The organism is Williamsia muralis, assembly GCF_002735905.1.
GTDB lineage: Bacteria > Actinomycetota > Actinomycetes > Mycobacteriales > Mycobacteriaceae > Williamsia > Williamsia muralis_A.
In genome coordinates this window covers 1,142,166-1,199,836 of the sequence record NZ_PEBD01000004.1, presented here as the reverse complement: position 1 = coordinate 1,199,836, position 57,671 = coordinate 1,142,166, and the positions used below count along the sequence as shown (strand labels likewise).

Sequence of the window (57,671 nt, the reverse complement as noted above, 5' to 3'; positions counted from 1 at the left end):
CGTCACAGAGGAGCACGCAGATGCCTCAGCCGAACCACCTTCCCGGACCGAATGCCGACATCTGGGATTGGCAGATGAAGGGCTTGTGCCGCGGTGTCGACTCATCAATGTTCTTCCATCCGGACGGCGAGCGTGGCCGCGCCCGGGCCCAGCGGGAACGTCGCGCGAAAGAACTGTGCCACCAGTGCCCCGTGGTAGCTCAATGTCGCGAACACGCACTGGCGGTCGCTGAGCCATACGGCATTTGGGGCGGCCTGTCCGAGTCCGAGCGCGGAATGCTGATGAAGCGCGGGGTCGGGCGCCGCATCGCGAGCTGATCTTTGCAGGCCCCACGAAATCCAAGCGAAGAAACAAAACAGAATTGGATTTCAATCTCAAACAATTGAGTTTCCACAAAAGCGAGGACGCCTTATCGGCTCCTCGCTTTTGTTGTCAAGACAAATACGAGAAACAACACCCGAACAACCGGTGAACGACAAACGCCCCGGCCGTGGGCCGGGGCGTTCGAGGTCGGGCAACAACTAGTGCGCGTGTCCGTGACCATGACCATGACCGTGGTCGGCCTCGGGCTCGGCCGGCTTGTCGGTGATGGTGCTTTCGGTGGTCAGGATCATGCGCGCCACCGAGGCGGCGTTGACGATGGCCGAGCGGGTCACCTTCACGGGGTCCACCACGCCGTCGGCGAGCAGGTCGCCGTAGGTCAGGGTGCCGGCGTTGAAACCGTGGCCGCGAGGGAGTTCGGCGACCTTGGAGACCACCACGGCACCGTCGGTCCCGGCGTTGGCCGCGATCCAGAACAATGGCGCCTGAGCGGCCTGCTTGACCACCCGTATACCGAGCGCCTCATCACCGTCGACACTGTCGGCGAGATCGTCGAGGACCGCAGCGGCAGCCTGCACGATCGCCGAACCACCGCCGGGAACGATGCCTTCTTCCACAGCTGCCTTCGCTGCCGCGACGGCGTCTTCCACGCGGTGCTTGCGCTCCTTTAGTGCGGTCTCGGTGGCTGCGCCGACCCGGATCACTGCCACCCCGCCGGCCAGCTTGGCCAGGCGCTCGGCGAGCTTTTCCCGATCCCAGTCGGAATCGCTGGCCTCGATCTCACGACGGAGCTGCTCGGCGCGGTTCGCGATGGCGTCCGAGGTTCCCGAACCGTCGACGATCGTCGTGGCGTCCTTGGTGACGACGATCCGGCGTGCGCCGCCGAGCAGTTCGAGCCCGGCGTCGGCCAGGGTGATGCCGATGTCGGCGGTGATGACGGTGCCGTCGGTGACGATCGCCAGGTCCTCCAGGAACGCCTTGCGACGGTCGCCGAAGAACGGCGCCTTGACCGCGACAGCGCGGATCGTCTTACGGATCGAGTTGACCACCAGGGTCGAAAGCGCCTCGCCTTCAACATCTTCGGCGATGATCAGAACGGGCTTGCCGGCTTCGGCGATCTTCTCCAGAAGTGGCAGGAAGTCGGGCAGCGAGCTGATCTTGTCCCGGTAGATGAGCACCAGCGCATCTTCGAGAACGGCTTCCTGGCTGTCGATGTCGGTGACGAAGTACGGCGACAGGTACCCCTTGTCGAACTGCACACCCTCGGTGATCTCGAGGTCGGTGACGAGTCCCGAGCTTTCCTCCACGGTGACGACACCATCGGCGCCGACCCGGGCCATGGCCTTGCCGACCATCTCGCCGACCTCTGCGTCACGGGACGACACGGTGGCGACCTGTGCGATGGCTTCAGCACCCTCCACCGGGGTGGCAGCGGCGAGCAGCGACTCGGAGAGCGCGTCGGCGGCCTTGGAGATACCCAGACCCAGCGCGATCGGGTTTGCCCCTGCTGCGACGTTGCGCAGTCCGCCCTTGACGATTGCCTGCGCCAGGACGGTGGCCGTGGTCGTACCGTCGCCGGCGACGTCGTTCGTCTTGGTGGCAACAGATTTGACGAGCTGGGCGCCGAGGTTCTCGAACGGGTCTTCCAGGTCGATCTCCCGGGCGATGGTGACGCCGTCGTTGGTCACGGTCGGACCTCCGAACGCCTTGGCCAGCACCACGTGGCGGCCGCGGGGTCCAAGAGTCACCTTCACCGCGTCGGCGAGGTGATTGACCCCTCGCTCCAGCGAGCGCCGGGCCTGCTCATTGAATTCGATCTGCTTGGCCATGTGTGTGGCTCCTAAGATTTTGATCGGGTGATGAAACGACAGCCGCCCCGGCTACCCCGCATGGGGACGCCGGGGCGGTGTCGAACCAGAGTTACTTGGAGATGACTGCCAGCACGTCACGCGCCGACAGGATCAGGTACTCCTCGCCGGAGTACTTGATCTCGGTGCCGCCGTACTTGCTGTAGATGACGGTGTCGCCTTCTTTGACGTCGACCGGGATCCGGTTGCCCTGCTCGTTCACGCGTCCTTCGCCAACGGCGACGACGGTGCCCTCTTGCGGCTTTTCCTTGGCCGTGTCGGGGATGACCAGGCCGGACGCAGTCGTCGTCTCGGCCTCATTGGCCTGAACGAGGATCTTGTCCTCGAGCGGCTTGATGTTCACGCTCGCCACGATGTGAGCCCTCCACTTTCGGGGTAGTTCGGGCCCGAAGACCGGACCCTGTTAGCTGTTCGGAACGTATACGGCGCCTGGATCGGTCCCGTCGTCGCGGGTGCCGGAACCTCACTGGGTGCCGACTAGCACTCTATACATGCGAGTGCCAGCACTCAAGGTGAGAGTGTGCGAACTTCTCATACCGGGACCGATACCCTCGTCGCGACGGCGCGGTCGCGACGACGCTCCCATCCGATCAGGCCCAGCGTCGACACGAGGGCGACCACGGTCAGCACTGCGATCACCGTGATGGCCGGGACCATGCCGCCGATCAACTCCCCCGGACGCCCGGGTTCAGCGCTGCCGAGGATCGCGGTGATCACCGCCATCATCAGCGCACCGCCGATCTGGATGCTGGTGTTGACGAGCCCTGAGGCCAGCCCCTGCTCGTCGTCCGGCACCCCGGCGGTGGCCTGGGAGTTGACCGAGGGGAACGTGGCCGCGAACCCGATGCCGAGGAACAGGATGGTCGGTAGCAGGAAGACGAAGTAGTTCATACCCGGCTCCACGCGGAGGAACCACAGGTATCCGATGAGGAACGCCACGAAACCGCCCGCGATGAGCAGCTTGGTGCTCACGCGGTCGAGGACCCGGTCCATGAAGAACGCGCTGGCCACCACGAGCACACCGGCAGGCAGGAACCCGAGTGCCATCTCAATCGGCGACCACCCGAGGGAGTTCTGCAGGTACAGAGTCACGACGAACTGGAATGCCACATAGCCACCGAACATCGCCGCGGCCGACAGGTTGGCGTGCACGAGCGTGATCGACCGCAAGATCCCCAAACGGAGCAGGGGGTGTTTGTGCCGCACCTCCACCGCGATGAAGGCCGCAGCGAGCAGACCCGCGATGACAAACAGGACGATGGTCGACGTCGCTGCCCAGCCGACCTCAGGCGCCTGCACCACCGCGAACACGAGGATCAACAGCGCAGACGTACTCGTGACCGCACCGATGACGTCGAAGTGCGACCAGTTGAACGCCGCGCGTGGCGACTTCGCGATCACCCGGGCGCCCACCACGAGCAGCAGCAGCGCAACGGGGCCTGGGAAGATCAGTGTTGCGCGCCACGACAATTCGGTGAGCAGCCCACCGAAGACGAGGCCCAGGGAGAATCCGCTGGCACCACACACGGTGTAGATCGACAGCGCTTTGTTGCGGGCCGGCCCCTCGGCAAAGGTCGTGGTGATGATGGACAGGCCTGCGGGAACCGTGAAGGCCGCGGCCACACCTTTGACGAAGCGCAGCGCAATGATCAGGGTGTCGATCTCGGTTGCCGCGCTGACGACGGAGGCGACTCCGAACACGGCCAGTGCCGTGAGGAACACCCTGCGACGACCGAGTAGGTCACTGGCTCTACCTCCCAGCAGCAGCAGGCCCCCATAGCCGAGGACGTATCCGCTGACGATCCACTGCAGCTGCGCCTGGTCCATGGCGAGTTCGGAGCCCATCGAAGGGAGCGCGATCCCCACCATCGAGACGTCGAGCCCGTCGAGAAACAGCGCGCCGGCGAGAACGACCAGCAACAACCAGGTCTTGCCGGTCCATCCGCCGGCAGACGTGACGTGCTCGGTGGCCGGCGCGTGGCCGGCCATCGACTCCTTCTCCTTTTTCGTTCTGGGTTCTTGGATCTTCGGGTCTTCGGGTGTGGTTTCAACCGTCATGGTCCAGAACTATATGCATCTGCATCTAATGTGTCTACATAAAATGCAGACGAACATAATGTGGTTGCATCTGATACGATGCCCCTATGTCCACCCCACACCGAAGCGACGATGACCTGGCCCAGGCCTGGCATTCGCTGTCGGTGCGATACCACCGCCTCCAGTGCGATCTGGACCGGGAATTGCAAGCAGCACAACAGATCTCGAACAGCGAGTTCGAGGTTCTCGAGCTCCTCTCAGCCGCGGACGACTGCAAACTCCGGATGAGCGAGCTCGCCGGATCAGTCCACCTGAGTCAGAGCGCCCTGTCTCGTCTCGTGGCCGGGCTCGAGAAAGACGGGTTGGCATGCCGATCCATGTGTCCGGAAGATCGCCGTTCCGTCTTCACACAGCTCACCGACGAGGGGCGAGCCAGATACGAGGCGGCCAAGCCCGTACAGCGGGCCATCCTCCGTGCCGAAGCCGAATGCCATTCATCCGGATCGATCTGCGGCGCAATCGAAGTGAACCAACGCCCACCTAGCTGAACGCCGATCAGTAGTTGCTGACCTGCACCGACAGACCCGGGTCGGTGGCCACCGTCAAATCTGACGGGACTGCCCCACCGGCGATCACGTGAGCACCCAGGGTCGCGATCATCACGCCGTTGTCGGTGCACAACCGCGGCTTCGGAACCCTCAGCGTGATCCCGGCGCCCTCACAGCGTTCGCGTGCGAGCGACCGGATTCTCGAGTTCGCAGTCGCGCCGCCGCCGAGCACCAAGGTGTCCACACCGACGTCTCTGCATGCCCGCACGGCCTTCATGGTCAGTACGTCGGCCACCGCTTCCTGAAAAGACGCCGCGATGTCCGCGACGGGCGGCTCGACACCATCACGGCGGCATTGCTCCACGTATCGGGCAACCGCAGTCTTGAGACCGCTGAACGAGAAGTCGTGCCGCGCATCTCGTGGACCGGTCATGCCCCTGGGAAACCGGATGGCGTTCGGATCACCCTGTGCTGCAGCCGCATCCAGCGCCGGGCCACCCGGGAACCCGAGGCCCAGCAAGCGGGCCACCTTGTCGAACGCTTCACCGGCGGCGTCGTCGACCGTCGTGCCCAACTCCACGATGGGCGCACCGAGGTCGTCGACGTGCAACAGGTGTGTGTGCCCGCCCGACACCAACAGCGCCACGCAGGGCGGCATCGGGCCGTGTTCGAGGGTGTCCACCGCAACGTGACCGCCGAGGTGGTTCACCGCGAACAGCGGCACATCCCACGCCGCCGCATAGGCTTTCGCTGCCGCAACCCCTACGAGCAGCGCACCGGCAAGTCCCGGACCGATGGTCACCGCCACGGCGTCGGGCACTCGGATGTCCGCCGTCGCGAGCGCACGCCGCATGGTGGGGACAATGGCTTCCAGATGTGCGCGGGAGGCGACTTCGGGGACCACTCCCCCATATCGGGCATGCTCATCGACACTGGAGGCCACCTCATCGGCCAGCAGTGTGGTCGTACGGTCGGCATTCCACCGGACGATTCCCACGCCTGTTTCGTCACAGGAACTCTCGATACCCAGGACGATCATGGTCGGCCTCCCTCGGGCGGGGCTGATCTCTGCTCACGCCGCATTGTGTACGCGTCTGCCCCGCTGGGCTGGTAGTAGCCCTTCCGGATTCCCACGATTTCAAAACCGTTGCGGCGGTACAAGTTGATGGCCGCCTCGTTGTCGGTGCGCACCTCGAGGAACACCGGCGCACGACGCTTGTCCGCGATCTCGAGCAGCGCCGCGAGCAGCTCCCGCCCGTGACCGTGTCCCTGATGCTCCGGGGCGACCGCGATCGTGTGGATCTCACACTCGTGGTCGCCCGCCGGTCCGAGCACGGAGATACCCGCGTAGCCGATCAGGTCGTCGCCGTCTCGGGCCGCGAAGTAGTGATTGTGGGGTGTCGAGATCTCGGCACGAAATGCTTGCGCGGGCCACGGCGAATCGCCCGCGAACAGCAGGCTCTCGATGGCCGCGCAACGGGACGCGTCGCGAGGCAGAAGTGGTCCGATCTCCACTTTCGACGAGGTCATTTCTTGCGGTCCTTGAGTTCCACGGCATCCGGTCGACGAAGGTACAGCGGAGTCAACGGCGCGGGTGGCGTCCTCGACAGGAGTCCTGGCAACGCCACCTGAACCAGTCCGATTGCCGTGGGAGCCGTGGCGGTGAGCACTGGGTAGTCGAAAAGCGCTGCATGAGCGGGGGACCCGGCAATCGCGTCGATGGTCGCCGAGCCCGGCGAGGTCGCCGCTGCGTGCCCGAGTGCGGCAGCGAGATCGGCGGGAGCCATGACGTCGGGACCGTCGGTACGGGCGCCGCGTGTGTACCGCGCCCAGTAGACCTCTCGACGGCGCGCGTCGGTGACAACAAGAAGGGAGTCGACGTCGCTCGCGGCGACCGCGATCGCGTCCAGCGAGCACACACCGTGGACATCGACGCCCAGCGCATCGGCGAAGGCAGCGCCGGTGGCCAGCCCGACACGCAATCCGGTGAACGGTCCGGGACCTTGTCCCACCACGACTGCGTCCAGGTCTGCCCTGGCGACGCCCGCTTCTTCGAGGCATTCCAGGATGCGGGTGGTGAGGATCTCCGCATGCCCCCGCGTGGTGGTCTCGACACGTTCGGACCTCACTTCGAGCCGGCCGGGCGGTGATCCGGCCGTGCCGGTATCGAGTTCCACGATCCCGGTCACGACCTCGGGCGTTGCGGTATCGACTGCGAGGACAAGCACGATCAGCCAGCCTACCCGTGACGGCCGACGTGCCGTGGCGACCGGACGTCGCCGACCGCTTCAGCCGCGGGTGACCCAGCCGTAGTCGACGGTGCGCTCATCGGTGTCGAGGTCACGGCGCAGGCGAACGAGCAGATGACGTCCACTCAGCCGTTCCGCCACCCCCTCCCCCCACTCGACGACGACCACGGAGTCGGTGAGGTCGGTGTCGAGGTCGAGGGCGTCGAGTTCCTCCAGACCACCCAGCCGATAGGCATCGACGTGAACCATCGCCGGCCCACCTCCGGGCCCCGGCCGGTGCTCCCGCGCGATGATGAACGTCGGTGAGGTGACCCGACCCCGCACGCCGAGACCTGCTCCGATCCCCCGTGCCAGAGCGGTCTTGCCCGCGCCGAGTGGCCCGTCGAGGATCACCAGATCTCCCGCGCCCAGGCCGGCGGCCAGGGTACGTCCGAACGCCTCGGTGTCCTGCACCGTCGGCAGGATCTCCTGCTCGAATCCCGCCTGGTCGTCGGACGTCACGGTCGCTGTACCCGCCCGACGAGCTCGCTGATCGCGTCGTTGACTGGCGGCGGGTTCTCCATCATCACCATGTGGCCGCACTCGGCAACGCCGATCAGTTCGCAGTTCTTGCCCAGACGGTTGTGCAGTTCCACCGAGTTCGCCACCGGCGTGACCTTGTCTTCGTACCCGCACACGACCATCGTCGGGATCGCGGAGAGCACCGGCAGACCGGAGGTCTCGTCGTGCTCCTCGAGAGCACGCAAGAAGTTGACGACCGTGTCGATCCTGGTGTTCTGGATGACCGATTCGGTGAACTCGATCACGGCGGGTGAATGGTACGTAGAGCCGAAACTGCCCGCGGTCAGCACCGGGGCCATCAGCATCCTCGTCACGCCCCGGCCTGCCTCCACCGCTCGCGGGGCCTGCCGGACGGACAATCGGAAGGCGTCGACCAGCGGATTCTGCAGTCCACGACCCAACCCGGCCTGCGTGATCCCGTGGGCTGCGCTGGCCACGAATCCGGCACCGACCACTTTCGACCCGAACAGTTCCGGCCGTCTGCTGGCCAAGGCCATGATCGCCATGCCGCCCATCGAGTGCCCTACCAGCACCACGGGTCCATTCGGAACGATAACGCGCAGAACGGTTTCGAGGTCCGCGGCCATCTGCGTGATGGTGCACGAGCCCGCGGCCGCCTGCGCGGACTCACCGTGCCCCCGGTGATCGAAGAAGACCATGCGGACATCGTCGCCCCATGTCTGCGCGAGATCGCGGCGCTGGAAGTGCCACGTGGACATGCGCAGGCAGAAGCCGTGGACAAAGACGACGGTGAGCGGCGCATCTCCCGGACCAGCTTCCCGAACGGCCAGCGGCACACCATCATCGGCGACCACGATGCTCGGGCGATCGTTGTAGATCGACCCGAAGTCCTCGATGGAGTTGGGGTCGGTGGTGGGATGCCGCCGCGTCAGCGAACGCGCTGCCGCCCCCACGGCGAGAGCGCCCAGAGTCGCGATGCCGGCGGTACCGGCCAAGATCTCCCAGCGTCCGGTGCGCTCCATCAGCCGGGCCCCGTCGCGACGGGTGTGTGGCGGCCGTTCGAAACCGGCGCTGGAGCACCGACATACGTCCGCACCGCCCGCCCACGGATTCCGGAGACGATCTCGTAGTCGATGGTGCCGATGGCCTCGGCCCACTCGAGAGCGGTGGGGCCACCATGCTCCCCCGTCCCGAACAGCACAGCGCGATCGCCCACTTCGACACCGCCGCCGTCCGCGCCGAGGTCGACGACCATCTGATCCATACAGACCCGTCCGACATTCGGAAAGCTCCGGCCGTTGATGTGCACCCGCAGGGTGTTCGACAACAGTCGCGGGACCCCGTCCGCGTAGCCTGCCGGCAACAACGCAACGGTGGTGTCGCTCGGTGCGGTCCACGTGTGACTGTACGAAACACCTTGGCCTGCCGGGATCTTCTTGACCGACAAGACTTCAGCCGAGAGAGTCATCACCGGGATCAGACCGAAGTCGCCGAGGTCTGGGGCGGGCGATCGGCCGTACACGGCGATGCCGGGCCTGGCGAGGTCTCGGCTCAGGTCAGGCCTGGTGAGCGTGGCCGCCGAATTGGCGATGTGCACAACCTCTGGTCCCACGCCGACGCGGCGCAGGTCGGCCACGGCCTCGTCGAGGCGCTCACCTTGCAGGCTGTTGAGTGGATGGCCGGGCTCGTCCCCGCGCACGAGGTGGGACATCACTCCGCGTAGCACGATCGATTGCTCCGCCGAGGCAGTTGCGACGGCGTCTCGCAGCTCGTCCCACTCATCTGCCGCCACCCCGTTACGCGCCAGGCCTGTGTCGACCTTCACGGTGACCGACGCGGTACGTCCCGCCGTGCGAGCCGCCTCGACGACCGCGGTCAGCTCGCGGGGTGAGGAGACACCGATCTGCACATCGGCCTCGATCGCGGCATTGAAGTCCGCCGAACCGCCATGCAGCCAGGCCAGCAGAGGCGCGTCGATCCCGCCCCGGCGCAACGCCAGCGCTTCGTCGATGGTCGCAACCCCGATCTCGGCTGCACCGGCGCTCATCACCGCGGCAGCGACCTGCACGGCGCCGTGACCGTACGCGTCCGCTTTGAGCACAGGCATCAGCGCAGCGGTGGTGTGTGACTGTAGGACCTCGATGTTGTGGGCAACCGCCGACAAGTCGATGCGGGCCTCGAGCGCCGGAGAATTCATCGCCCACCATTGTCGCACTCGACACCACCGAGGAGGGCACGCAAGGTGGGTGACACCGCCGCCAGCAATGCCGACGCACCGATCGGGGCATTCCCGCCGCCGTGGTTCGGCCCTCCCGCAGACGCTGCGATCGCCGCCAGCGCATGTACTCGCGCTCCCGCAGCCGCGGCAGACGACGGTTCCAGACCGGCGGCCAGCAGACTGCCTGCGATGCCCGACAGCACGTCGCCGGCGCCGGCCGTGGCAGCCCACGACGATCCTGCGTCGTTCACCAGTACCTGCCCGGAGGGATCCGCGATCAGTGTCGCCCGCCCCTTGAGGAGCACGGTCGCACCCAGTTCTGCCGCGAGATCCTTCACGGCCGCGATCCGGTCGACGCCGGGGGGCTGTCCGGTGATCCGGGCGAACTCGCCGGCGTGCGGGGTGATCAAGGTGGGTGCGGTGCGGGTGGTCACCAGCTCACGGTGGGTGGCCAACAGTGTCAGTCCGTCCGCGTCGACGAGCACGGGCAGGTCGGTGTCCAACACGTGTCGCAGTCGCCTGATCCCGGTGTCATCGGTTCCGGCGCCGGGCCCGATCACCCACGCCTGCACCTTGCCCGCCTTCTCCGGCTCATCGCTGGCGACAACCTCGGGGAAATGCGAAAGCACCTGCGACGCCGCCGTTCCGACGTACCGGACCATTCCTGAGGTGGCGGCCACGGCTGCCCCACTGCACAACACGCCGGCCCCTGGATAGCGCGCCGAGCCCGCGACGACACCGACCACTCCCTGGCTGTACTTGTCGTCCGACGGTCCGGGCACCGGCCACATCGCGGCCACCTCGGCGTTGCTCATTTGCCGCAATGCCGGACGGTGAGCCTCGACGCCTATGTCGGCCAACACGATCCGGCCACACTGCGGTGCGGCGAGCACGTGAGCCACCCGGTATTCGCCGAATGTCACTGTCACCGCGGCACGCACGGCCGGGTCATTGACCTGCCCGGTGTCCGCATCGACCCCTGACGGGATGTCCACTGCCACGATGGGCGCGGTGAGCTCACCGACGATCCGAGCCGCTTCCGGGCGCAGTGGTCCCGACCCGCTCAGCCCCACGATGCCGTCGATCACCACATCGACGTCGGGCGAGAAGCTGTCGGTGATGCGCCCGCCGGCGCCGCGGAATGCGGCGAGACCGCTTGTGTGGGTGCGGTCGCCGGCCAGCAGGACAGCCCGCACGTCGACGCCCCGGCGGCGTAGTAGCGCGCCCGCGAACAGAGCGTCCGCCCCGTTGTCGCCGGCTCCCGCAAGCACACCGACCTTACGTCCGTAACAACTACCCGATCGTGACACCAGTTCCGCCGCAACCACATCCGCGACAGCGCGAGCCGCACGACCCATCAACACCCCGCGCACCAACAGATCTCCGGTCGCAGCCTCGGCGGCCCGGATCGAGTCGGCGGTGAAGTAGTCGATCATCGCCCCACGTGGCCTATTCGACGGTGACGGACTTGGCCAGGTTGCGCGGCTTGTCCACGTCGTACCCGCGCGCCTGAGCGACAGCCGCAGCGAAGACCTGCAGGGGCACAGTCGAAACCAGTGGCTGCAGCAACGTGGGCGTCTGCGGGATCACGATCAGATGGTCGGCCACACCCCGTGCCGACTCGTCACCTTCCTCCGCGATGACGATGGTGGTTGCTCCACGCGCCTGGATTTCCCGGATGTTGCTGACCATCTTCGAGTGCAGCAATGCCCGCCCTGTCGGTGAGGGCATCACGATGATGACCGGAACGCCGTCTTCGATCAGCGCAATCGGCCCGTGCTTGAGCTCACCGGCAGCAAAGCCCTCGGCGTGCATGTACGCGAGTTCTTTGAGTTTGAGTGCGCCCTCGAGCGCGACGGGGTATCCGACGTGGCGCCCGAGGAACAGGACGGTCCCGCGGTCGGCCAGGTCGCGGGCCAGCGCACGCACCGGCTCGACCGTCTCGAGCACTGTGGCGACCGCGGCCGGCATCGCTTCGAGCGCGGCGTACTCGCGTGCCACCTCATCGGGATACTTCGTACCCCTGGCCTGTGCGAGTGCCAGACCCACCAGGTACGTCGCCGCGATCTGCGCGAGGAAACACTTGGTGGACGCCACCCCGATCTCAGGTCCGGCGTGGGTGTAGAGCACGGCGTCGGATTCTCGCGGGATCTGCGCACCATTGGTGTTGCAGATGGCCAAGACCCGGGCCTTCTGTTCTTTGGCGTGCCGGACCGCCTCCAATGTGTCGGCGGTCTCGCCCGACTGCGAGATCGCGACCACAAGGGTGGAACGATCGAGAACCGGGTCGCGGTAGCGGAATTCGCTGGCCAACTCGACCTCGACCGGCAGGCGCGTCCAGTGTTCGATGGCGTACTTCGCGAGCAACCCCGCGTGGTAAGCGGTGCCGCAGGCGACCACGAAGACCTTGTCGATGTCGCGCAGGTCGTCGTCGGTGAGTCGCTGCTCGTCGAGGATGATCCGGCCGTTCTCGAAGTGCCCGAGCAGGGTGTCGGCGAGAGCCTGTGGCTGCTCGGCGATCTCCTTCAGCATGAAGAAGTCGTGCCCGCCCTTTTCCGCCGCTGCCAGATCCCAGTCGATGTGGAAGGGCTTGCCGGATTCTTCGTTGCCTTCGAAGTCGGTGATCGTGTAGTCGTCGGCGGTGATCACGACCACCTGGTCCTGGCCGAGTTCGACAGCCTCACGAGTGTGTTCGATGAATGCCGCGACGTCGGAGCCGACGAACATCTCGCCCTCGCCCACACCCACCACCAGAGGAGTGGACCGGCGCGCGGCCACGATCGTGTCGGGGTGGTCCGCGTGCGTGAACACGAGCGTGAACGCACCCTCGAGCCGGCCCAGCACCGCATACGCGCTGTCGACGAAGTTCCCCGCCGTCGAACCACTGGCGTATTGCAGAGCCATCAGGTGGACGGCGGTCTCGGTGTCCGTGTCGGACGAGAACTCGATGCCGGCCTTCTCCACCTCTTCCCGCAGGACCGCGAAGTTCTCGATGATGCCGTTGTGCACCACGGCGATCTTGCCGTCGAGGCTGGTGTGCGGGTGCGCATTTCGGTCGGTCGGCCGCCCGTGGGTGGCCCAGCGCGTATGTCCCATACCGGTGGAGCCCGCGAATGCTTCGCGGCCGATGGTGGCCAGTTCCTTGTCGAGGTTCTCCAGCCGTCCGGCCTTCTTCTCGACTGCGGCATGTCCGGCGCCGTCGAGGATTGCCACACCAGCGGAGTCGTACCCGCGGTATTCCATCCGGCGCAGGGCTTCCACGACAACCTCGAGGGCGTCGCGTCTGCCCACGTATCCGACGATTCCACACATAGTGCTACAGGGTACTTGCCACGCACGGATACACAGAAGTCGCTGGTGAAGTGCCAATTCTTGCGCTCGCACTGACAACAGGTGAAGTTATGGGTTACGCTGTGCGAACTCTTGCAGTTCTCGAGCGTCAAGCTCAAGGAGTCGAGGGGGATGCGTCGGTTGGGACGCCTTTGATACGTTCGATCCGTATGTCCTCCACCACCGGGGTCACCCCCACTTTTTTGCGGCAATCCACGCGAAAACCCTATAGCGGTTCCCTTTGATCACGGTTCGATCTGCAAACACGATTTTTTGGCTCGTACACACGTGACACCTCGCATTTCGCTGTAGGTTTCGATGCGGGCTCCACTTTCGGGTCCATCCTCCCGAAGGACGTACATGGACTGGCTGTGGGACATATCGGTGCTCGATGGACCATTGCCGTGGGCCATCCTCCTACTCGGCGCCCTGGGACTGTTGTGGCTGATCCTGCTGCCCCAGAAGACCTACCTTCTCGTCGTCGTACCGATTGCCGCGGTTGTCAGCCTCCTTCTGGTTCTCGTGGCGAAATGGCTCATCGAAGACGTCTGGAAACTGTTCTCGGACCACATCCCCGCGTCGAACTACCTCTGGGGCGGCGCAGCGGTGTTCGCACTGCTGCTGTTCATTCCGAGGCTCATCCGGGGCCGGGGAATTGCCGCCCGGATCATCACGGTCCTGGCGACGGTCTTCGCGGTGGTGATGGCTCTCGCCCAGATCAATGACCACTTCGACGAATACCCGACCGTTGGTTCCGTCTTCGGGATCAACAACGTCAGGACGGTGTCCATCGACGAGGCCCGCAGCACCGACATCAAGACCGTAGAGGTGGACAAGTGGCGCAAGCCGGCGGGCCTGCCGTCGCAAGGCGGCGTGATCACCTCGTCCATCCCGGGTGATGTGTCGAAGTTCAACGCCCGGCCGGCCAAGGTCTACCTCCCGCCCGCCTACTTCGCCGAACCCCGTCCGTTGCTGCCGGTGCTGGTGCTCATGGCCGGCCAACCGGGGTCGCCGGAAGACTGGCTCGTCGGCGGCCGGCTGACGCAGACGATGGATCAATACGCTGCCGCCAATGAGGGGCTGTCGCCCATTGTGGTGGTCGCCGATGCCACCGGCGACGAACTCGCCAATCCACTGTGCATGGATTCCAACCTCGGCAACGTCTCGACCTACCTGTCGGTTGATGTGCCCACCTGGGTGAAGAACACCTTGCAGGTCGAGACCGACCCGTCGGGGTGGGCTATCGGCGGGTTGTCGTACGGCGGTACCTGCTCGTTGCAGATGACCACCAATCACCCAGAGGTGTATCCGACGTTCCTGGACATGTCGGGTCAACTCGAGCCCAGCCTCGGTGACCGCAAACGAACCATCGACCAGGCATTCGGCGGCGACGCGGCCAAGTTCACCGCGGTCAATCCGATGGACCTGATGAAGTCGAAGAAGTACCCCCAGGTGGCCGGCGCCTTTGTCGTGGGCAAGGACGATGCGGAATACCGGCCCGGTCTGCAGCAGGTCTACCAAGCCGCACAGGCTGCCGGTATGGACGTCCACTTCGACACCGTCCCGGGCGGGCATTCATTTGCCGTGTGGTCGGCAGGCTTGAAATTGGAGATGCCATGGCTCGGTAAGCGCCTGGGATTGCCGTGATCTAGGGAATAATCCCCTGCGAGAGCGACTCTGCACACATTTCGACCACCAGCGGCGGGCACAGACCCGCCCGTTCGGCCGGCGCGACCGGCTCCACAACTCGAAAGGCGCCGATGAGCACGACCGACACCACTGCCGAGGCACCCCCCACCGAGCCGACACCGTCGCGGGCCGACAAGGTGCTCGGTCCGGTGGCCTGGACCATCCGCAAGGTTCCCTTCACCTCGACCGTGGTCGCGGTGACGATCGTTCTCGGTATCGCCACCGGAGCGTTGTGGGAGACGGTGGAGAACCGGTCCTGGTTCGGTGATGTCGCCTACGGCTATCCCCCGCTCACCGACGGTAAGTGGTGGACCCCGTTGTCGGGCACCCTCTTCGGGCTGACACCTGCTCACTACATCGCACTCATCGTCATCTTCGCCGTTGTCGTCGGGTGGTGCGAGTGGTTGCTGGGCACGGTCAGGGTGGCCATTGTCACCGTTGCGGGGCAACTGATCGGCGAGCTGGGCGCCGTCGCGTTCATCGCACTGTTCCGGCCGACCAGCTGGGAATGGGTCGACCATCTCGCCGACGTCCAGGACGTGGGCCATTCCACCGCCATCGTTGCAGCCGTGGCCGCGGCAAGTGCCAGACTCCGCTCGCCGTGGCGACTGCGGATTCGGGCGATTCTCCTTGCCTACGTTGCTGTTTCTTTTCTGTTCGAGGGCTCGCTACATGACGTCACCCACCTCATCGCTGCAGTGGTGATGCTCGTGGTCGGCGAAAAGTTCTTCAGTCGAGGTGAATCCGGTGTGATGCCGCGAACGCGGCAAGAGATCCGGATGATCAGCTTCCTCGGCCTGGTCCTCATCGGGATCGTCAACATCGCTGTCGCCGTGTTTCCTGGCGACGGGCCCTTCGGTCCCACCGATTCCGACGACAGCCTCAGCTGGGGGTCGATCGTCAGTGTTCTGATCGTGCTGCTGATCGCCGACCAGTTGCGGCGCGGACGGCGCTGGGCATGGTGGATCACCGTGATCTACGGGCTCTTGTACGTCGCCCTGCTCGTCTTCGTGTTGGTCGCGGTGATCACCTCCGACTTCAAGGGTCAGGGCGCGGTCACGGTCGGTACCGGTCTGTTGTGGATCGTCGAACTGTCGTTGTTGTTCGCCGGGCGGTATGCGTTCAACGTCCCGCTGCGCAGCCGGAAAGCCATGGCGGGCATGGGCGGATCCAATCCGGCCGAACAGGTACGCAGTCTCCTCAAAAGATATGGCGGCAGCACCATGAGCTGGATGATCACCTGGGAGAACAATCAGTACGCGTTCACCAAGGACGGCGAAGGCGTGATCGGCTACCAGCGACCGGCCGGCACCGTCATCGCCCTCGCGGACCCCGTCTGCGCCCCGGAGAAACTGGCCGAGACGATCCGCGAGTTCACCGACATGGCCGAGAGCAGCGCACGCATCCCGTGCTGGTTCTCGGTCAGTGAGGCAACGGCCGAGATCGCCCGCGAGATGGGCTGGCGCACTTTGCAGATCGCTGAGGACACCATCATCGACCTGCCCACACTGGCCTTCAAAGGCAAACCGTGGCAGGACATCCGATCGGCGATCAACAGGGCGAAGAAGGAAGGCATCAACTTCAAACTGACAACCCTGAAGGACGAGCCGTTCGCCGTACTCGCCCAGGTGCGGGCGATCTCCGAGGAATGGGTCGGCGACAAGGGCCTTCCGGAAATGGGTTTCACCCTCGGCAGCGTCGAGGAAGCCCTCGACCCGGAAGTCCGTGTGGCGCTTGCCATCGACGAGACGGGTTCGGTACACGGAGTGTTGTCGTGGCTGCCGGTGTTCGGTGGAGATGATCAGGTGAAGGGCTGGACGCTCGACGTGATGCGCCGACGCGACGACGGTTTCCGCCCGGTCATCGAATTCCTCATCGCGAGCTCTGCGTTGGCTTTCAAAGCCGAAGGCGCACAGATCCTCTCACTCTCGGGCGCTCCGCTCGCCCGTGCCGCCGACGACACCGGCGAGGTGGAAGCCATGGATCGCCTGCTGGACATGTTGGGAGCAGCAATGGAACCGTTCTACGGTTTCCGCTCATTGCACGCATTCAAGATGAAGTTCCAGCCGCGATACGAGCCGGTGTACATGTGCTTCCGCGATGAAGGCGATCTGCCACGGATCGGGCTAGCGCTCACCAGGGCGTACCTGCCCAACGCCACCCCGGGTCAGATGCTGAAGCTGGCCACCACAAGGGAATAGGGGCACGAGCGAACAGAGACAAGCCCCGTCGATGGATACACATCGACGGGGCTGACCAGCAGGTCGGATGTATCAGGCGGTTCCGGCACCGAGTTTGGTCGAGGCCTGCGACCGCTGCCGCTGCACCTCGATGGCAGCATCGAACTCTGCTCGCCAGTTCTCGGTCAGCGGCAGCTCTCGGTTGACGGCCTCTTCGGTGGACAGCTCCACCGGGAATCCGAACGTGTCGTAGAGCTTGAACAGGTCGTCGCCGTTGACGGTGTCACCGGTCTTGCCCAGTCGCTTCAACTCTCGCAAGCCCTTGCCGAGGGTGCGCCGGAAAGCCCGTTCCTCCTTTTCGAGCACGGCGATCACCACGTCGCGCCGATCGGCCACCTCTGGGTAGGCCTCGGCGTACAGACCCGCGACAACCGGGACCAACTCCGTCAGCAGGTTCTGCTGAACACCGAGTTGATGGGCGAAACGGATTGCTCGCCGGACGAGCCGTCGCATCACATAACCCTGTTCCTTGTTCGACGGCACCACACCGTCCACCGCAAGGAACACCGCACCGCGGATGTGGTCGGCGATCACTCGCATCGCAACCGTGTTGTCGTCGTAGCTCACACCCGAGAGCTCCTCGATCTTCTGCACAATCGGCCAGAGGAGGCTGATGCGATACACGTCAGGACTGTCGATGGATGCCGCGGCGATCCGCTCGAGACCGCCGCCGTAGTCGACGTTCTGCTTGGGAAGCAGCGCAAACCCGTCGTCGGTCTTGCAGTACTGCATGAACACCGAATTGCCGATCTCCATGTACTGACCGCCATCGGAGTTCTGATGCGGGTACTTGCCGAAAGCCGTGTCGTGCTCCACCTGTGGGAAGTAGTAGAAGACCTCGCTGTCCGGTCCGCCGGGGTCGCCGACGGGCATCGTGTCCGGACCACCGGACCGCGACCACCAGTTCTTGTCGCTGTAGTACGCGATCCGCGCGCCCTGGTTTCCCTGCTCGTTGCCCTGTTCTTCGGTCAGCAGCACGACTCTGTCCGACGAGACACCGGCCTTGGTGAACAACTCGGTCCAGATGTCCGCGCTCTCATCGTCGCGAGGGATGCCGTGTTCGGGGTCCCCCGAGAACACCGTCACGTAAATCCTGTTCGGGTCAAGTCCGACGACCTCGGTCAGGAAATGCCAGAACAGCGGGATCTGCTCGGACTTGAAGTAGTCGCCCAGGCTCCAGTTGCCGAGCATCTCGAAAAAGGTGGTGTGCCGGTTGTCGCCGACCTCCTCGATGTCCTGCGACCGAAGGCAGGTCTGCGAGTCGGCGAGCCGGTTGCCGTCCGGATGTTCGGCGCCCAGCAGGTATCTCAGCAACGGCTGCATCCCGCTGCCGGTGAAGAGTGTGGTGGGGTCGTCCTTCGGCACCAGCGGGGCCCTGTTGATGAGGGCGTGGCCGCGCTCCTGCATCAGCGAGAGGTAGGCGCTGCGGATTTCATTGGCATCCATCCGGTAACTGTCCCAAGTTCCCGGCCGGTGTGCGCGCCGAATCGGCGCGTTGGCCCGAAAAATGTCTCCGATACGGGCAACGGGTGATGTCGGCCGGCAACACGATCGCTTACAGTCAGTTCGTGGCCAACCCCAAGAAGCTCCTCTCGCAGCTGTCCAAGACGGGACCGCACAAGGTCTTGCGCGGCGATATGGCGATTGTCGGATTGCCGGGCACCGTCTACGCCCCCGCCAGTGGGAAGGACCTGCCCGGGGTGGCGTTCGGTCATGGCTGGCTCACGGGCGCCAAGCAGTACAACAAGACCCTCGCGCACCTGGCCTCGTGGGGCATCGTCGCCGCGGCGCCCACCACCGAGAAGGGCATGCTCGGTTCCGATCAGGGACTGGCCGCAGATCTCGAGACCACCCTGTCGATCATCACCGAGGTCCGCCTCGGCGCCGGCGACATCACCGTGCACAAACAGCGTCTGGCGGTCGCTGGTCATGGCTTCGGCGCATCCGCCGCGACGCTGGCCGCGTCACGGAGCAGCAAGGCCAAGGCACTCGCTGCCCTCTACCCGGCGCCGACGAGTTCTGCCGTGCTCCCCGCCGCCGCGGAGGTCCGGCAGTCCGCGCTGATCCTTGCCGCGCCCGGCGAACTCGAATCGATGACGTCCAATGCGCTTGCGCTGCGTCGCGCTCTGGCCGGACAGTCCGTGTTGCGCCTGGTCCCCAAAGCCGACAACCGAGGACTGGCCGAAGGTTTCAGTGTTCGGGGCAGGCTGGGTGCCGGGGGCAACGACAAGAAGACGCAGAAGCTGACGCGTGCGGTACTCACCGGATTCCTGTTGCACCAACTGACGGGCGACGTCACATACGCCGCATTCAGTGACCCGGCGGCCGAACTCGGCAAGCTGATGACAATCGATCCCGATGCCCTCGCGCCTGGCATGGAGGAGATCGTCGACCCACTCACCAAGTTGCTCAAGGGTTAGGTTGCTCAAGGGCTGGCGCGGTTCCTCGAGGGCCGGCGCTATTGCCCACACGGCCGGCACCACGACGAGCTCCGGCGTTCAGCGGTCGGACAGCCAACCGGATGTGTACGAGAACCCGGCGTCCTGACAGTCCTCCACCTCCACGCCGGACTGACCAGGGAGCGGCGTCGAGGAGTCCTTCGCACCGGCGCCCAGAGTTGCCTTCGCCCCGATCGTCGGGTTGTCCACTGACTCACCCGGGGCTGGGTACGGGGTGTGGGGACTGAGGTCGATGTCGTTCGCAGGGAGCAGGATTGCGCCGCCCGCAGCCACCGATGCCCGTGTCACACCGCGACCGTGCGTTGCGTTCTCGGCAGTCGTCCGGACCTTCTCACCGAGTGCCTGCTGGCTCTTGCGGTAGCCGGCCACGGCCTCGGCACTGTGAGTACCGACTCTGGCAGCGATGTTGTCGAACAGGTCGGACAGGCTCATTGCTCACCGGCCAAAGCCAGGAGTCCGTCGTCGGGCGGTGTCACCGCGTCGCGCTCCGATGCCTGTGGTGTCACCGGTGTCGCATCGAGATTGCCAGGAGCGCCGGGGGTATCGACATCGTCTTTGCTTCTCGGTGCTCGGATCGCCGGCGCACCGGGAGTCGGACATGGCGCGAGAGGGTCTCGATCCGTCTCGGGCGCGTCTTGCGGTTCGGGGTCACCGGTAGTCGCCGGTACCGGTGGTTGCTCCTCGGAATTCGGGGCGTCACCGGTCTTGCTCTGGCCGACCGCGGTGGTGGTCTCGCACGCGTGCTCCTCCGGCGGAACGGTATCCGGTGGCCCCGAAGACACGTGAGGGGCCGGACATTCGGGCGCCCCCGAGTCGTCTGAGCCTTTCAAGTCGAAGTTCTTGTCTCCCAGCGGGGTCGAGGCCGGCGGTACATCTGTCACACCTCCCGCGTCTGCGGCATGCTCGGTGCCGTCCGGCCCGGCCGGAGGCGGCATCACTGCGCTGCTTGCGTTCGACACCATCTCGATCACACCTGTGATCGAGCCTGCCACAGCCGAACCGACTGCCACAGCGACGGGCCCGAGTACCGCTGAGAGATCGCCACCACCCACCATGGGCGTCAACGGGCTCGCCACCCCGGACTGTGCCGTCATCACCGGCCGCGTCTTCACGGGCTCCGCCCCCGGTTCGCACACCGAGGTCGACTTCGCCGGCCCGGAGTCCGGTGCCGGAGCGGACACCGTTGTGATGCCCAAGGATTCGCGAACCCCGTCGCGTGGTCCGGAAACATCTACCGCAGCGCGGCAATCGCGCTCGGAGACAATCGGTTGAGAGTCGTGAGCGGCGCATCGCACCAGTGGCTCGTCCGAGGACACCAGCTGTTCCCTTCCACAGTCGCCGCCCGCGTAGTCCGAGACGTCCACCTGTGCCATCGCTGCACACAGCCCGGTGAGAACGGCATCGATGGCGTCGTCGCACAATGTGACGGCGGCGTCGAACAACGCGACAGTGCTGTCGATCGCAGCTGTCAGCTCGGCGGCCGGCGAACCCGGGGTGGTGATCAGTGTCAGCCATGAACTGATCGGGATCCCGAGCAGAGAGTCGGGTGTGATGGCGGCGACGCACCAGAACTTGGCCAACCGGGCCGCCTCGATGGCGTCGGCAGCCACCACCATCCCAGAGCCGATGTCCGCCAACGCCGCCACATCAACCGCCGCGCGCGGGATGTGCGCGTCCTGGAGGCGAGTGCGGGCGATGATGCCGGACCCCGTAGGCCAACAGCTCCCTAGTACGGCGTCCTGGCCGGTCTGATTCTGCAGTTCGGTCGCCGCGACGGCCTGAAGTCCCAACACGATTCGACCGTCGGCTCGCAGCCTGTCGGTGTCCAGGTCCTCGGTCTCGAGCAGGCGGTTCCGGCACATGTCACCGGAGGGAACATCTTCCATCCCCAGCCGCCGCGCCAGGGGGCCGACGTTGTCGAAGAAGCGGACGCTCTTCTCCGCCGCCGATCGTTGGTCCGTCAATTGTTGTGCGAGACCCGGCGTCTCACCCATGGAGGCCGCCATCTCCGTTGGTCGCGGCGCCGAACGTCGCCGCATTCACCACGTCCTCGCCTGTCAGCGTTGCGGCCGCATCGAAGATTCCCCCGGCGATGCTCCGCGACGACTCGACGAAGCGGTCCACCGATGACACCACGGCAAGCAATCCGGCCGCATAGTGTTCGCCGTGGGTCGCGTACCGCGTTCCCGCATGTGAGCCGAACGAGCAGTCGGCGACAGCCCCCGCAGCGACCTCGACCGCCCGGGCACCACTCCGAAATACCTCGCCGACCCCTTGTACTGCGGATGTGTCCATCCACGTCTGCTCGCTCATGATGCCTCCCCGATGTCAGACGCTGCGGGGCATCGAGGGGTTCCGTTCTATTGCGCGAGCAAGCCGGACACCGCGTCGAGAAGCGCGTGTGGCCGCTGTTCGACAGGCGCAGGTTCGACCAGCGCGAACCGGCATCCCACTGCCCGGGCACCACCGTCAGCCTCTTCGCTGTCACCCACCATCAACACATCGACGGGGTCGACACCCAGGTGACCCGCGGCGAGAGTGAAGATTCGCGGATCGGGTTTGGTGACACCGACCTCATACGACAGGGTGAAGTCGTCGACCAGTCCGGCCATGTCATGTATGTCGAACACCGCGCGGACGTCGAACGCGATGTTGCTGACGACACCCACTTTGATGCCGCGTTCCCGGAGTCGCCGCAAACAGTCTCCGGTGTCCGGATACGGTTCCCACGACAACGGATCGACCACCCGCTCGTACAACAGTTCCGCATGACCGGGCAACGTGAGTCCAGATGCCCTCAGCACCGACAGATAAGCCCTACGGTGCAGCAGTGGGTCCAGATCTCTTCGTTCCCATGCGAATTCGTCTTCGGCGGGCAGACCCGGCGGCATCCCGACCGGAGCGGTCATCCGTCGGATGATCTCGGACTGCGCCTCTCCTTCGAACTCTTCCCCGGATTCCTGGCGTAGGCGCGTGAACCACTCGGACCGTTCGATGAACCGGAAAAGGGTGCCCGAGAAGTCGAACAGGACAGCGTTCACGGGTCGCAAAGTCAGGCAGACTCGACAGCGGCCGCGATCTTGGTGGCCACCGAATGCGCCTGCTCTGTGGTGGCTGCCTCCACCATGACACGCACGAGTTGCTCGGTACCGGAGGGGCGGAGGAGCACTCGTCCGGTGGCGCCGAGTTCGGCCTCACCGTCGGTCACTGCCTGCTTGACCGAAGCTGCTTCGGCCACAACGTTTTTGTCGGCAACCCGCACGTTGAGAAGGACTTGCGGCAACGCACTCATGATGGATGCCAGATCGGCCAGCGACCTACCGGTCTCGGCCATCCGGCCCATCAGAGCAAGCCCGGTCAGGATGCCGTCCCCCGTGGTGCCGTGCGAAGGGATCACCACGTGCCCCGACTGTTCACCTCCGAGCGAGAATCCGCCGGCCCGGAGCTCCTCGAGGACGTAGCGGTCACCGACAGCGGTGGTACGCACAGTGATCCCGGCATCGGTCATCGCCAGATGCAACCCGAGGTTGCTCATCACCGTGGCGACGAGAGTGTTGTCCTTGAGGCGGCCGGCGTCTTTCATCGCACTGGCCAAGACGGCCATGATTGCGTCGCCGTCGACGACCTGTCCCGCGGCGTCGACGGCGAGGCAGCGGTCCGCGTCGCCGTCGTGAGCGAGCCCGAGGTCGGCTCCGTATTCCAGAACTGCTGCTTGAACCCGATCGAGATGTGTTGAGCCGCAATCCTTGTTGATGTTCTCGCCATCGGGGTCCGCGCTGATCGCGATCACGGTGGCACCGGCAGCGCGATAGGCACGTGGCGCAGCCGCATAGGCGGCGCCATGGGCACAATCGACCACCACGGTCACCGACTTCAAATTGACGTCCACAGCTGCGGACAGATGCGTCAGGTACGCGTCGAGTCCATCGTGCGCATCGCGAACGCGGCCGACATCCGCACCGGTCGGCCGGTCGAACACGGTATCCAGTGCGGACTCGATCGCATCCTCGGCGGCGTCGGCGAGTTTGTGCCCACCAGCGGCGAAGAACTTGATCCCGTTGTCGGGCATGGGATTATGCGAGGCCGAGATCATCACGCCGAAGGCGGCGTCGTAGAAGTCCGTCAGATACGCGACAGCCGGGGTGGGAACGACGCCGACTCGCAGCGCGTCGACGCCCGCCGCGGTCAGCCCGGCACAGACGGCGGCTTCGAGCATCTCCCCCGACGCCCTCGTATCCCTGCCCACGATCGCTATGGGGCGGCCAGAGGCCGGCGCTATTGGGCGGCCAGAGGCCGGCGCTATTGGGCGGCCAGACCCGGACCGATCCTGAGGCAGGACACGTGCCGCTGCCTGCGACAGCGACAGCGCCAACTCGGGTGTCAGATCGGCATTTGCCAGACCACGTACGCCATCGGTACCGAACAGGTGCCCCATTGACATCCTTCGCTCTAAATACACAGGCAGGCGTCCAGTGAAACTGAACGCCTGCCTGTGCCAAGTTCGACTTGGTGTTTCTTGCGGGCTGAAAAAATCAGCGCTTGCTGTACTGCGAAGCCTTACGGGCCTTCTTGAGGCCGTACTTCTTGCGCTCCACCGCACGCGGGTCACGGGTGAGGAAGCCGGCCTTCTTCAGTGCGCCGCGGTCCTCGGGAGTGACCTCGATGAGGGCACGCGCGATGGCCAGACGCAGAGCGCCTGCCTGTCCGGACGGTCCGCCACCGTGCAGGCTGGCGAAGATGTCGAACGAGTCGTTGCGCTCGACGGTGACGAACGGCGCCTTGATGAGCTGCTGGTGCACTTTGTTGGGGAAGTACTCCTCCAGGGTGCGACCGTTCAGCTTGAAGGCACCGGTGCCCGGTGACATCCGGACGCGGACGACAGCTTCTTTACGACGGCCCACGGTCTGGATCGGGCGATCGAGATCGATCGGCGCGCGGGTGACGGCCGGCTCGTCGGCAACGTCTGCGGTGGCGTCGTCCACGGTGTAGTCGTCAGCGCCGACCTCGGCGTCGACCACTTCGGGAGCCACTGCTTCGGCTTCGTTCACATCGGACACGTTCTGCTCCTCCGGCGCCGTCACTGGGCAACCTGGGTGATCTCGAAGGGCACGGGCTGCTGCGCCGTGTGGGGATGGTTGGGGCCTGCGTAGACCTTCAGCTTGGAGGCCATGGCCCGCCCGAGCTTGGTCTTCGGGAGCATCCCGACGATCGCCTTCTCGACGAGACGTTCCGGATGGGTTGCCAGCGTCTCACCGACAGTGCGGGACTTCAGGCCGCCCGGATGGCCGGAGTGGCGGTAGAGGAGCTTGTCGTCGAGCTTGTTTCCGCTGACGGCAACCTTCTCGGCGTTGATGATGACGACGAAGTCGCCACCGTCCATGTGGGGTGCGTAGGTCGGCTTGTGCTTGCCGCGCAGGAGCGTCGCGCTCTGCACAGCGAGGCGGCCGAGCACCACGTCGGTGGCGTCGATGACATGCCACGTACGGGTGATGTCACCGGCCTTCGGGGTGTAAGTAGGCACAGATAGTCCTCATGTCTGGTGATCTGGAGCTGGTCTGGAACGCGGCAGAGGTAGTTCCCGGCGACCAGTGGGGACCCGGGCCTCGACTACACCTGGCTACAGGCGGTCGCGCACCAACGGTCAACAGTACCGGCCGGGCCGTCGACAGGTCAAAACGCCGCCGACCGGCGCCGGCCGTGCCGCGGACTCGAGTGTCATGGCGTTCCTATCCGAACCGCACCCACCGCGACCCGGCACTGCTCGTCGATCGTCTCACCTGCGGATCCGCCCTGACATCCCACACTCACCTGCAACCCCGCCGACACCAGCAGGTACCACCTGATCGGCCCCCCGGAGACGGGCACCTCGCGGTAGCTGATCACCTCCCGGCCTGCGTAACGCGTGCTGGCCGAGAACTCCTGGACGACGTCGTCGCCGCGCTGCCCGATGCGATTGCGGAGACTGCCCGCCACCGAGGCCAACGTCGACGTGTTGCGCACCGTGTTCTGCAAGACGATGATCCGCCGGTCGTCACCGGGTGCGGCGAAAGTGGTGCGGGACACAACACCTTCGGCGGCCGGCTCCGAGCTCTCGCGCCACTCGGCAGGGACTGTCACGGCGACGCGGCCGAGCTGGGCCTCGCGGTCCGCAGGCGCCTGCACACCCTCGCGTCCGTTGCCGGCCGTCAACGCGATCACCGCCACTGCGATCGCCACCGCAGCAGTCGCTGCGATCGCCCCGGCGACACGCCGGCGCATCGGAGTCCGGCCACCGGTCGGCGGTTCGCGAATGCCCTCGTTCACCGGCAATGCGGCGCCACCGAAACGGTGGATCAGTGATCGCTGCACTGCCGCGACCCGACCGACCACTGTGTGGACTTCGCAACAATGCAGAACCTCCGCAACGGCCGCGGGGTCGGTGCCATCGACGAGGATTGCCTCGACACGGTTGTCGACGATGTCACCCAGTCGAAGAGCGACCGTCTCGGCAGTGGCCACCGAGGTCCCGACAACATCCCAGCTGCCGGCGGACCGATCCATCTCATGGATGTCGATCCGGGAGTGGACCTCGATCACCAGTGCCCGCTGCGTGGAAGATCCCAGATGGGATTCGGCGATGACCGCAGCACGCGGCGTCAGCACCAGGTGGCCACAGTGGGGTTGCGCCGCCTGTCGCAAGATCTCGGTGCGTCGGACACCCCATGTCGTCGGGTGTGCCAGCTCCACGGCCCCGAGGCCTTCGAGCACTCGGGCGAACACCTCTGACCATGCCGCCGCGGTAGAAATCCTCACCCCGTCAACGGCCACCGACGATCCGTTGATGCCGCGGACATGGGCTTCGACAGAGCAGGGTTCACGCCCGGCAACCACCACGTCGTCATAGGCGATGTCGGCGACCACCATCCGTATCGGTAGGACCGTCGGCGACGCCTCGGGCTCTTTGTCTCTCACGTCGGATGTCATCACAACGGCGGCATGTGGGCGACCTGGATCATTTCCTGTGGTCGCGATCTGGACACCAGTTCTCCCCGACCCGGCACCAGGCGCTGCAACCGCACCCGGCCCAACAGGTACCCCTCGTCGCGGTCACCGCTCATCAGCAGCCCATCGGTGGACAAGTCCTTGAGACGCCCGATGATCGGATCGAACAGAGCTCGTCCGGCGCCGCCAGAACGGCGCGCGACGATGAGGTGCAGGCCGATGTCGCGGGCCTGTGCCAGCAGGTCGAGCAACGGGCTCAACGGGTTTCCGCTTCCGGTGGCCACCATGTCGTAGTCGTCGACGATGATGTACACGTCCGGCCCCGACCACCAGTTGCGGTCACGGAGTTGCTGCTGGGTGACGTTCTCCCCGGGAATCCGGGCGGTGAAGAACGCCACCAACTCGTTCACCATCGGGGTGAGGGTCTGCGCCGAACTCGCATACCCGGCGAGGTGATCGGTGTCGATCACACCGAGCATGGTTCGCCGATAGTCGACCAGGACGATCTTCGTCTGGGTGGCCGTGCTGTTCTCGACCAGACCCGCGACGATGTTGCGCAGCAGCGTGGTCTTCCCGTGCTCCACGTCGGCGAAGACCAGAAAGTGTGGTTGAACCCGGAAGTCCAGGATGACCGGGGCCAACTCGGCTTCACCGACACCGATCGCGACTTCACCGGCCGTCAGGTCGATACCGGCGTCGTGCACACGTGCCACCACCTCGGACCGTTCCAGATGAGCGGCTAGTTTGCGGACCGGCATGGCCTGCTGACCGGGATACACGGCCACCAGCTGCTGCACCGTCTGCGCCACGGCCGCACTCAGTGAATCGAGCGAGGTGTCGGAATCCGTACGCGGCAGGGCGATCAGCATGTGAAGGTGCTCGGCGGTGAGACCACGCCCGGGCCTGCCCTCGGGCACGAGTCCGGCTACCTTGCGGCCCATCTCCGAGTCGAGTGGATCGCCGAGTCTCAGTTCGAGACGGCTGCCGATGAGGTCTTTGACGGCCGGCCTGATCTCAGCCCAACGCGCAGCGGTGAGCACCACGTGGACCCCATACGAGAGCCCCTGCGCCACAATGGTGTTGATCTGCTCGTCGAGGAAGTCGAACTCGCCGCGGATCACCGAATAGCCGTCGACGACCAGGAACAGGTCACCGAAGACATCCGCCTGCACCGATGCGTCACCGGTAAGGCGACGTTGGCGGTAGTCGCGCATCGACTCGATGCCGAGTTCGGCGAAGCGCAGTTCCCGCTGCCGTATCACAGTTGCGACCTCGGCCACGGTCCGCCGCACGGCATCCATGTCCGAGCGGCTCGCAACCGATCCGACATGCGGCAGGCCGGCGATCCCGGCCAGACTGCCGCCGCCGAAGTCGAGACAATAGAACTGGACCTGTGCCGGGGTGTGGGTCGCAGCCGCCGCAACGATCAACGCGCGCACCGCATTCGACTTGCCCGATTGCGGTCCACCGACGATCGCCACGTTGCCGCGCGATCCGGCGACATCGACGGTGAGAACGTCGCGCCGCTGGTCGTACGGGCGGTCCACGATGCCGATCGGGAACACCAGCCGACCGATCTGCGGGGTCCGCCAGTGCGGGGCCAGCATGTCGATGGTGGGCGGTTGACCCAACGGCGGCAGCCACACCTCGTGCGCCGGGCGTCCCTGCCCGGCGATGCGGTCCACCACGATCTCGAGAAGCGTTCTTGTGTTGGGTGCGGGCGGTTCTGGGTCACCGCCAGAATCGGGCCCGGCCACGTCGACCGCAACCGGGGGCACGAGGGGGTCGAGTGGAACAGGGCCGGCGGTGAACATCTTGAGGCCCACCGGGCCGCCCGACGACGCGATGTGATCGGCGCCCGCCGCCACCGGCGGCGAGTACGGAGCCGACACGTAACACGTGTTGAATCGAATCGGTTCCGCCGAATCACATTTGAGGTAGCCAGATCCCGGCACGTTGGGCAGGTGGTAGGCATCGGGTACACCGAGTACTGATCGGGACTCGTTGGCGGAAAAGGTTTTCAGTCCGATGCGGTAGGACAGATGACTGTCCAGACCTCGCATCTTGCCTTCTTCGAGCCTTTGCGAGGCAAGGAGCAGATGGATGTGCAGCGACCGGCCCAGTCGTCCGATGGCCACGAACAGGTCGGCGAAATCCGGCTTCTGTGCCAGAAGTTCGGAGAACTCGTCGACGACGATGAACAACGCCGGGAGCGGTTCCAACGGCGCACCCGCGGCGCGCGCACGTTCGTACTCCCCCACGTTCGCGAAGTTCCCCGCCGCACGAAGCACCTCCTGGCGCCGATTCATCTCCCCTGACAACGCGTCGCGCATCCGGTCCACCATCGACAATTCTTCTTCGAGGTTGGTGATGACGGCTGCCACATGCGGGCATGAGTCGAGGCCCAGAAACGTTGCCCCACCCTTGAAGTCGACCAGGACGAGATTCAGAGCCTCGGGCGAATGGGAGCTCACGAGCGAGAGCACCAGGGTACGCAGGAACTCCGATTTGCCCGACCCCGTCGCACCGATGCAGAGCCCGTGTGGACCCATCCCGCCCTCGGCTGCCTCCTTGATGTCGATCTCCACGGGCGTACCGCTGGTGGAGTACCCGATCGGGACGCGCAGCCGCGACCGCGCGCTGCGGGGTGCCCACGTCAGATGGGGGTCGAGGCGGGTGGCATCGGCAACTCCGAGCAGACTCATCAGACCGGGGTCGGACGGAGCCACCTCCTGTTCCAGATTCACCATCTGTGCTGCGGTCGCCAGGCGATAGCGGGCCATCGATCGGGCGAAGGCCTCCGCTTCGGCAACCGTCAGCGAATCCATGTCCGCGAACTCTTCGACTCCGAAAGCGCTTCGCGCGCCGATCTTCCCGTCCCGAACCACCAGCTGCAGGCCCCGGCGGACCGCGAGTCCGTCCGGGGGTGCCGACAGATCGAGGATCGAGACCGCCTCCATGCCCGCGTCACCGATCACCCGTTCGTCTCCCGAGACGAACCCGTCGTCGATCACGATCACCAGCTGGACCCGGCCGGCGCTCGGTGGGGCAGAACGCGAGAACCGGCCACGTTCGAGGAGGTCGACGGCCAGATCGTCCTCCAGCTCGGTCAACGACCGGTAGATCATCCGCGCCGAGCCCATACCGTCGCGTTCGTATGGGTGCTGCACATGGGGCAGCCACTTGCACCAATCCCACGATTCGGCGCCCGGGTCGGCAGTCACCACCGCGACCATCAGCTGATCGGGGCCGTGGAACGCGCACAGCTCCAGGACCATCGACCGCGCGAGTTGTCGGGTCTCCTGCCGGGCACCTTCGATGTTGATCGCCGGAAAACCCCGCAGCGACACCGCCGTCGGGAGGCCGTGGACAACTGAGTGCGTTCGCACAAATCGTCGTAGTGCCACCGCCGACACCGGCTCGATGTCTTCGAGTGGGCCCGTCTCCGGTGGCATCAGACGCGTCGCCAGACGTTGCGATCCCACGCCCACCCGAACATGTCCGAAATCGCTGTCGGCGCGCCGGCGTTCCCACATCCGCCGGCCGCCGACGACACCCAGCAGAGCCACCGGTTCGGGGTGACTCCATTCCAGTGCCTCACGCTGAGCAGCTCCGGTGTCGTGGACCTCGTCGCGTATCTGACACAGATACCGGAAGTAGTCCTTGCGCTCTTCGTTCAGCTCCGCTGCGCGCTTGCCACCACGATTGCCCGAACCCGCGTACATGCCGAACATCGACATCAGCATCATCATCGGGAACATCATGAACAGCGGGTTGGACAGCATGTTCCGGCCGCCGGTCACGACCATCATCGAGATCATGCCCACCACGGCGACCACCATCACCACAGGCATCATCTTCATCAGCAGACTGCCCGGAACCACACGCGGAACATCCGGTGGCACTTGAATATTGACCTCGCCGCCGGGCGCGCGTGGAGCAGGCACGCGTGCCCGCCGCACAAACCCTTCGGTCGTGCCTGCCGTCACCTGAACATCATGGATTGATACCCCACCCCTGGAACAGAAACTTCCCCCGGCCGCCCATCATTCACCATCACTCCGTCGGCGGCACCCGCAAGGGTGCGAAAACGTCATCCGACGGCAACGGTTGTCGGTCTCATTCGCTATGGTCTTCGGTACTGGTGGGGACCTTGGGGGGAAATTCATGACCGCTGCCGATCTCTTGGCCGAGTTGGATGCTGCTGCCGGCATCGAACCGGCGCTTGCACGTGTTTCCGTCATCGGGGGCACAACCCAATTCGACGTAGGGCTACCCGCCGCGGTTCCCGTTGCGGCGTTGATCCCGGATCTGGTGTCGCTCATCACCTCCCGGGCACCGGAGACCGACGATTCGGAGGCACGTCCCGGACCTGTTCGCGACCACTGGACGCTCTCCCGGGTCGGCCACGAGCCCATCGCGCCCGGACGCAGTCTCGCCGAGGCAGGCGTGCGCGACGGGGACCTGCTGATCCTCCGGTCCGTTCCGGCGCGCGAGACCGCAGTTCTGTTCGACGACGTCATCGATGCGGTGGCGCGCCTGGGTGGAGCCCAGTCCAGCGGGTGGTCGGCGGGCGCGGCACAGGCGATGGGCTACACGGTGGCCGTGGGCGCGTCCACCCTCAGCGCTCTCGCGCTCCTCCAGCAACGGAATGCGCACGGCGGCCTGTGGCCTGCAATCGTCACCGGACTACTGGCGCTGGCGTTCGTTGTCGCCGGAACTGTCGTGGGTCGCTTCTACCTCGACCGCTCGACAGCGGCGATGTGTTCGCTGTGCTCGTTCCCTCTCGCATTCGCGACGGGAATGATGTTGCCTCCCGGGGACTTCGGCGCCGCCCACCTCACCCTCGGTGGTTGTGTCGCCGCCGTCGTCGCGGTGCTCTCCTACCGGGTCTCCACAGCTGGGCCGTTGATCCATTCCGCGATTGTCACGGCCACCACCTTCGCCACCGCCGCCGCAGCGGCCCAGTTGCTGTGGTCGCCCGGCACCGTGCGGGTCGGGGCAGCGCTCTGCGCTGGGGCGGTACTGGCCATCTCGATGGCGCCCCGCCTCACGATCGCCCTCGCCCGACTGCCACTGCCGCCGGTTCCCACAGCCGGGGCCGCCATCGACCCGGCCGATTCGGCGCCTCGCCCGGCCATCGAGGGCATCGGCGCGATCGGGGCGATGGCATTGCCGTCGGCAGCCGCACTCGAACTCCGCGCGCACACCGCCGGTCGCTACCTCACCGGCATCATCGCCGGCACTGCGGCCGCAGCGGTCGCGGGCATCGCCCTGGTCGCCTACCCTGCAGACGACTTCAGTTGGCGCTGCACGGTATTCGCCCTCATCATCTCCACGGTCCTGTGCTTACGTGGCAGATCACACGCCGACCTCGCCCAGGCAGCCGTCCTCATCGCCGCAGGTGCTATCGGCTTCGCCGTCGTGGTAAGCGAAGTTGCCCTGGGACCGGGCGATCATGTCGTCGTGGCCGCCGGCGCGGCAGCAGTGGTGAGCGTGGCGGCGCTGCTCTGCGGCGTGGTTGCCCCGAGGTCCAGCTTCTCGCCCGTGGTGCGGCGAACAGTGGAGATCAGCGAGTACCTCTTGATCGCGACCATCGTTCCCTTGATGTTCTGGATCATGAATCTCTACGCAGCGGTCCGCGACCTGTGAGTGCGTCGGCGTCGACCCGTTGTCATCCTCGCCCCCCATCCAAGCGCGTTCGCATCGCAGCACTGTCGGCCGTCGGGTTCCTGGTGGTGCTGGCGAGCATGCCCGTCCCGGCACATGGCATCACGCCGCCCTCGATCGATCCGCGTGCCCTCATCCGCGACGCACCCGTGGGTCCGCCTGAACCGACGGAGCAGGACACCTTGTGCGCAGAGCCGGTGCTCTCGCCCGGCACCGATCCGCAGGTCCCGTCGGCAGCGCAGACGATGATGCGACTACCCGACGCCTGGCGGTTCAGCCGAGGAGCCGGGCAGAAGATCGCGGTGATCGATACCGGCGTCACCCGCCATCCGCGGCTGCCGCGACTGACCGCCGGTGGCGACTACGTCGCCCGCACCGACGGAACCGAGGACTGCGACGGCCACGGCACGTTGGTGGCGGGGATCATCGCTGCGGTTCCGTCCCCCGATGACGCCTTCAGCGGCGTTGCCCCCGAATCCTCGATCATCGCGATCCGGCAGTCCAGCGCCGCGTTCGTCGCCAAGGACCGACGCTCGGAGTCCCGCGACAAGACAACCGTCGGAACAGGATTCGGCACGGTGCAGACCCTCGCACACGCCGTTGTGCGTGCGGTCAACCTCGGCGCCGACGTCATCAACATCTCCGAGGTGGCCTGCGGCCCCGCCGGTGGTGACCTCCACGACGCGCAGCTGGGAGCCGCCGTCAAGTACGCGTTCGACCGTGATGTCGTGGTGGTCGCGGCTGCGGGCAACCTCGTCAGCAATTCCCAGTGTGCGCAGCAGAATCCGCCGCCGGACCCGGCAGACCCCGACCTCGCCGGCTGGGACACGGTCACCACGGTCGCCAGCCCCGCGTGGTACACGCCCTATGTGCTGAGCGTTGCCGCGGTCGACTCGGTCGGCGGGGCTCCGGCGCCCTTCAGTCTGGCCGGACCATGGGTGGGGGTCGCCGCTCCCGGAACCGCGATCGTCAGTCTTGACAGCGCCCGCGGATCCAGACGGATCGTTGATGCCCAGTCCACCGAGAAAGGCCCCGTCCGAGTGGAGGGCACCAGTTTCGCCGCGCCCTACGTCGCGGGCGTGGCGGCGCTGGTCAGATCCAGGTTCCCCGAACTCGGTGCCGCAGAGGTGATCGAGCGCATCACCAGGACGGCGCATTCGCCGGGCACCGGACGCGACAACACCGTGGGCCACGGAGTTGTCGACGCGGTTGCCGCCCTGACGTACGAATTACCCCCTGAGAAGTCTGATTGGACTGCGTCGCAAGCGATTCCGCCTCCGGTGCGACCACCGGCGCCCGACCACTCCGCACGCACGGTTGCCATCATCGGCGGCAGTGTCTGCGCGGTGATACTGGTCGCAGGATGGGCAGTGTCCCTGCCTGCTCGACGGCTACGGCGGCTGGAACCGGAAGAATACTGAGCTCGGGCTCACCAGCCCCGCACATGCTCCGGCACCACTCGGATCAGTGCCGAGTACTCGGCTACTTCGCGCGCGCCGGCCGCAACTCGCGCGGCAATGCGAACGTCAGCGTCTCCTCGGCAGTGGTGACCTTCTCGATGTTGTTGTATCCGTGCTCACCGAGCAGATCGAGAACACCCCGCACCAGCACCTCCGGCACCGATGCACCCGACGTCACGCCAACGGTTTCGACCCCTTCGAGCCAGGTCAGGTCCACGTCACGTGCGTAATCGACCAGGTAGGACGTGCGCGCGCCGGCCTGGAGGGCCACCTCTACCAACCGCACCGAGTTCGACGAGTTCCTCGAACCCACCACGATGACCAGATCGCATTTCGGCGCCATCGCCTTCACCGCCACCTGACGGTTCTGCGTGGCGTAGCAGATGTCGTCGCTCGGAGGGTCGTTGAGCAGGGGGAACTTCTCCCGCAACCGTGACACCGTCTGCATCGTCTCGTCGACGGACAACGTGGTCTGCGACAACCAGACGATCTTCGATTCGTCGCGCACCGTCACCGCGTCGACACTGTCGGGTCCGTCGACCAGCTGAACGTGCTGGGGCGCCTCCCCGGCGGTTCCCTCGACCTCCTCATGGCCCTCATGACCGATGAGCAGGATGTCGTAGTCGTCGCGCGCGAAACGCTTGGCCTCCTGGTGCACCTTGGTGACCAGCGGGCATGTCGCATCGATGGTGCGTAGGTTGCGTTCCGCGGCGGACTCGTGGACCGCCGGTGACACACCGTGCGCAGAGAACACCACGAGTGCACCCTCGGGCACCTCGTCGGTCTCGTCCACGAACACCGCGCCACGGTCGGCGAGCGTCTCGACGACGTGGCGGTTGTGCACGATCTCCTTACGCACGTACACCGGCGCACCGTGCTTCTCGAGCGCTTTTTCCACCGCTTCGACGGCTCGGTCGACACCGGCGCAGTAGCCGCGCGGCTCGGCGAGCAGGACTGTCTTGCCTCCAGGGCTGATTTCGGCCGAACTCATGGTGTCCAGGGTACGGGCAATACGACCCTCCTGGTGGTCACCACCGGTGGCATGAGGCACAGTAATGGGATGATCCGACCACCTTATGCCGCAAGGGTCGCCGCCGGGGTTGTTGTAACGGTGCTGGAAGAGACTCGAAAACTGCCGACCACCGCGATCACACTTCCGATGACCGCCGTGAGTCAGACTCTCCAGACTCTGATGCGTTTCCAGCAGCAGATCGCCGAGATGGCGATCAAGGGAGACGATGTGTTCGACGCGTTGCTGGGGCACAACGAAGAGGAGCCGGAGTGGGCGACCTTCGACGAAGACGACGATCTGACACCTCCGTCCGCGCCCACCTTGGTTCCCTCCGACGACTCCGATGACTCCGGCGAGAGCGCCGCGCCGGCTGCCGGAGCCGGACGGTTCGCCTTGTACAGCTCGGCGCCCGACATCGACACCGACGATGTGCAACCGGTCTCGACGACACCGTCCGACGACGACCCGGAAATCGTCGAACTGCTCGACTACAACGAGCTCACCCTGGCGCAGCTCCGCGCGAAGTTGAAGACGGTCGGCTTGAGCGAACTGCAGGACCTCGCGGCGTATGAGAGGTCCCATCGCGCGCGGGCACCGTTCCTGACGATGCTCGACAATCGTGTGACCGCCGCGAGCAAGTAGTACCCGGGTGAGCAATACGCCCGACACGGCATGGCCGGTTCGCACCATCAACACCAAGATCGCGGACTGGCTACACAGACTGGGGCAGGTCTGGGTGGAGGGCCAACTCACCCAGATCAATCGACGGCCCGGCACGCGTACCGCCTTCCTCACCCTTCGTGATCCCGCCGCCGACATCTCGATCCAGGTGACCTGCAACCCCGATCTGCTCACCCGCGCCCAGGTTCCACTGACCGAGGGCGCCCGCGTAGTGATGCTCGGCCGCCCGGTCTTCTACACCGGGAGGGGCACCGTCTCGCTCCGCGTCACCGAGATCCGGCCGGTGGGGATCGGCGAGCTCCTGGCCCGCATCGAGCGGCTACGACAACTCCTCGCCGCTGAGGGCCTGTTCGACTCGGCTCGCAAACGTCCGCTCCCGTTCCTGCCCGGAACCATCGGACTGATCACCGGCCGCGCCAGCGCAGCGCAGCGCGACATCGTCTCGGTCGCACAGAGTCGTTGGCCCGCAGTGCGTTTCGAGATCCGCGACGCGCCGGTTCAGGGACCGACCGCGGTCCCCCGCATTCTGCGGCATCTTGCCGAGCTGGACGCCGATCCGGACGTCGACGTGATCATCCTCGCCCGGGGTGGCGGCAGTGTCGAGGACCTGCTGCCGTTCTCCGACGAAGCCCTGTGTCGCGCGGTGGCCAAGGTGACCACAGCGGTGGTGAGTGCGATCGGGCACGAACCCGACTCGCCCTTGCTCGACCTCGTGGCCGATCTTCGGGCGGCAACGCCCACCGATGCGGCCAAGCGAGTGGTGCCAGACGTCGCCTCAGAGCTCGCGATGATCCGTGACCTGCGATCCAGAAGTGCAGGAGCACTACGCAATTGGGTCACCACACAAGTCCGCGGCCTCGATGCCATGCGTGGACGCCCGGTGCTCGCGCACCCGTTCCGCATGATCGATGAACGCAGCGCATGGCTTGATCGCGCGGCCTCGGACATCCGCCGTGACGTGGCGCGGCTCGTCGCACACGAGGACCAGCGTGTGGAGCATCTGTCGGCGCGATTGGCTACCTTGGGTCCGGCCCAGACATTGGCGCGTGGATACGCCGTCGTTCAGCGGGTGCCCGGCTCGGCGAGTACGACCACACCGGATGACCACCCACACGTGGTCAGCTCGGTGCTGGACATGCCGATCGGCACCCAGCTCCGGGTGCGGGTCGCCGACGGCGCCACCCGTGCAGCGGTGATGGGCGTGGAGAAGTAGAGGACAGACGTGGCAGCGAAGAAGCAGGACATCGAAGGACCGGTCCCGGTATCGGAACTGGGTTACGAGCAGGCACGCGATGAGTTGATCGTCGTCGTGCGCACCCTGGAACAGGGCGGCCTCGACCTCGATGCGTCCCTGGAACTGTGGGAGCGCGGGGAGGCCCTCTCACGCCGGTGCGAAGAACACCTCGAGGGCGCACGCAAACGCATCGAGGCAGTCCTGGGCTCCGAGGAGGACCTTGCAGACGCCGACGACGAAGACGACGACTTCGACGATCAGGACTGAGTGGGCACCACTGCCCCGTACTCGGCGTTTATGACCGATCGCCGCTGCCTGCAATACTCGGATCGTGGCCGCAAAACCCCGCATCCTCAATAACAACAAGGACATGATCTGGTCGTTGATCCCCTTGCTGTTGCTGTGTGCCTTCATCGCGGTCGTGTCCGGCAACTGCTCGGTCGGATTGACCGGCGGTTCCGGCGACGACAAGGTCCCGGCGTACGACGTCGCGAACGGACTCCGCGCCGATGCCCGATCGGTCACCTTCCCCATCCGGCTGCCCCAGACACCGGCGGACTGGAAGCCCAACTCGGGTACCACCGTCGCACTGGAGAACACCGTCGTCTCCAATGCGGGCTACATCACGGCCAACGGCGTCTACATTCAGCTCAGCCAGACGAATGCGACCCAGGATGCCGTGGTCGGATACCTCTCGGACGACGAGACCCTGCTCGGCGCGGGCACCCGCGATGTCGGTGGCCGGAAATGGGTTGCCTATGGCAAACCCGACGGTGGCCGGACGGTGTGGGTCACCGACCTCGGCGACGTCCGGATCGGACTGAAGTCCAATAAGGCGAAGGACGACGACTTCTCGACACTGGCATCAGCGGTACTGGCCGCCTCGCCGCTGCCGGGCGCCAACTCGAACGAACGAGTTCTCCCCACCGGATAGTTGTCCGACCCAGGGCCGACCCGTCGGCCCGGATGTTCCCTGAATATCAATCTTCCGGGTGAGGACTGTTGTCGCCCTAGGGCTATAGGCTCTGGCGCTATGGCAATGTTTCTGTATCGACTCGGACGATTCTCGTTTAGGCACAAATGGTGGGTGATCGTCAGTTGGCTATTGCTTGCGGCCCTGGTCATCACACTGGTGAGCAGTCTGAATCCCAAGTTCTCCAAGGACTTTGAGCTCCCGGGTACCGACTCGGACAAAGCGATGTCCCTGATGAAGGAGAACTTCCCGGCAATCAACGACGAGCAGTTCAAGGCGTCCACGAGTGTTCTCGTCGCCGCGGACAACGGGCTCGAGGCGCACACCGCGGACATCGACGCGCTCGTCGCGAAACTCAGGACGTTGCCCGACCTGGTCGCGCCCGACACCATCATCAACCCGGTCGAGGTGGCCGCGGCCGACCCGGCGCTGGCCCCCAACGTCCTCGGCGACAACGGCCGGGTCGGTTTGATGCAGGTCGATCAGGACATCAACGTCGAAGACCTCACCCTCGAGGACAAGGAGCAATTCGAGGACATCCTCAGGGAGTTCCGAGTCGGCGGTCTCGACGTCCAGGGCACCGGGTCGCTGATGCAGGTCTTCGAGCAGGGCGGCACCGCCGAGATGCTCGGATTCGTCATCGCGTTCGTGGTGATGATCGTTGCCTTCGGTGCCATCGTGGCGGCATTCATCCCGATCATCACCGGCATCCTCGGCGTGATGATCACCATCATGCTGGTCACCCTGGGCGCCGGCGTGTTCAACATCAACGAGAGCGCAACCGGCATCATCACCATGCTCGGTATCGCGGTGTCCATCGACTACGCACTGTTCATCGTCTCCCGTTATCGCAGCGAACTGAACCTGGGCGGAACTCGAGAGGCCGCCGTGGGCCGTGCCGTCGGAACCGCTGGTTCGGCAGTTGTGTTCGCGGGTCTCACGGTGATGATCGCCGTCGCCGCACTGTCGGTGGTGGGTATCCCGTTCATCTCGCAGATGGGTCTGGCGGCGGCACTCGCGGTCTTGATCGCGGTGCTCGGCGCCATCACACTGATCCCGGGATTGCTGGGGGCATTCGGTCGGTTCGCCTTCTCGCCGCGCATCCCCAAGGTCCGTCACGGCGATGAGCCCGAGGACTCGATGTCCAACGGTCATCGCTTCGCGAAGTTCGTGACGAAATACCCGTGGCCGATCGCGGTCGTGTCGCTGCTCGCGCTTGTTGTGGTCGCCTTGCCGATGTCGAAGTTGGAGCTCGGGCTGTCATCGACAACCGATGCCGAGGTCCCCGCGACCGAACTGCTGCAGCGAGGATTCGGTGAAGGTATCAACGGCCCACTCCTGGTGGTGCTCAACGACACCGACGGCGGGTCCGTCGCCGCTGCGGCTGATCAGACGGTCGAGCACATCAAGACCCTGCAGAACGTCGCCAACCCCGGTCAGCTGACCTGGACGGGTAACGGTCCGAACAAACTGGACACGAAGGCCGGCGCGACGTCAGCTCTCATCTCGGTCACGCCGCAGCAGTCACCGAGCGGTCCGCAGACCCACGATCTGATGGAACAGATCCGCGACTACTCCTCGACCACGGATGCCGAGGGCGTCACCCTCAACGTGGGTGGGCAGACGGCGATCATGTCGGACATCTCGGCCAAGCTGAGTTCAGCGCTGATCCCCTACCTGGTCCTGGTCGTCGGACTCGCCTTCCTGATCCTCATGGTCGTGTTCCGTTCCGTCCTGGTCCCCCTGACTGCGACCATCGGCTTCTTGTTCTCGGTGTGCGCGACATTCGGTGCCACGGTGGCCATCTTCCAGCTCGGCCACTTCGGGTTGATCACGCACACCCAGCCGATCATCTCGTTCCTGCCGATCTTCATGATCGGCGTGGTGTTCGGGTTGGCGATGGACTACCAGGTCTTCCTGGTCACCCGTATGCGTGAGGAGTACGTGCACGGTTTGTCCGCCAAGGAGTCGGTGATCATCGGCTACAAGCACGGTGCCCGGGTGGTCGCGTCGGCAGCCGTCATCATGATCGCCGTGTTCGCGGCGTTCATGCTGGCACCCGACACCAGCTCGAAGATGATGGGCTTCGCTCTCGCGGCGGCCGTGTTCTTCGACGCGTTTGTGGTGCGCATGGTGATCGTGCCTGCGGTGATCACGATCATGGGCGACAAGGCCTGGTGGATGCCCAAGTGGCTCGACAAGGTCCTGCCCAATGTCGACATGGAGGGCACTGCGATCCGGAAGATCCCGATCGATTCGGACGCCGGCAACGACAAGCCGCAGCCTGCCACCGTCGGTTCCGCCGACTGATCTGGCTTCACCGGTCACCTCACCCCCGTCGACATGTCGACGGGGGTGAGTGCTGTGTGACCGGGCTCACGTAGAATCACGGTGTCCATCAGAGCCGGAGAAACCCTGTGTCGTCACCGTTGACCCGCCCGTCGAGCGCGTTGCGTATCGACCAGGACCCGCGTGTCCACATGCGACAGCTCGACGCGATGTTCGAGCAGTGGTCGGCGACGGGTGCCATCCCGACCGGCGTCCGGAAAGAGGTGGCGAGATCATGGGAACGGCAGCCGCGCAGATACCAGGATCCCGACCATCGACCGGCAGACGAGGTGGCTCATCGGCGGCGGGCGGACCCACTGCTCACCCACGCATCTGACGCCTTACGCGAACGGTTGCTGGCCAGCTGCACCGACACCGCCACCGAACTCGTGCTCTGCGACAAGGACGGCGTGGTTCTGTGGGTGGCCGGCCCACCGCAGGTGCGTCGACGCTCCGAGACGCTCGGCTTCGTCGAGGGCGCGTCGTGGACCGAGAACGCCGTCGGCACAAACGGTTTGGGCACCGCCCTCGCCGACCGGTCACCTGTGCAGATCTTCGGGTCCGAGCACGCGCACCCCGATCACCACAGCTGGGTGTGCACGGGCGGGCCGTTGATCGACCCCCGAGACGATTCGGTGCTCGGAGCGGTCACGCTCTCCGGCGGCCTGCGCACTGCACACCCGCACACGCTGTCGCTGGTGTGCTCCACGCTTGACGCCATCAATGCCGAACTACGGTCGTTGCACCGCGAGAGTCTCCGAACCCATAGCCAGGCCGCGGCCGGCCTGCTCGAGCCAGGCGGCGTCGATGCGCTGATTCTCGACCGCGGCGGCTGGGTCGTCGCCACCCGGGGCCTCGCGGTCAGTGAACGGCTGTTCGTCCCTGGCGGACTGCGCCCCGGCACCGTCTGGATCCCCAGCCTCGGACACTTCGACAGCCTCCCGGTCGGAGATCTGTGGCAGCTCGAGCGATCTACCCAACGCCTCATCACCCTCGAGCTCACCGCCGAACCACCGTGTGCCCGTATCTCGGCGGACGACAACGACCACACCTCACACCCGCTGACCCCACGGCAGTTCGACGTGTTGCGAGTCCTCGCAGCGCATCCCGGTGGGCTCAGCGCGAGGGAGCTGTCAGCCCGGCTGTACGGACCAGGTGATCACACGGTGAGCGTTCGCGCCGAGATCTCGCGGATCCGCCGCACGCTCGGCCCGCTTCTGGCCACCCGGCCCTATCGGCTGACGGTCCCCGCCTCGGTCATCTGACCCTCGCTGCAACCTCCTGCAACCCTCCCGGGCGTCCACATCGACCCCTACCGTCAGGTGTGATCCACCTCACGCGAAGGAGTTGTACATGACCACCACCGTCTCGCCTACTCAGACGGCGCAGGCTTTTCTCACCGATCTGGAACGCGCCCTTGCACATGCCCGCGACACCGGCGACGTCAGTGCTGTCACCGAACTGTTTGTCGGCGATTGCTACTGGCGCGACCTGGTGGCGCTGAGCTGGAACCTCACCACCGCCGAGGGCAAGGACGATCTGGCGAAGATGCTCGCCGCGACCCTGCCGCACTCGACACCTGGCAACTTCCAGTTGGACGGTGAAGCTGCAGAGGCAGCCGGCTCCGGGGAGGACACCGACGGAGACGAAACGAGTCGAGTGATCGAGGCGTGGTACACGTTCACGACCCCGGTCCTGCGGGGTAAAGGTCTGATGCGCCTGCGCGACGGCAAGTGCTGGACCTTCCTCACCTCGGCGCAGGAACTCCTCGAGTTCCCCGAGAGCAAGGGAACCCGGCGCATCAAAGGGGCTGAACACGGTGTGGTCCCCGGGCGTAAGAACTGGCTCGACCGGCGAACCGAACAGCAGCAATCGCTCGGCACCACCGCCCAGCCGTACGTGCTCATCGTCGGCGGAGGGCAGGGCGGCATCGGGTTGGCCGCAAGGCTCCGGCGCCTCGGGGTATCGGCACTGGTCATCGACAAACACCCCCGGCCCGGCGACCAATGGCGAAGCCGGTATTACTCACTGTCCCTTCATGATCCGGTGTGGTACGACCACATGCCCTATCTGCCCTTCCCGGACGACTGGCCGGTGTTCACCCCGAAGGACAAGATGGGCGACTGGCTGGAGAGCTACGTCAAGATCATGGAGCTCGACTACTGGAGCAACACCGTGTGCCGCCGCGCCTCGTTCGACGACGCCGCCCAGGAGTGGACGGTCGAACTCGAACGTGATGGACAACCCTTGACGCTCAGGCCGACTCAGCTGGTGATGGCCACCGGTATGTCGGGCATCCCCAACATCCCCGACATTCCCGGCGCCGAGACCTTCCAGGGTGATCTGGTGCATTCCTCGCAGCACACCGGTGGCGCGAAGTACGCGGGCAAGAAGGCTGTTGTGTTGGGAGCCAACAATTCCGCACACGACATCTGCGCTGACCTGTACGAGAACGGCGCCCACGTCACGATGATCCAGCGGTCGACCACACACATCGTGCGGTCCGAGTCGTTGATGCGCGAGGTGCTCGGTCCGCTCTATTCGGAGGAGGCACTCGCAAACGGCATCGACCACGAGAAGGCCGATCTGATCTTCGGGTCCATTCCGTACGGCCTGCTGGCCGACTTCCAGATCCCTGCATGGAACACGATCCGGGAGCAGGACAAGGAGTTCTACGACCGTCTCGAGGCCGCCGGGTTCATGCTCGACTTCGGCGACGACGGATCGGGGTTGTTCCTGAAGTATCTGCGTCGCGGCTCGGGCTACTACATCGACGTCGGCGCCTCCGAACTCATCGCCGACGGCAAGGTCGAGTTGAAGGCACCCGCCCACATCACCGAGATCCGTTCGCACTCGGTGATCTTGTCCGACGGCACCGAGCTCGACGCCGATCTGATCGTCATGGCGACCGGGTTCGGCTCGATGAACGGCTGGGCTGCACAGCTGATCTCGCAGGAGGTGGCCGACAAGGTCGGCAAGTGCTGGGGGCTGGGATCGGGAACAACCAAGGACCCGGGGCCCTGGGAAGGCGAGCTCCGCAACATGTGGAAGCCCACCGCACAGGCGAACCTGTGGTTCCACGGCGGCAATCTGCACCAGTCCCGGCACTACTCGCGCTACCTCGCGTTGCAGCTCAAAGCCCGCGAGGCAGGGATGAACGTGCACGTCTACGGCCAGGCACCGGTGCACCACCTGCAGTAACGGGCATGAAAGGATGGCCTCCAACAGTATTCGCCGCGATCCCAGGAGGCCCTCCATGTCAGCCGATTCCCACCAATTCGAGGCCCCGGACCGCAACCTGGCGATGGAGTTGGTGCGCGTGACCGAAGCGGCCGCTCTGGCCGCGGGCCGCTGGGTCGGTAAAGGCGACAAGAACGGCGGCGACGGCGCCGCGGTCGACGCGATGAGGCAACTGCTGTCCACCGTGTCGATGCGCGGCGTCGTCGTGATCGGCGAAGGCGAAAAAGACGAAGCGCCGATGCTCTACAACGGCGAAGAGGTCGGCAACGGCGAAGGTCCCGAGGTCGACGTGGCCGTCGATCCGATCGACGGCACCACCCTGATGGCCGAAGGTCGCCCCAACTCGATCGCCGTGCTCGCAGTGTCCGAGCGCGGCACCATGTACGACCCGTCTGCCGTCTTCTACATGGAGAAGATCGCCGTGGGTCCCGATGCGGCGGGCGTCGTCGACATCAACGAATCCGTCGAGTTCAACGTCCAGGCTGTTGCCAAGGCGAAGGGCATCGAGGTCGCCGACCTCACCGTCGTCGTCCTCGACCGTGAGCGCCACGAAGGTCTGATCGGCGAGATCCGCGCCGCGGGCGCCAAGGTCCGACTGATCTCGGACGGCGACGTAGCAGGCGCGATCGCCGCAGCCCAGGAGGAGAGCTCCGTCGACATGCTCATGGGCATCGGCGGCACCCCGGAGGGCATCATCACCGCCGTGGCGATGAAATGTATGGGCGGCGAGATCCAGGGCAAACTGTGGCCACGCAACGCGGCCGAGAAGCAGAAGGCCATCGACGCCGGCCATGATCTCGATCGGGTACTCAAGACCGAAGACCTCGTCAGCGGCGAGAACATGTTCTTCTGCGCCACCGGCGTCACCAACGGCGACATGCTCCGTGGTGTCAGCTACCGGGCGAACGGGGCCACCACCCGCTCGCTGGTGATGCGCTCGCGCTCGGGCACCATTCGCACCGTCGAGGGCCGTCACACCCGCCAGAAGGTCGCCGAGATCGCCGCGAACACCTTCCAGGACTGATCCCGCCGAGCGGCGCTCCGCTCTGCGGAGCCGCAGCACAGTGAGGGTGCCCTTCGGGCACCCTCACCACGGGTGGCAAAGTATCGAGGCATGAGCGACTCACCTGCCGAACAGTTCCGGATAGAGCACGACACCATGGGCGAGGTCCGGGTGCCGATCGACGCCTTGTGGCGAGCACAAACCCAGCGCGCGGTCGAGAACTTCCCGATCAGCCACCGGCCCCTGGAGCGCACCCAGATCCGCGCGATGGGCTTACTGAAGGCGGCATGTGCTCAGGTCAACAAGGATCTCGGCCTGCTCGACGGTGACAAGGCCGACGCGATCATCTCGGCAGCAAAAGAGATCGCCGACGGCAAACACGACGATCAGTTCCCGATCGACGTGTTCCAGACGGGGTCGGGTACCAGCTCGAACATGAACGCCAATGAGGTGATCGCCTCGATCGCAAAGAACAACGGCGTCACGATCCACCCCAACGATCACGTCAACATGTCGCAGTCGTCCAACGACACCTTCCCCACCGCGACCCACGTGGCTGCGACCGAAGCCGCGGTCACCGATCTGATCCCGGCCCTGCAGCATCTGCAGGAAGCCTTGGCCGACAAGGCTTCTGCCTGGCGCGAGGTCGTCAAGTCCGGTCGCACCCACCTCATGGACGCGGTGCCGGTCACCCTCGGCCAGGAGTTCGGTGGGTACGCCCGTCAGCTCGAGGCTTCGGCGGAGCGCGTCTCGGCCACGTTGGTCCGGGTCGGCGAACTGCCCATCGGTGGAACCGCGGTGGGTACCGGTCTGAACGCTCCCGACGGGTTCGGGACCAAGGTCGTCGCCGAACTGATCAATCTGACCGGTGTCAACGAACTCTCGCTGGCAAAGGACAACTTCGAGGCCCAGGCCGCGCGCGATGGGCTGGTCGAGTTGTCGGGTGCACTCAAGACCGTGGCGGTCTCGCTCACGAAGATCGCCAACGACATCCGCTGGATGGGTTCAGGCCCGCTGACCGGTCTCGGTGAGATCCAGCTGCCCGATCTGCAGCCCGGCAGCTCCATCATGCCCGGCAAGGTCAATCCGGTTCTGCCCGAAGCTGTTACGCAGGTCGCCGCGCAGGTCATCGGCAACGACGCGGCGGTCACGTGGGGCGGTGGCAACGGGGCGTTCGAGCTCAACGTCTACATCCCGATGATGGCGCGAAACGTACTCGAGTCGGTCAAACTCCTCGCCAACGTGTCCCGACTGTTCGCCGACCGTTGCATCATCGGTCTCGAGGCCAACGAAGAGCGTCTCAAGACCCTCGCAGAATCGTCGCCCTCGATCGTCACCCCGCTCAACAGCGCGATCGGCTACGAAGAGGCAGCCGCAGTGGCCAAGCAGGCACTGAAGGAGAAGAAGACCATCCGCCAGACCGTGATCGACCGCGGTTTGATCGGTGACAAGCTCAGCGAAGAAGAACTCGACAAGCGCCTCGACGTGCTCAAGATGGCCAATCTCGACCGCGAGCGGTAGCCACCCCAATCCCGAAAATGTGCCCTTTTGGCGAGCCCCACCTGGGGTTATCCTCGCCAAAAGGGCACACTTTTGTGTATGTGGGTCAGGCGAGCCCGATGTTGATCACGGGCTGACGGGCCGGGTCGAGCCATTGCACGATCTGTCGCATGATGTCGCGATCGATGGCGACACAGCCCCAGGTCGGCTCGTAGTTGGTGACGTGCAGGAAGATGCCGGACGCGTAGCCCTGTACCCGCTGCGGGTTGTGCGCGATGTTCACGACGTAGTCGTAGATCTCACCGGTGGACAGGATGTGCTCACTGTCGCCACCCGGGCTCTGTGGTGCCCGCACATGGGTGTTGTACGTCGGCGACCCCGGCAGGGCGTCCCACCAATCCTGGTCGTCCGCCTGGAAATAAGGCATCGCGGTTCCGGGGTTCGGCTGGTTGCCGAAGGCTTGGTCGAGCGCGAACACGCCCATCGGCGTCCGCCAGACGTTGTCGCGGGGAATGCCGATCCCCTCCGCACCGAGATGAGCCTCGGTTGGTCCGATGACCGCGGTCCAGGTGCCTGCATCGTCGCGCTCCCAGGCCGTCAGGGTCGCGGTCGTGTCGGTTACTGTCGCCGAACTCACCGTGATCATCTGGGTCGAGGTCGGGAACGCCGGCGGGGTCACCACCTCGACAGCACCGGCAGGGGTGGGAGCAACCATCGCGGTTGCGACACATATGGCGGCGAGCAGTGACAACACTGACCACATACGCCTCACAGACAACATCAGCACCACGTGAGTATGCCAGGACGGTGCTTCGTAGTGCGTCTCAGAGCGATCACAAGGTTGCACTAATCTGATCACTGCCGACCGTGTACACGAGGGGAAAGTGCTTCGATGCCGGTCGCCACAGGAGAAAATCGGGGGTTTTCATGCCGCTCGCATCGGGCAGCGTCTTTGCCGGCTACACCATCGAACGTCAGCTCGGTGCGGGTGGAATGGGCGAGGTCTACCTCGCCAAGCACCCGCGCCTCCCGCGGTCGGACGCCCTCAAAGTTCTCCCGGCGTCCCTCCCCGGGTCGAGTACCGCCTCCGACGAAGAGTTTCGCCGTCGCTTCATCCGCGAAGCCGATCTGTCGGCCCAACTCTGGCATCCCGGCATCGTGACCGTCCACGACCGCGGAGAGTTCCAGGGCAACCTGTGGATCAGCATGGACTTCGTGCCAGGGACGGACGCCGCAGAATTGCTGGCCATCTACCCGCGCGGCGTGAAGCCCGCGTTGGTGGTCCAGATAGCCACCGAGGTGGCCGCCGCACTCGACTACGCGCACGGACAGGGGCTCCTGCACCGAGACGTCAAACCCGGCAACATCATGCTCACCGAATCCATCCCGCACCGCGTACTGCTCATGGATTTCGGCATCGCGCGCCCGGCCTCGGACGTCGCCGGCCTCACCTCGACAGGCGCTGTGGTGGGCACGATGGCCTACGCCGCGCCCGAACAGCTCCGCGGCCTGCCCGTCGATGCCCGAGCCGATGTGTTCGCTCTCGGGTGCACTGTGTTCGCGCTGCTGACCGGTGCGCCTCCTGGCGCCGGTCGCGAGATCCCTCCTACCATCCGTCCCGTTCTCGATCGCGCTCTGGCCACCGAACCCGGCGACCGCTACAACTCGTGCGGCGAGTTCGCTCGCGAACTGAGCGCCGCCATGGATCTTCCACCGACGCCCGGATCCCCGCCCCCCGCCGCGCACACCCAACACGACGCGCAGCACGCCCCCACCCTGCTCGGACTGCCCTCCGTACCGCCGACGAACCCATACGGCACCACCACCCCACCGCCGGACCACATCTCGTCCGCCGCGACGGCGCCGACCGTGATGCAGCGCCCCGGGTACCCGGGACCCGCGGGACCACCACACCCGCCGTCACCCTCGGCCGGCCGGTCTCACACGCCATTGATCCTCGGGTTGCTCGCCGTCCTCGTCATCGCGGTCTCCGCGGTGGCGGCAACAGTCCTCTGGCCGAAGTCGGACGACGGACCCGCCGCTGCCGGCGAGCAGAACCCCGGACCTCAAACGCGTGTCACCACCATCACTCAGTCCGCCCTGGGACCGGCACCACTTCCCCCACAGCAGGCCGAACAGTCGCAGCGGGTGCAGGCCACCACCTCGACGCCCTCGGTTCAGCAGGTACCCAACGCTGCCGACCTCGGACTGGCGACACCGATCAGCACTCCCGCATGCGACGGAACCGGCATCATCGTGGTCGCCAACTCCACCGATCCAGCCGGATACCGCAGCGACATGGCCGCCGCCCTGGACAATTACCCCGGCGCGCGATACCTACGCACCGACCAGTCGTGCCCGTCACTGCGACCACGCGACGACAGCGGAAACCTGATCTATGCCGCCTATGTGGTTGTCGGACAAGGACGATCGGCAGTCTGCGCCGCGCTCCCCGCCTACCCGGAGCGCTACGGCAAAGTGCTCGACACCACCAGCGACCCCGACATCCCCATCTCGCCCGACAACTGCTGACACCCACCGCCGGGCACTACGAGAAAGGTGTGGCAGACCGCATCACATGCGATCTGCCGCACCTCGCCCGCTCGCTACGCTCCCGGCGCGCCGAGTCCATTTCGCCCGCTCGCTACGCTCCCGGCGCGAACTCCTCCAGCATCTCCGTCACGAGGGCCGCAATCGGCGACCGCTCGCTACGCGTCAACGTCACATGCGCGAAAAGCGGGTGTCCCTTGAGCTTTTCGATCACGGCAGCGACACCGTCGTGCCGGCCGACACGGAGATTGTCGCGCTGGGCCACATCATGGGTGAGCACCACACGCGAACCAGATCCCAAGCGCGACAACACCGTCAGCAGGACATTGCGCTCCAGCGATTGCGCCTCGTCGACGATCACAAAGGAGTCGTGCAGTGAACGGCCCCGAATGTGGGTCAGGGGAAGGACTTCCAGCATGCCACGACTGAGGACCTCCTCGATCACCTCCGTGGACGCGAGACCTTCCAGGGTGTCGAACACGGCCTGCGCCCAGGGCCCCATCTTCTCGGACTCACTGCCCGGAAGGTAACCGAGGTTTTGTCCACCAACGGCATACAGAGGACGAAAGACGACCACCTTGCGTTGGGTTCGCCGCTCGAGCACCGCTTCGAGACCTGCGCACAGGGCGAGAGCAGACTTGCCGGTGCCGGCCTTGCCGCCCATCGACACGATGCCCACGCTGTCGTCGAGCAACAGATCGAGGGCAACACGCTGCTCCGCACTGCGACCACGCAGCCCGAACACCTCACGTTCCCCCCGGACCAACTGCACCTGCTTCTGCGGGTTGACCCGACCGAGGGCGCTCGAATTCGTTCCCAGCAACCGGATTCCGGTGTGGCAGGGCAGATCTCGGGCTGAATCGATATCCACGACGCCGTCGGCGAACAACGTGTCGATCACCGAAGAATCGACGTCCAGTTCGGTCATACCCGACCAACCGGACGTCACCACGTCCTGAGCGTGATACTCGTCGGCAGCCAGACCCACCGCTCCGGCCTTGATCCGCAACGGGGTGTCCTTGGACACCAGCGTCACATCCTTGCCCTCGGCGCGAAGATTCAACGCGCAAGCCAGAATTCGCGAATCATTGGTGTCGGTGCGGAAGCCCGCCGGCAGGACTGCCGGATCGGTGTGGTTGAGCTCTACCTGGACGGTGCCACCGAGATCCCCGATCGGGATCTGCTGATCGAGCCGGCCGTGCTCGAGGCGGAGGTCGTCGAGCATCCGCAACGCCTCACGGGCGAACCAGCCCAGTTCATGATGATGGCGTTTGCCCTCGAGTTCACCGATGACCACCAGCGGCAAGATCACGTGGTGTTCGGCGAATCGTGTTACCGCCCAAGGGTCGGACAGCAACACCGAGGTGTCGAGGACATAGGTACGAGCATCGCGTGTGGTCACGAAGGGCTCCTAAGACGAAGTGGCACCACTTCGACTGGTGTTGCTGGACCGGTCGGTTCTGGCAGAAGTGGCAGGGTTGCCACGTCCACAAGGACCGGGGCCGGTCCCCTCGCACTCACGCAAGCAAGTCAACGATCGAACCTCCCGGACGAACCACTTCCCCGCGGCCCGTCACTCGTCAAAGTACGCCGAGTGCGGCGTGTCGGCTCGTCGGAAACCACGCGTGTCCGTGAATAATCGGTTAACTGTCCAAGGGGTGACAGCAGGCTGTTCCTTGCCCGGATTAGGGCGTTGCCGTGCGGACAGCGATGACCGTGACACCCTCGATCACCGACAAAGACCGGGCTTTCACCGAGTTAATCCGGGCTGCCAGGAGCGCGCAAAGGCCACGGCCACGATCCGGCTGCCGCAGTGGCGAGAGACGGCGGCCATTGAACCAGATCGTTGTTCTTGGGCTTTCGCGCCAAGACCGGTTGACTACAGGCCCGCGGCCGCCAGGATCCGTTGCCGTGCGGCCTCGTCTTTGTCGCTCAGCCCGCCGAGGCTCTGCAGCTTGAGGTCAGCGACCAATGTCGACGCGACATAAGTCGATGCATCCGCGTTGTACTTCGCGATGAGGTCGAGATCACCGAAGTTGTCCACGTCGGCACCGATCAGTTCCATCTCGGAGACCGCCTTGTCGACGGCGGTGACCAACTCGGAGATGTTGGCGTCCACGCCGGCGTTCAAGAAGTTGGTGAACGTCTTGGCCTGAACGCGGTCGTCGTGGAGGATGCGGCTGACGATGGCGGTGAGCACCTCGTTGTCCGAATCGGCGAGCAGCTTCTCTTCGAAGGCCACGCACTGCAGCTCGTGCACGGCGAGCAACGCCATCACGTCGAGGATCTGGTAGTCGGTCAGCGAGACCGGACTCTGGAGTTTGCCCTTGGTGATGTGATGCAGCCGAAGATTCTCGGCGACCTCGGGATCGACCAGTCGCGAGACCACCAGGTAGTCGCGCAACGCGATCGAGTGGCGGTTGTCCTCAGCCGTCCACGAACCGATGACCTGCTGCCAGGCACCGAAGATCGATGCTTTCTGTGCCATCAACCGGTGGTAGGACGGCATGTTGTCCTTGGTCAGCAGCAGCGCGAGCACTGCGGCTGCGGCATCGGCAGGCAGTGGTGCCGGCTGATCGGGGTCGAAATCGACGCCGCCCAGGAAGGCGAAGTTGCGGCCGTCGTCCCACGGCACCCAGTCATGCGGGTTCCATGCCTCGGCAGCAGCGTGGTGCTCTTCCATGATCTCCGGAATCGCCTTTTCCAAGGCGTAGAGCAGCTCGTCCTGGGTCAAATCATTCACCCGGACAGACTAGAGGCCGACCCGGGATATGCGAAATGCCCGGCGGGTCCGCGCCGCGGGCGCTCGGCGTCGACGCTCAGCGTGTGGTGCTGAGCAGACCCCACTGCTCGAGGCCCTCGTACAACGGGAAGTCGAGGGCGAGCTGGGACACCCGTTGACGCAGGGCGGTGACGTCGGCCGACTGACCACCGACAAGCGCGGACGCGATGATGTCGGCGACCTCGCGGAACTGATCCTCACCGAAGCCCCGAGTCGCAAGTGCCGGGGTTCCGATGCGCAGACCGGAGGTGACCATCGGCGGTCGCGGGTCGAACGGCACGGCGTTGCGATTCACGGTGATCCCGACCTGGTGCAGCAAATCCTCGGCCTGCTGACCGTCGAGATTGCTGTTGCGCAGATCGACGAGCACGAGGTGCACATCGGTACCACCGGTGAGGACCGATACGCCGACGTCGCTCACGTCCTTGGCGGTGAGCCGCTCGGCGAGCAATTTCGCGCCCACCAGAGTGCGTTCCTGTCGCTCCTTGAAATCGTCGCTGGCGGCAATCTTCAAGGCCACGGCCTTCGCGGCGATCACGTGCATGAGCGGGCCACCCTGCTGACCGGGGAACACGGCCGAGTTCAGCTTCTTCGCCCATTCCTGCTTCGCGAGGATGATGCCCGACCGCGGGCCACCGAGAGTCTTGTGGACCGTGGACGACACCACATCGGCGTACGGCACGGGTGACGGGTGCAGCCCCGAGGCGACCAGCCCGGCGAAGTGGGCCATGTCGACCCAGAGGTGGGCACCGACCTCGTCGGCAATGGACCGGAAAGCCTCGAAATCCAGGGTCCGAGGGTAGGCCGACCAGCCGGCGACGATCACCTTCGGCTTGGTGTCGAGGGCGATCTTGCGCACCTCGTCCATGTCCACCCGGAAATCCTCTTTGCTCACGCCGTAGAAAGCGTTCTCGTAGAGCTTGCCGGAGAAGTTCAGGCGCATGCCGTGGGTGAGGTGACCGCCATGGGCGAGGTCGAGCCCGAGCAGCGTCTCGCCGGGTTCCATCAAGGCAGCCAGCACCGCAGCGTTGGCCTGGGCACCCGAATGTGGCTGCACATTGGCGAACTCGGCACCGAACAGTTCTTTGGCCCGGTTGCGGGCGATGTCCTCGACGACGTCGACATATTCGCATCCGCCGTAGTACCGGCGACCCGGGTAGCCCTCGGCGTACTTGTTGGTGAGCACACTGCCCTGCGCCTGCAGCACCGCGCGCGGTACGAAGTTCTCCGACGCGATCATCTCGAGGGTGTCCCGCTGACGGGTCAGCTCCCCGTTCATCGCGGCCGCCACATCCGGATCTAGCTCAGCCAGGGATGCGGTGTTGACGTCGGTCATTGTTCTCCTTGAGCGCGCTAAGCAGCGTAAGAGGCGGTGAGTACTCGTCCGCCAGTCTAGGAGACGGGTCCGACGTCGTGAAAACTGCGCCTGAACCGATCAGCTCTGGAAAGCGAGTTCTGCGCGCAGCGCCGCCGGGGTGAGGGGTTCGTCCAGCAAGCGGCCGAAGCGAGCGAGGTGGTCACCGGCAGGAACCGAACTGCCGGCTCCCTGCGCGACACCGGCTTCGAGCCACGTCTGCAGCAGCCGGTACCCCTCGACGTAGGTGCTGATGTACGCGCGCCACAGGGGCGACGACAGGAAACGCAGCATCTGCCTGGCCCGCTCGTCTGTCGCCAGCAACCATTGCCGCAGGTACGCCGCAACGGTGTCGTGGTCGGCACCTCTGTCGTGCAGCAGGAGAGCCGCGTCCTGGCGAACACCGAGCAGTCCCCCGGTTGCCCTGCCGATCGCCTCGGCACGCCTGCCGTCGAAGCGCAGGCCGAGGTCGGCGTAGATCTCCTGCGCCCACGTACCCCAGTCGGGACCGACCGCGGCGACCAGCGCATGGTCGGCCAGCCCCTCGGCCATGAGGCATTGGGGCGTGTTCACGAGGAAAATCGTCTGCTCGATCTGTCCCCCACCCACCAGGATCTGCTCTTTGCGGCAATGTTCGGTGTGGTGTCCCGGATAGGCCTCGTGCGCGATCAGATGTGGCAGCGACGACATGTACTGCGTGAGGTCGCCGTTGATCGCGACGCGGGAGCGGTAGTCGCCCAGGTAATAGTTGAAACCAGACCACGGTTTGTCCGCGACGACCTCGAAGTCGACGACCTCGGTGTCCGGCAATGTGTAGGTACCGCGCACTTTGTCGCGCAAGGCGCTGCTGAAGGCCGAGACCGCATCGGCGATCTTGTCGGCCGGGATCTCCTCGGAGCGGCGGTGCGCGGCATAACGATCCGCGAGGTCACCACCACCGGGGAGAAGCGCGTCCAGATCGAGGTGCGCCTGGCGATAGTGCTCGGGGTCGCCCATCTCGATGTCGACGTCGAAATAGTCGCGCACCTCGTCGACGAAGGTGATCTCGTCGCCCGCGAACTTTCGGGCAGAGCATTCGAGCGCACGCAGAGCCGAGGTCAGGAACTGGGCACGCTGAGGAGTCAGGCCGGTCCCGCCCACTTCGGCCCGCAGGGTCGCGGCTCGGCGCGCCAGTTGCCGAGGATCGGGGGCCGTCGCGTTCTCGACCTCTCGGCGCAGGGCAGGATCGCCGGTGAAGGCGTCGACGAAGCCCGGTTCGAAGCGATCGAAAGCCAGCCCGAGCCGCAGATACTCCTCGACGAGAGCATTGGTGTGCATGGGGTCAAACGGTACCGAAACCACCCCGAAGTCACCTGCCTGCCAGGCGTTCGCAAGACTGATGACATGCCATGGGTCCCACGGATCGATTGTTGACATGTCGCGAATGACCGAGCCGAGTCCGTACATCGAACTCGACCGCAGGCAATGGCGCGACCTTCGTCAGTCGATGCCCATGGTGTTGACCGAGGGTGAATTGCGCGACCTGCGAGGGCTCGGTGAGCAGATCGACCTCACCGAGGTCGCCGACGTGTACCTGCCGCTGTCCCGATTGATCCATCTCCAGGTCGCCGCCCGGCAACGGCTGTTCGCGGCCACCGCCACATTCCTCGGCGAGCGGCAGCCCGAACGCCAGGTGCCCTTCATCATCGGGGTCGCCGGAAGTGTGGCCGTCGGGAAGTCGACCACCGCGCGTGTGCTCCAGGCGTTGCTGGCGCGGTGGGAGAGCCATCCGAAGGTCGACCTGGTGACCACGGACGGATTCCTCTACCCCACCGCCGAACTCGAACGGCGCGGAATCATGCACCGCAAGGGTTTCCCGGAATCGTACGACCGCCGCGCTCTGCTCCGGTTCGTCACCGAGGTGAAATCAGGGGCCGCCGATGTCTCGGCGCCGGTGTACTCCCACCTCACCTACGACATCGTCCGCGACACGAAACACCATGTGCAACAACCCGACATCCTCATCGTCGAGGGGCTGAACGTACTGCAGACCGGGTCACGGCTGATGGTGTCGGACCTCTTCGACTTCTCCATCTACGTCGATGCCCGGATCGAGGACATCGAGGACTGGTACATCCATCGTTTCCTCGCGATGCGCACCACCGCATTCGCCGATCCACATTCGCATTTCCACCACTACTCGTCGCTGACCGACGAACAGGCCACCCTTGCAGCGCGGGACATCTGGAACGGGATCAACCGGCCGAACCTCGTGGAGAACATTCTCCCGACCCGGCCGCGCGCCACTCTTGTACTCCGCAAAGACGCCGATCACGCCATCAACCGCGTGCGCTTGCGCAAGATCTGAGGCAGAGGCCGACCTGGCTCAGATCACTTGCCGAAGCGTCGGCTGCGATCACTTGCCGAAGCGTCGGCTGCGGGCGGCGTAATCCCGCAGTGCGCGTAGGAAGTCCACGCGCCGGAACGCCGGCCAGTAGGCGTCGGTGAACCAGATCTCCGAATACGCGCTCTGCCACAGGAGGAATCCCGAGAGCCGTTGCTCCCCTGATGTTCTGATCACCAGATCAGGGTCCGGCTGGCCGCGGGTGTAGAGGTTCTGGTCGATGGCCTCCACCGTGACGGCGTCGATGAGCTGATCGGGTGAGTCGCCCGCCGCGATGCGGTCGGCCAGCAGGGACCGGACGGAATCGACGATCTCCTGGCGGCCGCCGTAGCCGACAGCGACGTTCACGTTGGGTCCCGTACGTCCGGAGGACTGTTGTTGCGCTGCCTTGAGCCGCGCGGAAACCTCGTCGGGCAACTGGTCGAGCGCGCCGACTATCTGCACCCGCCATGGCTGGCCCGGCGCCGAGATCTCCTCGACGATGTCGGGCACGATCTGCAGCAGCTCGCCGAGCTCGGCCGAATCACGATTCAGGTTCTCGGTGGAGAGCAGGTAGATGGTCACGGTCTCGATGCCGAGTTCACTGCACCACCGGAGAACCTCGGCGATCTTCTGCGCACCGACCCGGTGTCCGTGGTTGACGTTCTCGAATCCGGCTTCGCGAGCCCATCGCCGGTTGCCATCGCAGATGATCGCGATATGCCTGGGGTTCTGCGACGGATCCAGATAGTGAGTCAGTCGACGCTCGTAGACCCGGTACATGGGTCCGCGCATGGCGTCGGGGATGAGCTTCACCCGCTACACCTTACGCGGCGACGATGGAGGTCAGCCCGAACCTTCGGTACCGTAAGTTGTGATCGATTCCGAACTGGCGCTGCTGGCCGAGCTCAAGCCCCGAATGCGCGGTTGGATCCACCTGTACGCAGGTTTCGTCGCCATCGTCACGGGCCTCGTCCTGGTTGCGGTGGCGTGGGCGCTGATCGGTCCGATGGCAGCACTGGCGTGCGGCATCTACGCCCTGACCGTCTGTGGTCTGTTCGGCGTCAGCGCCACCTACCATCGCGTCGACTGGACCTCCGACACGGCCAAGCTCTGGATGAAGCGGGCTGATCACTCGATGATCTTCATCTTCATCGCGGGCAGTTACACCCCGTTCTGCGTGATGGGGCTCGAACCCCCCGAACAGGTCGCCGTCCTCGTCGTCGTGTGGACCGGCGCCCTGGCCGGCGTCACCCTCAAGGTCCTCTGGCCGGGATCGCCCAGATGGCTGGGGGTCCCGCTCTACATCCTGCTGGGCTGGACCATCGTGGCCGTCATCCCCGAGCTGATCGACTCCGTCGGGGTGGCGGTGGTGGTGCTGCTGGCGGTCGGTGGCCTGTTCTACACGATCGGCGGCGTCCTCTACGCCACCCGCTGGCCCGACCCGTGGCCGACCACCTTCGGACATCACGAGTTCTTTCACGCATGCACGGTGATCGCGGCGATCGTGCACTACATCGCCGTGTGGCTGGTCCTGTTCGAATAGGTCACCGACCAGCCACCCGCTGCGGTCAGATCCGCGTCTTGGCCGCCGAAAGTGCCTGCATCACAGTCACCGTCGCATCCCAGTCCATGCACTTGTCGGTGACCGACTGTCCGTACGTGAGGGGCTCGGCGTCCGGTGCCTGGGCACCGGCGACGAGGAAGCTCTCCAGCATGACTCCGCTGATCCCGCGCTGACCGCTCGCGATCATCGCGGCGACCTCGGTGGCAACTTCCGCCTGCCGGATGTGGTCCTTACCGGAATTGGCGTGGGAGCAGTCGATCATGACGAGTTCGGGAAGACCTGCCTTGGCGAGCGATGCCAGTGCCCCGTCCACCGAGCCGACATCGAAGTTCGGACCCGCGGTGCCGCCGCGCAAGATGATGTGGCAGTCCGTGTTTCCCTCGGTCTCCACGATCGCACCCCGACCGAAGTCGTCGACTCCGAAGAAGACGTGCTGCGCTGCAGCGGCTTTCACACCGTCGACAGCCACCTGGACGTTCCCGTCCGTTCCGTTCTTGAATCCGATCGGCATCGACAGCCCTGACGCCAGCTGCCGGTGCACCTGCGACTCCGTTGTCCGGGCGCCGATCGCGCCCCACGCCACCGCATCTGCGATGTACTGCGGGCTGGTGGGTTCGAGGAACTCGCAACCGACGGGCAGTCCCAGATCGATGAGGTCGAGGAGCAGGCCGCGGGCGACGCGCAGTCCACGCTCCACGTCGAAACTGCCGTCCATGCCGGGGTCGTTGATGAGGCCTTTCCACCCGACCGTGGTCCGCGGCTTCTCGAAGTACACCCGCATCACGATCTTCAGCCGATCGGCGTGTTCGGCTGCGATGGGTGCCAGCCGGCGCGCGTAGTCGATGGCGGCAACCGGGTCGTGCACCGAGCACGGCCCGACGATGACGAGCAGCCGGTCGTCGCGACCCGCCAGGATGTCGGCGATCTCGTCGCGGTCGCGCTGCACCACTTCGGCCCGACGGCCGGTCAGCGGCAGTTCGGCGCGCACGGTGTCGGGTGAAGGGATCTCGCGCAGCGCACGGATCCTGCGGTCCGAGGTGTTGGGACCGGACAACGTTCCGTGTCCATGGAGTCCGCTGGTCATGTTGTGTGCCTTCCTGATTCGAAGGGCACCATCACCTGTTGACCGGTGCCCTGACAAAGAAAAAAGCAGCGACCAAAGGTGGTCACTGCTCGGGGCTCCGGGTGTGTGGACGCGTCAGCGTAGCGCTGTATCGGCGGCTCCACCCGGAGCCTCGATAAAGCGCCAATACACGCGCGCACTGATGTTCACGTCGGCCAAAGTAGCACGTGTATGCCGCGATGCCCAATGTCGCATGTCAGGAGCGGCCTCCGGAGCGATCAGGGCCGGCCGCGGTCGACCACTCGTGACAGCACGATGATGCTCTCGGAGTGGTCCACCGCTTCCGCCGAGCGGATCCGTTCGAGCGCCACCTCGACATGCTGGACGTCGCGGGCCACCACACGCAGGATCGCCCGACTACTCGCCGGCG

Annotated in this window: 48 protein-coding genes and 1 pseudogene; 19 read left to right on the top strand and 30 right to left on the bottom strand. The window is 65.4% G+C overall.

The annotated features are described in order from the left end of the window. The first annotated feature begins 20 nt into the window (after nucleotides 1-20). Nucleotides 21-317: a WhiB family transcriptional regulator gene (locus CSW57_RS06325; protein ID WP_031333284.1), complete on the top strand. Its 297-nt coding sequence runs from the start codon at nucleotides 21-23 to the stop codon at nucleotides 315-317. A gap of 204 nt (nucleotides 318-521) precedes the next feature. Here CSW57_RS06325 and groL read toward each other — a convergent pair whose 3' ends face one another. From groL to CSW57_RS06310, 3 genes are all read right to left on the bottom strand, one after another. Next, a complete protein-coding gene (gene groL / locus CSW57_RS06320; protein ID WP_099381867.1) occupies nucleotides 522-2,150 on the bottom strand; it encodes a chaperonin GroEL in 1,629 nt (542 codons plus the stop codon). Nucleotides 2,151-2,241: 91 nt separating this feature from the next. Next, entirely contained in the window at nucleotides 2,242-2,541 is a 300-nt protein-coding gene (gene groES, locus CSW57_RS06315; RefSeq protein WP_030171070.1) for a co-chaperone GroES, read from the bottom strand. A 179-nt stretch (nucleotides 2,542-2,720) separates the two neighbouring features. After that, nucleotides 2,721-4,178 carry an MFS transporter gene (locus CSW57_RS06310; protein WP_223249088.1) on the bottom strand — a complete coding sequence of 486 codons (1,458 nt, stop codon included), beginning with the start codon at nucleotides 4,176-4,178 and terminating at the stop codon, nucleotides 2,721-2,723. 155 nt (nucleotides 4,179-4,333) lie between these two features. Here CSW57_RS06310 and CSW57_RS06305 point away from each other — a divergent pair, with 155 nt between their 5' ends. Beyond that, a complete protein-coding gene (locus CSW57_RS06305; protein WP_099381865.1) occupies nucleotides 4,334-4,774 on the top strand; it encodes a MarR family winged helix-turn-helix transcriptional regulator in 441 nt (146 codons plus the stop codon). A gap of 7 nt (nucleotides 4,775-4,781) precedes the next feature. Here CSW57_RS06305 and tsaD read toward each other — a convergent pair whose 3' ends face one another. The 8 genes from tsaD to glmS are packed head-to-tail and all read right to left on the bottom strand — an operon-like array spanning nucleotide 4,782 to nucleotide 13,075. Continuing rightward, nucleotides 4,782-5,813: a tRNA (adenosine(37)-N6)-threonylcarbamoyltransferase complex transferase subunit TsaD gene (gene tsaD, locus CSW57_RS06300; RefSeq protein WP_099381864.1), complete on the bottom strand. Its 1,032-nt coding sequence runs from the start codon at nucleotides 5,811-5,813 to the stop codon at nucleotides 4,782-4,784. After that, the gene (rimI, locus tag CSW57_RS06295) at nucleotides 5,810-6,304 is read right to left on the bottom strand and encodes a ribosomal protein S18-alanine N-acetyltransferase (RefSeq protein WP_099381863.1); all 495 of its coding nucleotides are present in this window, start codon (nucleotides 6,302-6,304) and stop codon (nucleotides 5,810-5,812) included. The genes tsaD and rimI overlap by 4 nt, the downstream gene beginning before the upstream one ends. Further along, nucleotides 6,301-7,002 (bottom strand): tRNA (adenosine(37)-N6)-threonylcarbamoyltransferase complex dimerization subunit type 1 TsaB, encoded by a 702-nt coding sequence (gene tsaB / locus CSW57_RS06290; protein ID WP_099381862.1) that lies wholly within the window; start codon nucleotides 7,000-7,002, stop codon nucleotides 6,301-6,303. Before tsaB ends, rimI begins: the two co-directional genes overlap by 4 nt. Before the next feature lie 60 nt (nucleotides 7,003-7,062). Beyond that, nucleotides 7,063-7,524 carry a tRNA (adenosine(37)-N6)-threonylcarbamoyltransferase complex ATPase subunit type 1 TsaE gene (tsaE, locus tag CSW57_RS06285; protein ID WP_099381861.1) on the bottom strand — a complete coding sequence of 154 codons (462 nt, stop codon included), beginning with the start codon at nucleotides 7,522-7,524 and terminating at the stop codon, nucleotides 7,063-7,065. Further along, entirely contained in the window at nucleotides 7,521-8,567 is a 1,047-nt protein-coding gene (locus CSW57_RS06280; protein ID WP_099381860.1) for an alpha/beta fold hydrolase, read from the bottom strand. Before CSW57_RS06280 ends, tsaE begins: the two co-directional genes overlap by 4 nt. Continuing rightward, entirely contained in the window at nucleotides 8,567-9,742 is a 1,176-nt protein-coding gene (alr, locus tag CSW57_RS06275) for an alanine racemase (protein WP_099381859.1), read from the bottom strand. Before alr ends, CSW57_RS06280 begins: the two co-directional genes overlap by 1 nt. After that, entirely contained in the window at nucleotides 9,739-11,199 is a 1,461-nt protein-coding gene (locus CSW57_RS06270) for an NAD(P)H-hydrate dehydratase (protein WP_099381858.1), read from the bottom strand. Before CSW57_RS06270 ends, alr begins: the two co-directional genes overlap by 4 nt. A gap of 13 nt (nucleotides 11,200-11,212) precedes the next feature. Next, on the bottom strand, nucleotides 11,213-13,075 hold the full coding sequence (gene glmS, locus CSW57_RS06265; RefSeq protein WP_023962003.1) for a glutamine--fructose-6-phosphate transaminase (isomerizing): 1,863 nt from the start codon (nucleotides 13,073-13,075) through the stop codon (nucleotides 11,213-11,215). A gap of 378 nt (nucleotides 13,076-13,453) precedes the next feature. Between glmS and CSW57_RS06260 the strand changes: the two genes are divergently transcribed. Next, the gene (locus CSW57_RS06260) at nucleotides 13,454-14,740 is read left to right on the top strand and encodes an alpha/beta hydrolase (RefSeq protein WP_099381857.1); all 1,287 of its coding nucleotides are present in this window, start codon (nucleotides 13,454-13,456) and stop codon (nucleotides 14,738-14,740) included. 113 nt (nucleotides 14,741-14,853) lie between these two features. After that, complete coding sequence (locus CSW57_RS06255) at nucleotides 14,854-16,983, top strand: bifunctional lysylphosphatidylglycerol flippase/synthetase MprF (protein WP_099381856.1); 2,130 nt, start codon at nucleotides 14,854-14,856, stop codon at nucleotides 16,981-16,983. A gap of 72 nt (nucleotides 16,984-17,055) precedes the next feature. Here the strand turns inward: CSW57_RS06255 and CSW57_RS06250 are convergent, their stop codons facing one another. Further along, nucleotides 17,056-18,468: an alanine--tRNA ligase-related protein gene (locus CSW57_RS06250; protein ID WP_099381855.1), complete on the bottom strand. Its 1,413-nt coding sequence runs from the start codon at nucleotides 18,466-18,468 to the stop codon at nucleotides 17,056-17,058. Nucleotides 18,469-18,590: 122 nt separating this feature from the next. Here CSW57_RS06250 and CSW57_RS06245 point away from each other — a divergent pair, with 122 nt between their 5' ends. Further along, complete coding sequence (locus tag CSW57_RS06245) at nucleotides 18,591-19,442, top strand: dienelactone hydrolase family protein (RefSeq protein WP_223249060.1); 852 nt, start codon at nucleotides 18,591-18,593, stop codon at nucleotides 19,440-19,442. 78 nt (nucleotides 19,443-19,520) lie between these two features. On the opposite strand, the gene CSW57_RS06240 is transcribed toward CSW57_RS06245, so the two are convergent. The 9 genes from CSW57_RS06240 to eccCa all read right to left on the bottom strand — a co-directional run bounded on the left by CSW57_RS06240 (nucleotide 19,521) and on the right by eccCa (nucleotide 30,451). Then, nucleotides 19,521-19,913, bottom strand: a complete 393-nt coding sequence (locus tag CSW57_RS06240; protein ID WP_099381853.1) for a hypothetical protein — start codon at nucleotides 19,911-19,913, stop codon at nucleotides 19,521-19,523. Further along, the gene (locus CSW57_RS06235; protein WP_143696486.1) at nucleotides 19,910-21,475 is read right to left on the bottom strand and encodes a hypothetical protein; all 1,566 of its coding nucleotides are present in this window, start codon (nucleotides 21,473-21,475) and stop codon (nucleotides 19,910-19,912) included. The genes CSW57_RS06240 and CSW57_RS06235 overlap by 4 nt, the downstream gene beginning before the upstream one ends. Next, entirely contained in the window at nucleotides 21,468-21,794 is a 327-nt protein-coding gene (locus CSW57_RS06230) for a hypothetical protein (protein WP_099381851.1), read from the bottom strand. The genes CSW57_RS06235 and CSW57_RS06230 overlap by 8 nt, the downstream gene beginning before the upstream one ends. A gap of 47 nt (nucleotides 21,795-21,841) precedes the next feature. Further along, nucleotides 21,842-22,522: an HAD family hydrolase gene (locus CSW57_RS06225; RefSeq protein ID WP_223249059.1), complete on the bottom strand. Its 681-nt coding sequence runs from the start codon at nucleotides 22,520-22,522 to the stop codon at nucleotides 21,842-21,844. An 11-nt stretch (nucleotides 22,523-22,533) separates the two neighbouring features. Continuing rightward, complete coding sequence (glmM, locus tag CSW57_RS06220; RefSeq protein WP_099381849.1) at nucleotides 22,534-23,916, bottom strand: phosphoglucosamine mutase; 1,383 nt, start codon at nucleotides 23,914-23,916, stop codon at nucleotides 22,534-22,536. Between the two features lie 97 nt (nucleotides 23,917-24,013). Then, a complete protein-coding gene (rpsI, locus tag CSW57_RS06215; RefSeq protein ID WP_099381848.1) occupies nucleotides 24,014-24,562 on the bottom strand; it encodes a 30S ribosomal protein S9 in 549 nt (182 codons plus the stop codon). After that, nucleotides 24,559-25,002, bottom strand: a complete 444-nt coding sequence (rplM, locus tag CSW57_RS06210; RefSeq protein ID WP_099381847.1) for a 50S ribosomal protein L13 — start codon at nucleotides 25,000-25,002, stop codon at nucleotides 24,559-24,561. The genes rpsI and rplM overlap by 4 nt, the downstream gene beginning before the upstream one ends. A 194-nt stretch (nucleotides 25,003-25,196) precedes the next feature. Then, nucleotides 25,197-26,432 (bottom strand): type VII secretion-associated protein, encoded by a 1,236-nt coding sequence (locus tag CSW57_RS06205; protein WP_189339138.1) that lies wholly within the window; start codon nucleotides 26,430-26,432, stop codon nucleotides 25,197-25,199. An 11-nt stretch (nucleotides 26,433-26,443) separates the two neighbouring features. Next, nucleotides 26,444-30,451 carry a type VII secretion protein EccCa gene (gene eccCa, locus CSW57_RS06200; protein WP_189339137.1) on the bottom strand — a complete coding sequence of 1,336 codons (4,008 nt, stop codon included), beginning with the start codon at nucleotides 30,449-30,451 and terminating at the stop codon, nucleotides 26,444-26,446. 178 nt (nucleotides 30,452-30,629) lie between these two features. Here eccCa and eccD point away from each other — a divergent pair, with 178 nt between their 5' ends. Beyond that, nucleotides 30,630-32,114 (top strand): type VII secretion integral membrane protein EccD, encoded by a 1,485-nt coding sequence (gene eccD / locus CSW57_RS06195; protein ID WP_099381845.1) that lies wholly within the window; start codon nucleotides 30,630-30,632, stop codon nucleotides 32,112-32,114. Continuing rightward, entirely contained in the window at nucleotides 32,111-33,553 is a 1,443-nt protein-coding gene (gene mycP, locus CSW57_RS06190) for a type VII secretion-associated serine protease mycosin (protein ID WP_370623919.1), read from the top strand. Before eccD ends, mycP begins: the two co-directional genes overlap by 4 nt. 61 nt (nucleotides 33,554-33,614) lie before the next feature. Here mycP and CSW57_RS06185 read toward each other — a convergent pair whose 3' ends face one another. Further along, nucleotides 33,615-34,583: a 4-hydroxy-3-methylbut-2-enyl diphosphate reductase gene (locus CSW57_RS06185; protein WP_051406676.1), complete on the bottom strand. Its 969-nt coding sequence runs from the start codon at nucleotides 34,581-34,583 to the stop codon at nucleotides 33,615-33,617. 69 nt (nucleotides 34,584-34,652) lie between these two features. Between CSW57_RS06185 and CSW57_RS06180 the strand changes: the two genes are divergently transcribed. From CSW57_RS06180 to CSW57_RS06140, 9 genes are all read left to right on the top strand, one after another. Continuing rightward, nucleotides 34,653-35,246, top strand: a complete 594-nt coding sequence (locus CSW57_RS06180) for a lipid droplet-associated protein (RefSeq protein ID WP_099381844.1) — start codon at nucleotides 34,653-34,655, stop codon at nucleotides 35,244-35,246. A gap of 7 nt (nucleotides 35,247-35,253) precedes the next feature. Next, nucleotides 35,254-36,498, top strand: a complete 1,245-nt coding sequence (gene xseA / locus CSW57_RS06175; protein ID WP_099381843.1) for an exodeoxyribonuclease VII large subunit — start codon at nucleotides 35,254-35,256, stop codon at nucleotides 36,496-36,498. Nucleotides 36,499-36,507: 9 nt separating this feature from the next. Continuing rightward, entirely contained in the window at nucleotides 36,508-36,786 is a 279-nt protein-coding gene (locus tag CSW57_RS06170) for an exodeoxyribonuclease VII small subunit (protein WP_223249058.1), read from the top strand. A 64-nt stretch (nucleotides 36,787-36,850) separates the two neighbouring features. Beyond that, nucleotides 36,851-37,453, top strand: a complete 603-nt coding sequence (locus CSW57_RS06165; protein WP_099381842.1) for a DUF4245 domain-containing protein — start codon at nucleotides 36,851-36,853, stop codon at nucleotides 37,451-37,453. Nucleotides 37,454-37,552: 99 nt separating this feature from the next. Next, the gene (locus CSW57_RS06160) at nucleotides 37,553-39,802 is read left to right on the top strand and encodes an MMPL family transporter (RefSeq protein ID WP_099381841.1); all 2,250 of its coding nucleotides are present in this window, start codon (nucleotides 37,553-37,555) and stop codon (nucleotides 39,800-39,802) included. A gap of 107 nt (nucleotides 39,803-39,909) precedes the next feature. Next, entirely contained in the window at nucleotides 39,910-41,085 is a 1,176-nt protein-coding gene (locus CSW57_RS06155) for a helix-turn-helix domain-containing protein (RefSeq protein WP_143696485.1), read from the top strand. 88 nt (nucleotides 41,086-41,173) lie between these two features. Then, complete coding sequence (locus tag CSW57_RS06150; RefSeq protein WP_099381839.1) at nucleotides 41,174-43,021, top strand: NAD(P)/FAD-dependent oxidoreductase; 1,848 nt, start codon at nucleotides 41,174-41,176, stop codon at nucleotides 43,019-43,021. A 55-nt stretch (nucleotides 43,022-43,076) separates the two neighbouring features. Further along, nucleotides 43,077-44,084, top strand: a complete 1,008-nt coding sequence (glpX, locus tag CSW57_RS06145; protein ID WP_023963074.1) for a class II fructose-bisphosphatase — start codon at nucleotides 43,077-43,079, stop codon at nucleotides 44,082-44,084. Nucleotides 44,085-44,174: 90 nt separating this feature from the next. Further along, nucleotides 44,175-45,584: a class II fumarate hydratase gene (locus CSW57_RS06140; protein ID WP_023963071.1), complete on the top strand. Its 1,410-nt coding sequence runs from the start codon at nucleotides 44,175-44,177 to the stop codon at nucleotides 45,582-45,584. 85 nt (nucleotides 45,585-45,669) lie between these two features. Here the strand turns inward: CSW57_RS06140 and CSW57_RS06135 are convergent, their stop codons facing one another. Next, nucleotides 45,670-46,278 (bottom strand): L,D-transpeptidase family protein, encoded by a 609-nt coding sequence (locus CSW57_RS06135; protein ID WP_099382104.1) that lies wholly within the window; start codon nucleotides 46,276-46,278, stop codon nucleotides 45,670-45,672. Between the two features lie 212 nt (nucleotides 46,279-46,490). Here CSW57_RS06135 and CSW57_RS24805 point away from each other — a divergent pair, with 212 nt between their 5' ends. Further along, the gene (locus CSW57_RS24805) at nucleotides 46,491-48,095 is read left to right on the top strand and encodes a serine/threonine-protein kinase (protein ID WP_099381838.1); all 1,605 of its coding nucleotides are present in this window, start codon (nucleotides 46,491-46,493) and stop codon (nucleotides 48,093-48,095) included. A 112-nt stretch (nucleotides 48,096-48,207) separates the two neighbouring features. On the opposite strand, the gene CSW57_RS06125 is transcribed toward CSW57_RS24805, so the two are convergent. The 4 genes from CSW57_RS06125 to CSW57_RS06110 all read right to left on the bottom strand — a co-directional run bounded on the left by CSW57_RS06125 (nucleotide 48,208) and on the right by CSW57_RS06110 (nucleotide 53,566). Next, nucleotides 48,208-49,515, bottom strand: coding sequence for a PhoH family protein (locus CSW57_RS06125; protein ID WP_023963065.1), 1,308 nt, complete (start codon nucleotides 49,513-49,515; stop codon nucleotides 48,208-48,210). 477 nt (nucleotides 49,516-49,992) lie between these two features. After that, nucleotides 49,993-50,856: an acyl-ACP desaturase gene (locus CSW57_RS06120; protein ID WP_099381837.1), complete on the bottom strand. Its 864-nt coding sequence runs from the start codon at nucleotides 50,854-50,856 to the stop codon at nucleotides 49,993-49,995. A 76-nt stretch (nucleotides 50,857-50,932) separates the two neighbouring features. Then, the gene (gene glyA, locus CSW57_RS06115; protein ID WP_062799935.1) at nucleotides 50,933-52,231 is read right to left on the bottom strand and encodes a serine hydroxymethyltransferase; all 1,299 of its coding nucleotides are present in this window, start codon (nucleotides 52,229-52,231) and stop codon (nucleotides 50,933-50,935) included. 99 nt (nucleotides 52,232-52,330) lie between these two features. Further along, the gene (locus CSW57_RS06110) at nucleotides 52,331-53,566 is read right to left on the bottom strand and encodes a DUF885 domain-containing protein (RefSeq protein WP_099382103.1); all 1,236 of its coding nucleotides are present in this window, start codon (nucleotides 53,564-53,566) and stop codon (nucleotides 52,331-52,333) included. A 97-nt stretch (nucleotides 53,567-53,663) separates the two neighbouring features. On the opposite strand from CSW57_RS06110, the gene coaA reads away from it, so the two are divergent. Beyond that, nucleotides 53,664-54,596, top strand: a complete 933-nt coding sequence (coaA, locus tag CSW57_RS06105; RefSeq protein ID WP_023963057.1) for a type I pantothenate kinase — start codon at nucleotides 53,664-53,666, stop codon at nucleotides 54,594-54,596. A gap of 48 nt (nucleotides 54,597-54,644) precedes the next feature. On the opposite strand, the gene CSW57_RS06100 is transcribed toward coaA, so the two are convergent. After that, nucleotides 54,645-55,427 carry an isoprenyl transferase gene (locus CSW57_RS06100; RefSeq protein WP_030170951.1) on the bottom strand — a complete coding sequence of 261 codons (783 nt, stop codon included), beginning with the start codon at nucleotides 55,425-55,427 and terminating at the stop codon, nucleotides 54,645-54,647. 103 nt (nucleotides 55,428-55,530) lie between these two features. Between CSW57_RS06100 and trhA the strand changes: the two genes are divergently transcribed. Next, entirely contained in the window at nucleotides 55,531-56,157 is a 627-nt protein-coding gene (trhA, locus tag CSW57_RS06095) for a PAQR family membrane homeostasis protein TrhA (protein ID WP_051406714.1), read from the top strand. A gap of 25 nt (nucleotides 56,158-56,182) precedes the next feature. On the opposite strand, the gene CSW57_RS06090 is transcribed toward trhA, so the two are convergent. Together CSW57_RS06090 and CSW57_RS24660 are read right to left on the bottom strand one after the other, a co-directional pair. Further along, nucleotides 56,183-57,262 (bottom strand): 3-deoxy-7-phosphoheptulonate synthase, encoded by a 1,080-nt coding sequence (locus CSW57_RS06090; RefSeq protein WP_099381836.1) that lies wholly within the window; start codon nucleotides 57,260-57,262, stop codon nucleotides 56,183-56,185. Between the two features lie 257 nt (nucleotides 57,263-57,519). Continuing rightward, nucleotides 57,520-57,654 (bottom strand): annotated as a pseudogene (locus CSW57_RS24660) (Lrp/AsnC family transcriptional regulator); the annotation flags it as partial. Nucleotides 57,655-57,671: the final 17 nt, after the last annotated feature.

Excerpts from the sequence above, each read along its gene's own strand:
- CSW57_RS06325 (WP_031333284.1), top strand. The coding sequence starts at position 21 with ATGCCTCAGCCGAACCACCTTCCCGGACCGAATGCCGACATCTGGGAT.
- groL (WP_099381867.1), bottom strand. The coding sequence starts at position 2,150 with ATGGCCAAGCAGATCGAATTCAATGAGCAGGCCCGGCGCTCGCTGGAG.
- CSW57_RS06310 (WP_223249088.1), bottom strand. The coding sequence starts at position 4,178 with ATGGCCGGCCACGCGCCGGCCACCGAGCACGTCACGTCTGCCGGCGGA.
- CSW57_RS06305 (WP_099381865.1), top strand. The coding sequence starts at position 4,334 with ATGTCCACCCCACACCGAAGCGACGATGACCTGGCCCAGGCCTGGCAT.
- tsaD (WP_099381864.1), bottom strand. The coding sequence starts at position 5,813 with ATGATCGTCCTGGGTATCGAGAGTTCCTGTGACGAAACAGGCGTGGGA.
- rimI (WP_099381863.1), bottom strand. The coding sequence starts at position 6,304 with ATGACCTCGTCGAAAGTGGAGATCGGACCACTTCTGCCTCGCGACGCG.
- CSW57_RS06280 (WP_099381860.1), bottom strand. The coding sequence starts at position 8,567 with ATGGAGCGCACCGGACGCTGGGAGATCTTGGCCGGTACCGCCGGCATC.
- alr (WP_099381859.1), bottom strand. The coding sequence starts at position 9,742 with ATGAATTCTCCGGCGCTCGAGGCCCGCATCGACTTGTCGGCGGTTGCC.
- CSW57_RS06270 (WP_099381858.1), bottom strand. The coding sequence starts at position 11,199 with ATGATCGACTACTTCACCGCCGACTCGATCCGGGCCGCCGAGGCTGCG.
- glmS (WP_023962003.1), bottom strand. The coding sequence starts at position 13,075 with ATGTGTGGAATCGTCGGATACGTGGGCAGACGCGACGCCCTCGAGGTT.
- CSW57_RS06260 (WP_099381857.1), top strand. The coding sequence starts at position 13,454 with ATGGACTGGCTGTGGGACATATCGGTGCTCGATGGACCATTGCCGTGG.
- CSW57_RS06255 (WP_099381856.1), top strand. The coding sequence starts at position 14,854 with ATGAGCACGACCGACACCACTGCCGAGGCACCCCCCACCGAGCCGACA.
- CSW57_RS06250 (WP_099381855.1), bottom strand. The coding sequence starts at position 18,468 with ATGGATGCCAATGAAATCCGCAGCGCCTACCTCTCGCTGATGCAGGAG.
- CSW57_RS06240 (WP_099381853.1), bottom strand. The coding sequence starts at position 19,913 with ATGAGCCTGTCCGACCTGTTCGACAACATCGCTGCCAGAGTCGGTACT.
- CSW57_RS06235 (WP_143696486.1), bottom strand. The coding sequence starts at position 21,475 with ATGGGTGAGACGCCGGGTCTCGCACAACAATTGACGGACCAACGATCG.
- CSW57_RS06230 (WP_099381851.1), bottom strand. The coding sequence starts at position 21,794 with ATGAGCGAGCAGACGTGGATGGACACATCCGCAGTACAAGGGGTCGGC.
- glmM (WP_099381849.1), bottom strand. The coding sequence starts at position 23,916 with ATGGGGCACCTGTTCGGTACCGATGGCGTACGTGGTCTGGCAAATGCC.
- eccD (WP_099381845.1), top strand. The coding sequence starts at position 30,630 with ATGACCGCTGCCGATCTCTTGGCCGAGTTGGATGCTGCTGCCGGCATC.
- CSW57_RS06185 (WP_051406676.1), bottom strand. The coding sequence starts at position 34,583 with ATGAGTTCGGCCGAAATCAGCCCTGGAGGCAAGACAGTCCTGCTCGCC.
- CSW57_RS06180 (WP_099381844.1), top strand. The coding sequence starts at position 34,653 with ATGATCCGACCACCTTATGCCGCAAGGGTCGCCGCCGGGGTTGTTGTA.
- CSW57_RS06160 (WP_099381841.1), top strand. The coding sequence starts at position 37,553 with ATGGCAATGTTTCTGTATCGACTCGGACGATTCTCGTTTAGGCACAAA.
- CSW57_RS06150 (WP_099381839.1), top strand. The coding sequence starts at position 41,174 with ATGACCACCACCGTCTCGCCTACTCAGACGGCGCAGGCTTTTCTCACC.
- glpX (WP_023963074.1), top strand. The coding sequence starts at position 43,077 with ATGTCAGCCGATTCCCACCAATTCGAGGCCCCGGACCGCAACCTGGCG.
- CSW57_RS06140 (WP_023963071.1), top strand. The coding sequence starts at position 44,175 with ATGAGCGACTCACCTGCCGAACAGTTCCGGATAGAGCACGACACCATG.
- CSW57_RS06135 (WP_099382104.1), bottom strand. The coding sequence starts at position 46,278 with ATGGTTGCTCCCACCCCTGCCGGTGCTGTCGAGGTGGTGACCCCGCCG.
- CSW57_RS24805 (WP_099381838.1), top strand. The coding sequence starts at position 46,491 with ATGCCGCTCGCATCGGGCAGCGTCTTTGCCGGCTACACCATCGAACGT.
- glyA (WP_062799935.1), bottom strand. The coding sequence starts at position 52,231 with ATGACCGACGTCAACACCGCATCCCTGGCTGAGCTAGATCCGGATGTG.
- CSW57_RS06110 (WP_099382103.1), bottom strand. The coding sequence starts at position 53,566 with ATGCACACCAATGCTCTCGTCGAGGAGTATCTGCGGCTCGGGCTGGCT.
- coaA (WP_023963057.1), top strand. The coding sequence starts at position 53,664 with ATGTCGCGAATGACCGAGCCGAGTCCGTACATCGAACTCGACCGCAGG.
- trhA (WP_051406714.1), top strand. The coding sequence starts at position 55,531 with ATGCGCGGTTGGATCCACCTGTACGCAGGTTTCGTCGCCATCGTCACG.
- CSW57_RS06090 (WP_099381836.1), bottom strand. The coding sequence starts at position 57,262 with ATGACCAGCGGACTCCATGGACACGGAACGTTGTCCGGTCCCAACACC.